This is a genomic window from Pseudomonas sp. Pseusp49, assembly GCF_059491875.1.
This window is the reverse complement of record NZ_CP168514.1, coordinates 2,875,058-2,932,728: the sequence shown is the minus strand read 5'-3', so window position 1 is coordinate 2,932,728 and position 57,671 is coordinate 2,875,058. Positions and strand designations below refer to the sequence as shown.

The window sequence follows — 57,671 nt, the reverse complement described above, 5'->3', positions numbered from 1 at the left end:
TGCTCAGCCCGGTCGTCCTGACCCTGCTGGCCCTGATCGCCATTCCGCTGGGCATCATGGGCTACATCAGCCTGTTGCCGCGCAACGTCTATGGCGGCGTCGACTGGCAGGCCAACTGGCAATTGCAAAGTTATGTGCAGCTGTTTTTCCAGGAAGGTTTCGACGGCGAGCTGGAGCTGAACTGGGTCTACGCCCAGGCGTTGTTGCGCTCGGTGTTCCAGGCCGGTGGCACCACGGTCCTGTGTTTCCTGTTCGGCTTCCCGGTGGCGTTGTGGATGTCGAGCCTGACGCCGCGCCGACGCAACCTGATGGTGTTGCTGATCACCATTCCGTTCTGGACCAACCTGCTGATCCGCAACTATGCCTGGCTGATCATCCTGCGCGAACACGGCTGGGTCGCCCAGAGCCTCAACGCGCTGTTCCCCCAGGCCGGTGGCATCACCCTGCTCTACAACGACTTCGCGGTCAGCGTCGGCCTGGTCTACAGCTTCCTGCCGTTCATGATCCTGCCGATCTACTCGACCCTGGAGAAACTCGACTGGCGCCTGGTGGAAGCCGCCTACGACCTGGGCGCCAATCGCTGGCATGCGTTGCGGCGGATCATCTTGCCGCTGTCGATGCCGGGGGTGATTGCCGGTGCCTTGCTGGTTTTCGTGCCGAGCCTGGGTGCCTTCATTACCCCGGCGATCCTCGGTGGCGGCAAGACGCTGATGATCGGCAACCTGATCCAGCAGCAGTTCGGCACCGCGCGCAACTGGCCGCTGGGCAGCTCGCTGTCGTTCCTGCTGCTGGGGATCATGTTGCTGTCCCTGGTGCTCTACGCCCTCTATAGCCGCAACGCCGCCAAGACCCAACGCCCAGGAGCCCAAGCATGATTGCCCTGCACCTGAAGAAACTGCCGCTGACCCGTGAAGTCAGCCTGTTGATGCTGGCCTATCTGTACCTGCCGATCTTCGTGCTGATCGCCTACAGCTTCAACGCCAACCGTTCGGCGACGGTGTGGACCGAGTTTTCGTTCGCCTGGTACGGACGCATCCTGGCCAACCCGTCGATCCAGACCGCGGCGTTGAACTCGATCATCGTCGCCAGCATCGCCACGGTCTGCGCCACGGCGATTGCCCTGCTCGCGGCACTGGCGACGTACCGGCCGTTCTACGGACAGAAAATGGTCGAAGGCGGGATCAACCTGCCGCTGATCCTGCCGGAGATCGTCACGGCCGTGGCCACCCTGCTGCTGTTCATGGCGCTGGGAATCAAGCTCGGCCTGCTGACGGTGATCGTCGCCCACATCGGCTTTTGCATCCCCTTTGCCTACCTGCCGATCCGTGCGCGGCTCAATGACCTGGACAAGAGCCTGCTGGAAGCGGCGAACGACCTGTACGCCAACCCCTGGCAGGTGTTTCGCCGGGTGACCTTGCCGCTGCTGTGGCCGGCGGTGCTGTCCGGTTCGGTGCTGGCGTTCGTGGTCAGCCTCGACGATTTCATCATGACTTTCTTTGTCGCAGGTCCCGGTTCAACGACCTTGCCGGTGTACATCTTCTCGGCGATCAAGGCCGGCGTGACGCCGGAGATCAATGCGATTTCGACCCTGATGCTGGTGATTTCCATCGTGCTGGTGGTGCTGGCCTTCTGGCTGGGACAGCGCGGCAAACAACAATGAGCCTGGAGACTTCTTTATGAGCAAGAAAGTGAAAAGCCCCCGTTTTGCTGCTGCCAGTTTCGCCGTTGCCGGTCTGGCCTTGAGTTGCTTCACCGCGTTCGCTGCGTCCAGCGCCCAGGCCGCCGAGCCCAAGGAGCTGTTCTTCTACAACTGGACCGATTACTACCCGGTCGACCTGCTGGCCAAGTTCGAAAAGGAGACCGGCATCAAGGTCACCATGGACGGCTACGACAGCAACGAAACCCTGCTGGCCAAATTGCAGGCCGGCGGCGCGGCGTACGACGTGATCGTGCCGTCGCAATCGATCATGCGCACCCTGATCAACCAGGACCTGCTGCTGGAAATCGACGCCTCGGCCCTGCCCAACTTCCAGTACGTCAAACCCGCGTTCCGCGACCCGAGCTTCGACCCGGGCCGCAAGTTCTCGGCACCGTACCTGTGGGGCACCACCGGGTTCTCCTATGACAGCGCCCGGGTGCCCGGCGGCAAGCTCGACGACTCGTGGAAAGAGTTCTTCGAGCCGCGCAAGGAACTGCAAGGCCAGCTCGCCGCCCTCGACACCTCCAGCAGCGTGATCAACGCCGCCAGCCACTACCTGAATGTCGACGAGTGCAGCGAAAACCCGCAGGACGCCAAGCGCATCCTCGAACTGCTGCAAAAACAGAAACCCTTCCTGAAGATGTACAGCTCGGACAACACCGTCGACCGCATGGCCTCAGGCGAAGTGATCATGATGCAGAACTGGAACGGCTCCACTGCCCGCGCCACCCTGCAGAAGAGCACCATCAAGTACGTCTATCCGAAGGAAGGCCTGGCGATGTTCCAGGACAACTTCGCCGTACCCAAGAGCGCGCCCCACCCCGGCAACGCGAAGATTTTCATCGACTGGATGATGAAACCGGAAAACGCCGCCGCCGTGTCCAACGCCATCGCCTACGCCAACGGCATCCAGAGCGACAAACTGATCGACGCCAAATGGCGGGTGATGGATGCCATCAACATGCCCGACGAGTTCGCCTCGCGCCTGCGTCCTGAAAAGGAATGCAGCAACAAGGCGCGGGAGCTGCAGGACCGCATTTGGGCCAAGCTCAAGGGCTGATCCGAAACCGAGTCGCCGCCTTCGCGAGCAAGCCCGCTCCCACATTTGAAATGCATTCCCCTGTGGGAGCGGGCTTGCTCGCGAAGAGGCCGGCCCTGACAACATACAACTTGAGGTTTGCAATGAATCAACCCCGCTGGCTACGCAACGTGCGCCCCTACGGCACCCCCGCCGAAGACCTGCTGATCGAAAACGGCCGGTTCACCCAACGCCGTCCGGCTTCGAACGAAGCCCTGGCCGCCACCGACATCGACGGCCAGAACCAGTTGCTCACCCCCGCCCTGGTGGAAAGCCACGTCCACCTGGACAAAACCCTCTGGGGCCAGCCCTGGCGACCCAACAGCGCCGGTCCGACCCTCAAGGACTACATCGCCAACGAACGGCGCATCCTGCGTGAAGTCACCACACCGATTGCGCAGCGGGCTGGGGCCCTGCTGGAAAACTGCATCGCCCGCGGCTCGCTGACCATGCGTTGCCACGTCGATATCGACCCGGAGTTCGGCCTGCGGCATGTCGAGGCCATGCAGCAACTGCGCGAACAATACCGCGACCTGATCGACCTGCAACTGGTGGTGTTCCCGCAAACCGGCCTGATCAGCCGCCCCGGCACCGCCGAACTGATGCGCGAAGCCATGGCCCTGGGCGTGGAGAACGTCGGTGGCCTGGACCCGTGCGGCATCGACAACGACCCGATTGCCCAACTGGATTTCGTCTTCAAGCTAGCCAGCGAATTCGACCGTGGCGTCGACATTCACCTGCACGACAAGGGCGAACTGGGCCTGTGGCAGATCGCGCTCATTGCAGACTACACCGAGCGCTTCGGCCGCCAAGGCCGGGTGATGATCAGCCATGCCTACTGCCTCGGCATGCTGCCATGGAGCCAGGTCAAACCGGTGGCCGAGCGCCTGGCGACACTGGGAATTTCGCTGATGAGTTCGGCCCCGGCCGATTGCGCGGTACCGCCGTTCCTGGCCCTGCGCGAAGCCGGCGTGAATCTGTGCCTGGGCTCGGACGGCATTCGTGATGCCTGGTCGCCCATGGGCAATGGCGACATGCTGGAGCGCGCGATGCTGCTGGCGTTCCGCTTCGATTTGAACAAGGACGAAGAACTGGCGGCGGCGTTCGACGCGGCGACCGTCAACGGCGCCCAGGCGCTGGGTTGCGCAGCCAATCGCCTGCAGATCGGCCAGCCGGCGGATTTCCTGCTGATGCCCGTGCAAACGCTGGGTGAAGCGGTGGTTTCGCGACCGCCGCGTCAAGTCTATCGTGCCGGTCGTTTGATCGCTGCGGGCGGTCGTTTGCTGGAAAGCCGTCTGTGAAGCGCATCGGCTTGCGGGCCAGTTGCGTGGTCGGCTTCGACGGCACGCAGCATGTGCTGTGGCGCGACGGCGAAGTGGTGTTCTTAGGCTCGCGCATCGAGTTTGTCGGGCGCGGTTATCCGGGCCCGGTGGATCAGTGGATCGATTACGGCAACGCGTTGATCGGCCCCGGCTTCATCGATCTGGATGCCCTTGGCGATCTCGATTCCACGGTACTGACCCTGGACAACGGCGACGAGCGCAACATGGGCCGGATGTGGTCGGCGCAATATCTGGCGCGCGGATCGCGGGAAAGTTACAGCCCCGAAGAAGAAGTCTTCAAATACCGCTACGCCTTCACGCAACTGATCCGCAACGGCATCACCACGGCCATGCCGATCACCTCGATGTATTACCGCGAGTGGGCCGAGACCTACGACGAGTTTGCGGCGGTCGCCGGCGTGGCGGCCGAGTTGGGACTGCGCACTTACCTGGGGCCCTGCTACATGAGCGGCATGAGTTACTGGCGCGCCGATGGCACCCTGGCGCACCACTGGGACGAAGCCCGGGGCATGGCCGGCCTCGATGCCGCCGAACGGTTTTTCCGGGATTTCGACGGCGCGAACAACGGCCTGATTCGCGGTGCACTGTTGCCCGATCGCATCCAGACCTGCACCCCGGCGCTGCTGCAACGCACCGCCGCGCTGAGCCGGGAACTGAACGCACCGATGCGTTTGCACTGTTGTCAGGGCCTCGGTGAAGTGGCGATGGTCGAGCAATTGCGCGGTACTTCGCCGCTGGGCTGGTTGCAGCAGCTTGAGCTGCTGACCCCACGCAGCCTGCTGCCCCACGGTATCTACACCCAGGGTGATGACGACCTGCAACGTGTGGTGGATGGCGGCGCGAGCCTGGTGCATTGCCCGGTGGTGTTTGCCCGGGACGGCGAGGCCTTGAACTCGTTTGGCCGCTATCGCGCCAGGGGCGTCAACTTCGCCCTCGGCACCGACACCTGGCCAGCGGACCTGCTGGACAACATGCGCCAGGGCCTGAACATCGCCCGACTGATGGAGGGCGGCAACTCGCTGACCAGCACACTGGATATGTACAACGCTGCGACCCTTGGCGGCGCCAAAGCACTGCGGCGTGATGATCTCGGACGACTGGCGCCAGGCTGCAAGGCCGACATCAGCGTGTTCAATCTGCGCGGAATGCACCTGGGGCCTTTGTTCGACCCGCTGAAAAATCTTGTGCTGGCCGGTCGCGGCGACGACTGCATCGCCAGCTACATCGATGGCCGCTGCGTGATGCAGGACGGCCAGGTCGAGGGCGTCGACTACCCTGCCCTGCAACGCCAGGCCCAACGCCAATTCGAAAAACTCATGCGCAGTCACAGCGACCGGGCCTTCGGCCAACCGGACTGGAAGAGCCTGTTCCAGCCGGCCATCCCGTTCGCCGACGACTACAGCGCACAGACACCGCTGAGCGCCATCGAGCCTCTCCTTTAGGGAATTCTGCCTATGCAAAGCTTTGACTTCAGCACACTGAGTCCACGGGACAAATACAAGATTCTGATCGGCAGCGTCGTGCCACGACCGATTGCCCTGGTCACCACCGTCGACGGCGAAGGCCGGATCAACGCGGCGCCGTTCAGCTTTTTCAATGCGCTGTCGGCCGATCCGCCGATCCTCGCCCTTGGCGTGGAAAACTACGGCGACCAAAGCCCCAAGGACACCACCCGCAATATCCAGCTCAATCAGGAATTCACCGTGAACATCGTCAGCGACGCGCTGGTGGAGGCCATGAACGTCTGTGCCGTGCCCTTCGCCCCCGGCTTCGACGAACTGACCGCCGCCGGCCTCACCGCCATCCCCGGCACCACGGTCAAATGCCCGCGCATCGGCGAAGCCCCGGTGGCGCTGGAGTGCCGGCGGATGATGGCGCTGTCCATCGGCCAATCCCGGGAGATCATCTTTGGGGAGGTGCTGATGGCGCATGTGCGTGACGAACTGATCGACCCGAAAACCCTGTACATCGATCAGTTGGGGCTGGATGCGATCGGACGCATGGGCGGGCATGGCTATGCGCGCACGCGGGATTACTTCGATTTGCCGACACGTTCGTTGCAGGCGTGGACGGATGCCCCGGGCGGTGGCGAGCGGTTTTGGCCACTGGCCAAATAATCTCTGTAGATGCACCCCCTTCCATGTAGGAGCTGCCGAAGGCTGCGATCTTTTGATCTTCAGCAGTCTTGAAGCCGCCAAGAATCAAGATCAAAAGATCGCAGCCTTCGGCAGCTCCTACAGAGGTTGCGGCAGGCCAAGAACCCGCCTGATTGCCCGCGTCGGCATCTGAAATTCGAGGTCGTACATTTTTCAGGTGCCAGCATTGCCGCCGTACCCCATCCCCCTTCAAATCCTCCCTCTTGCTTCTCAGCTCACCCGTCATCAGGATCTCAAAGACATGGATGCCCTTCGCCATCAGACACGGAGCCGGCGACTCACCCGCTTGCTCAGCGCAATAGTCGCCACTACCACGCTCGCAGTCCTGGGCGGCGCCCAGGCGGCGCCCAGGCAACTCCCCCGACAGACTTCCCCTTGAAGACCAGGTCGATCCTGGCAGGTGACACGACCTGGTCGTACTACGAGGGCGCAAAAAACGGTCCGGTACTGTTGCTGGTACATGGCTTTTCTTCAAACAAGGAGGTCTGGCGCACGCTGGGCGAGGACCTCGGCGCACGCTTTCATGTGATCATTCCCGACCTTCCCGGCTGGGGCGAGTCAACGCGCCTTGCAGGTGAAAATTACGACATTGATGCACAAGCCGCACGGCTCAATGATTTTCTGCTTGCGCTCGACCTGCGCGAAATCAATCTGGTCGGCCACTCCATGGGCGGTGCCATTGCCGGAGTGTTCGCCGCCCAGAGGCCGGAGCGCATTGCGCGCCTGGTGCTGATCAGCCCGCTTGGATTGAGCTTTGTCGAAAACGATTTCATCCGGGCGCTGAATGCGGGTGACAACCCGTTTATCTACGATGACCGTGCCGGCGTCGAACGCACTGCCCGACTTGTCTATCTCGATCCTCCCGAAATGTCTGATCAGGAAGTGGAAGATGCGATTGCAGGCAATCGGCGCCAACGCAACTTTATCGAGTCCTCCCTGGCGCAGATCCGTCCACCGTCCCAATGGCTCGCGCTGGACCCTCGGCTGGCGCAGCTCACCATGCCGGTACTTGGCATCGGCTGCCGCGAAGATAAGGTGATCGATATTTCCGCCCTGGAGACCCTGCAAAACGGTTTGCCCGATGATCGGGGCGGACAGGCTGTCACCCTTGAAGGTTGCAACCACTTGCCCATGATCGAACGCCCTGTGGCAACAGGGCAGCTACTCACCGACCTTGCTGCCGACACTCAACGTCCTGAAGCCCTGTGACTCAATGAAAGTCCCGGCTACGCACAGTGATGCCATCGAGCAACGCACTCAGGTCACTCAAGCGTCCGGCTATCAGATGCCGGACCTCGCCCTCCTTCTCCCAGCGCCCATCGACCTTGAGCAGCTGCGAGCCGACCAGCACCTGGCGTTGGCGCTCGGCCAGGTCGCGCCACACCACCACGTTGACGTTGCCGAACTCGTCCTCGAGGGTGACAAAGGTCACGCCGCTGGCGGTGGCCGGGCGTTGCCGGCCGGTGACCAGCCCGGCAACGCTGACCGGCCGACCGTGCTCGACGTCCAGCAACTCTTTCGAACTGCGGCAGCGTCGCGCCTTCAACTCACCCCGCAACAGAGCCAGCGGGTGCGGCCCGAGGGTGGTGCCGACACTGGCGTAATCGGCTTGCAGGTCCTCGCCCACGGTAGGTTTGGGCAGCGCCACCGCATCCTCCTCCTGGCTCGGCAGGCCGGCAAACAACCCCAGCTGCTTTTGCACCCCGGCCACTTCCCAGCGCGCCCGGTGGCGGTCGCCGGCCAGGCCACGCAACGCGCCGGCATCGGCCAGTTGCTCCTGGGCGCGGGTATCGAGCCGCGCCCGCCCACCGAGGTCGGCGATGTCGGCGAACGCGCCTTGCGAGCGGGCCGCTTCGATGCGTCGGGCATCGTCCTCGCGAAAGCCCTTGATCATGCGTAGCCCCAAGCGAATCGCCGGTTGCGCACCGCTGATCGGTTCCAGGCTGCAATCCCAGTCACTGGCGCGCACGTCCACCGGGCGAACCTGCAAATGATGACGCCGAACGTCCTGCAGAATCTGGTCCGGGCTGTAGAACCCCATCGGCCAGCTGTTGATCAGCGCACAGGCGAAGGCCGCCGGCTCGTGGCATTTCAACCAGCAACTGGCGTACGTCAGCAAGGCAAAGCTGGCGGCGTGGGACTCGGGGAAACCGTAGCTGCCAAAGCCCTTGATCTGCTCGAAGATCTGCGCGGCGAACTCGGCGGTGTAGCCGTTTTTCTTCATGCCGGCGGCCAGCCGCTCCTTGTGCGGTTCGAGCCCGCCGTGGCGTTTCCAGGCGGCCATGGAGCGGCGTAGCTGATCGGCCTCGCCGGGGCTGTAGTCGGCGGCGACGATGGCAATCTGCATCACCTGCTCCTGAAACAGCGGCACGCCAAGGGTGCGCTTGAGCACCACTTCCAGTTCCGGCGACGGATACGCCTCCGGCTCTTCCTTGTTCCGTCGCCGCAGGTACGGGTGCACCATGCCGCCCTGGATCGGCCCCGGCCGAACGATGGCGACCTCGATCACCAGGTCGTAAAACGTCTTGGGCCTGAGCCTCGGCAACATCGACATCTGCGCCCGGGACTCGATCTGGAACACGCCGATGGTGTCGGCCCGACCGATCATTTCGTAGGTGGCCGCATCCTCGGCCGGGATGGTCGCCAGGCTCAGGTCCTGGCCCCGGTGCCGGCGCAGCAGATCGAAACATCGACGAATCGCGCTGAGCATGCCCAGCGCCAGGATATCGACCTTGAGCAGGCCCACTGCGTCGAGGTCATCCTTGTCCCACTGGATGATGGTGCGCTCGGCCATGGCGGCGTTTTCCACCGGCACCAGACTGTCCAGCGGCTGCTCGGAAATCACGAAACCGCCGGGGTGCTGGGACAAATGCCGGGGGAAGCCGATCAACTGCCCCGTCAGGCTCAGCACCCGGTGCAGCACCGGGCTCTGCGGGTCAAAACCACCTTCAAGCAGGCGTTCGACGGGGGGCGTTTCATCGCTCCAGTGACCGCAGCAATCGGCCAGGGCGTTGATCTGGTCCGGCGGCAAGCCCAATGCCTTGGCCACATCCCGTACCGCACCGGCGGCGTGGTAAGTGCTGACCACCGCCGTCAGCGCGGCGCGGGCCCGGCCATAACGCTGGAAGACGTACTGCAAGACTTCTTCGCGGCGTTCATGTTCGAAATCGACGTCGATGTCCGGCGGTTCGTTACGTTCCCTGGACAGAAAGCGCTCGAACAGCAAGGTGGTGCGATCCGGATCGATTTCGGTGATCCCCAGGGCGAAGCACACTGCCGAGTTGGCGGCAGAACCACGACCCTGACAAAGAATCTGTTGCTGGCGGGCAAAGCGGACGATGTCGTGGACCGTCAGGAAATAACTTTCATAGCCCAGTTCCGCGATCAGTTGCAGCTCTTTATCGATCTGCACCAACACTTCGTTTTTCGGCCCTTTTGGCCAGCGCCACTCGATGCCTTCCTCAGTCAAATGACGCAGCCACGAGGTGGCCGAATGCCCTTGCGGCACCAGTTCGCGGGGGTATTGATAACGCAGCTGGCCGAGGTCGAAGGTGCAGCGCCGGGCAATGACCAGCGTTTGCGCCAGCAAGTCTGGCGGGTAAAGCGCCTGCAGCACATCGAGACTGCGCAGATGGCGCTCGCCGTTGGGGTGCAGGCGCAACCCGGCATCGGCCACCGGCAGGTGGTGACGGATCGCGGTCATGGTGTCCTGCAAGGCCCGGCGCCCGCGTGCGTGCATGTGCACATCGCCACTGGCCACGGCTGGAATTCGCAGTTCCCGAGCCAGTGTGAGCAAATCGTTCAGGCGTTGCCCATCGTCCTGACCGCGATGCAACTGCACCGCCAGCCACAGGCGTTCGCCGAAGACCTGCTGGAGCCAGTGGCCCTGTGCAAAGGCATCGACAGCGTCCGGCACCCACAACGCCAACAACCCCGGCAACGGTTCGCCGAAGTCTTCGCGCAGCACCTGATACTGACCTTTCTGCGTGCGGCGCCGGGCGCGGGTGATCAATCGGCACAGCGCCTGATAGCCCTCGAGGCTCTCCACCAGCAGCACCAGTTTCGGACCGTTCTCGATGCGTATTTCACTGCCGATGATCAGCGGCAACTCCACGGACTTCGCCGCTTGCCAGGCACGAACGATGCCCGCCAGGGTGCATTCGTCGGTGATCGCCAGGGCTTGGTAACCCTGTTTTTTCGCGCGCTGGAACAGCTCGAGGGCACTGGAGGCACCACGCTGGAAGCTGAAGTTCGACAGGCAGTGCAATTCGGCATAGTCGCGGCTCATGCGAACCAGCCCTGCAACCACAACGGGCCGTCCTCGCCGACCGCCCGGTAGGCCCAGCCCTGTTGGCCGGCACGGGTTTCGATCAGGTAATAGTCGCGGCGTACGTCGTCACCGTCCCACCAGCCGGACTCGATACGCTCCGGCCCCATGAGGATGCGCGCCGAACCCTGGTGCACGGCCAGCGGCTCGGTCAGCAGCCAGCCCGGCCGCTTCACGGCGCCCAGCGCTGCGCACGGCTGGCTGTCGGCACTGGCCTGCCACGCGTACTCGGGGCGATGATCGGCCTGGAAGCGCAAGCCATGCACCGCATCATCCCCCAGCCGTGCCCGCAGGCGTTCGCGCAGTTGCTCCCAGGGCAAGGACTGCTGCGGGCGATCGTCGAACAGCTCTTGATGCTGGGGCACGAAGGTCGGCAAATCCTCGGCACACAAGCGAAAGCCGCGCACCGGCGCCTCGACCTGGACGTGCTCCAGCCGCCCCCGGGCCAGTTCGAAGAGCATCGCCGGATCACGCTCGGCGCTGAGCAGGCCGACCTTGATCAGCGTATCCGGCAACCCGGCGTGCTCCAGATGCAGGTCGAAACGCTGTACGCCGCTGTCGCGACCGCAGAGGAACGCCGACAGGTCACCCGTCAACCGGCGCAACGGAAACAGCAGGGCTTGATGGGACTGCACATCGAAATTGAGCTCGATACGCACATCGAAGCGGTCCGGCGGCAGGTAAAACGCCAGCGCCAGCCGTCGCACACCCAACAGGGCATCCAGATGCTTGAGCACCTGGGCCTCGAAACGCCGGGCCAGGCTCTGCCGGGGCAACGCCTGCACCTGGCTCAAGGTGCGCAGGCCCATGCGCGACAAGGCCGTGGCAACCTGTGCTTCGAGGCCGATCCGGTCGACGGGCATCTGCCCCAGGTGATGCTGCAAGGCTTGATCATCCGGTACCACCAGGCCGTCATAGGCATTGGCCAGCACCCGCGCCGCCACCGGGTTGGGCGCGGCCACGATGCGGTGCCGAAACCCCAGTTCGCCGAGCTCACGGCGCAAAAGCGCTTCGAATTGCGGCCAGGCGCCGAACAGGCCAAGGCTGGATTCGATCTCGAACACCAGGGCCCGGGGGTAATGCACGCTGACCTGGGAACTGAAGCGATAGGCCCAGGCGGCGAGAAACTGCTGCCAGCGCTCGATTTCACCGGCGTCGTATTCAGCCGTGGCAAACCCCTTGCTCAAGGCCTGTGCCGCGCTCATGGACTGGCCGGGACGCAAACCCAGCGCCCGCGCCGCAGCGTTGACGGCCTGCAGCACCCGGCGCTGGGCCGGCCCGGTCAGCAACGCCAGGGGTTCATCTGGATCGGCGCGCTGACGCAATGCCGCGTCCAGCGCCAGTTGCGGGAAAACAATGCAGACCCAGCGCATGGCAACCTCAATGCCCCACGGCGAAGGCAATCGGCGCCGAACGGGCCAGGCCGCCGCGGCACTTGAGCACGCGCAGCTGTGCCGGCCGGGCATCGATGGCGATGCGCAGGGCCGCGGGCGAAGGGTTGATCGCTTCACTGAGGGGACGATAGGCGAAGGCCAGGGTCTGGCCGGTTTCCGCCGCCACCTGCAAACGACGCAAGGCGCGGTCATCGGCCTTGTGCGGCCAGCACAGCACCGCGCCGCAACTGCCCGAACGCAGGCATTGTTCCGCGGCCCACAGCGCATCGCGCTCACTGGCCCGGATAATCGACAGCTGACGCAGATCGACCCCGGCGCCCTGCCACGCCTGGGGATACGGCACATAAGGCGGCGCCACCAGCACGATGCGTTCGCCCGCCGCCGACAGCCGTGCCAGCGTCGGCCACACCAGCTGCAACTCGCCCACGCCCTGCCCGGCCAGCAGGATCTCCGTCAGCGCCGCCTCCGGCCAGCCGCCGCTGGGCAATGCCGCGTCCAGCGCGGCGTGCCCGGTGGGCTGCGGGCTGGCGGCCGGCGGCGCAGGCCGGCCCCTCCAGACCTGGCCGCCATTGAACAGCGTATCCAGCGCAACGACGGCACCCATCAGCCTTGCCTCACCAGGCCACAGAACACGCCTTCGATGGCCAGGTCCTGATCGGCGTGCACAATGATCGGCTGGTAGGCCGGGTTGCGCGGCAGCAGGCGAACCACATCGCCGACCCGCTCGAAGCGCTTGATGGTGACTTCACCGTCGAGCCGCGCCACGACGATCTGGCCGTTGAGCGCCTCGGGGTTGCGATGCACGCCCACCAGATCGCCGTCGAGAATGCCGTCCTCGATCATCGAATCACCGCGCACCCGCAACATGTAGTCCGGCACCCGCGAGAAAATCGACGGATCGAGCAGCAAGCGGCTATGGATTTGCGCATCGACCCCGATCGGCGCACCGGCTGCCACCCGACCAAGCACCGGGATGTCCAGCAACTCGGGACGCGGTGGCTGCCCGAGCAGGCGAATGCCCCGGGCCTGATGCGGGTTGACCTCGATAAACCCGGCTTCGGTCAGCGCCAGCACATGCTTGCGCGCCACACTGCGGGAGGCGAAACCGAACGCCTCGCTGATCTCGGCGAGGCTCGGAGGCTGACCGTGCTCGGCGATGCGATCGCGGATGAAGGTCAGGATGGCGGTACGGCGGGGAGTCAGAGTCGTCATGGAGTACATTTGTACTCTTTCAGCATTTACCTGGCAAGGACTTGTAGGAACTGTCGAGTGAAACGAGGCTGCGATCTCTTGAGGCCAGAGCAAAAAGATCGCAGCCTGCGGCAGCTCCTACAGGAGGCCGGTTCAGTCAGGGAGTCCGGCAAGATAGGGCCATGGGTAAATCCCCCGCTCATGCCCATCGCTGAAGACCAGTTGCAGGCCATAGCCCTGCGGGTTCAGTTCGATCACCCGCACCCGGGCATCCACCAACGGCGCCATCCCCCGCAGCCGAAATGCCCGACACTGCGAACACGGGCACTGCCGGCGCAACTCGGCGTGGTCCAGCCGTTGTTCGCGACCATCGGGCCAGTTCAGTCGTAATTGCTGTTTGCTGCGGGAATTGCCAATCGCCAGCGGATTCATTGCAGTTGACTCAAGGCAATGCGCACGGCCTTGCGCACTTCAGGGTCGCCGTCGTGTTGTGCGGCCTGCAATGGCGCAATGGCCCGTGGGTCGTTGAGTTCGCCGAGGGCCAGCGCGGCTTCCTTGCGCAGGTTGCTGATGCGGTGGCCGAGGGTGTCGATCAGCGCATCGAGCGCAGGTACAAAACGCAAGCGGCCGAGGCTGCGGGTGGCGCGCAGACGTACCTGCCAGTAATCGTCGCCCAAGGCGTCGACCAGGGCCGGGCCGGCGTCGGGGTGGCCGACTTTGCCCAGGGTGGTGGCGGCTTCTTCCCGGACTTGCCAGGCATCGTCCCGCAAGGCCTGGCGCAGGGCCGGCAGCACCAGGGTGTCAGACGCCAGGCCCAGCGCACCGGTGGCGGCTCGCCGCACGTCGGTGTCCGGGTCGGCGCTGGCCAGTCGCGCCAGTGCCGGCAAGGCATCAAGCTGCTTGAGCCAGCCGAGTACGCCCACCGCCTCGCGGCGCACGCTGGCGCTTTCGTCGTCCAATGCAGCGGCAGCCGCTGCGGCGGCATCGGGGCAACGCAACTCGCGCAACGCCCTGAACGCGGCAATGCGTACGCCGCTGTCGGCGTGCCCGGTCCACGGCAGAATGACCCGCCCCGCCGCTTCGGTCTTGAGCAGACTGAGACTTTGCGCAGCAGCCGCCTGTACCGCCGGGGATGGATCCGTCAGGGCCTGGCACAAGGCTTCGACCACGGGCGCGTCCTCCCAGGCTTCCAGCAACCGGGCGGCTTCGGCGCGGACCTCGGCCATCGGGTCTTCGGCCAGTCGATCGATCAACCATTGCAGGCCGTCCGGCTCCTCGAGATCGGCCAGTTCGATCAGCGCGATCCGGCGTACGCCGGGGTCGTCATCGGTCAGGCGTGGTTGCAGGGCCAGAATGTCGTCGTTATCGGTTACATCGAATAGAGAGGTCATAGGGCAAATCGCGGCAGTTTGTTTTCAGGGGGAAGTCCGAGCGGGTTCAGGCGCGGCAGTTGCCGGCCGTCTTCGTGCCGCAGGAGTTCGAGGCAATGGCGCTTCAGATGAGAGAATTCAGGGCGGGTCATCAGCTCCGTGCTGCGCGGTCGGGGGAAATCCAGGCGCAGGTCTTCGATGATTCGCCCGGGGCGCGAGCTCATGACCAGCAAGCGGTCGGCGAGGAACAGCGCTTCGTCGATGTCATGGGTGACAAACACCACGGTGGTGCGGATGCGCGTCCAGATGTCCAGCAGCAGTTCCTGCATGTTCAACCGGGTCAGGGCATCGAGGGCGCCGAACGGCTCGTCCATCAGCAACAGGCGCGGACGGTTGACCAGTACCCGGGCGATTTCGACCCGCTGCTGCATGCCGCCGGACAGTTGGTCGGGCCAGCGCCCGGCAAAGCCTTCGAGGCCCACCAGGGCGAGGATTTCATCCGCCGCCTTGAGCCGTTCGACCTTGCCGACGCCACGCATTTTCAGGCCGAACGCCACGTTGTCACGCACCGTGCGCCACGGAAACAGCGTGTGCTGCTGGAACACCATGCCCCGTTGTGGCGATGGTCCCGACACCGGCGCGCCATCCACGCTCAAGCTGCCGGTGCGCGGTTGCAGGTGACCGGCCAGCGCGCCGAGCAAGGTGGATTTACCGCAACCGGACGGCCCGAGGATGCACACGAACTGCCCTGGCTCGATCTGGCAGTCGAGGCCCTGCACCGCTTCGAAAGCCCCGTGGCCCTCGCCCAGGCTGATCGACAACCCGCGGATATCGATACGCCCTTCCAGGTGTTGAAAAACGCTCATCAGGCTTTTCCTCGTGGTCGATGCCAAGGCGTGAACAACCCGCCCAGGCGCTTGATCAACAGGCTGCTGCCCATGCCGAGCACGCCGATCAGCAACATGCCGACGACGATGTCGGCGTAGTTCTGGATGGTGTAGGACTCCCAGGTGTAATAGCCGATGCCGAATTGGCCGGAGATCATTTCCGCCGTCACCAGGCAAAACCACGAGGTGCCCATGCCGATGGCCAGGCCGGTGATGATGCTCGGCGCCGCGCCCGGCAGAACGACCTCCAGCAGGATGGCCCGGCGCCCTGCCCCGAGGCTTTTCGCCGAGGCGATCAGGCGTGGGTCGACGCCTTCGACGCCGTGCACGGTGTTGAGCAGGATCGGGAACAGGGCGCCGGTGAAGGTGATGAACACCATCGACAGTTCCGACGAGGGAAACATCAGGATCGCCAGGGGAATCCATGCCACGGCCGGGATCGGTCGCAGGACTTCCAGGGGCGGCAGCAACAGATCTTCGGCCCATTTCGAGCGGCCGATGGCCAGGCCCAGGGCCACACCGATGATCAGCGCCGCGAGGTAGCCGGCGAATACCCGGCCGAGGCTGCTGCCCAGGTGCTGGGCGAGTTTGCCCGAGTCGCCGAGGCCAAGGGCGGCTTCAATGACCGCCAAGGGTGTCGGGACGTTGGCGAAGGTCACCAGGCCAAGGTTCCAGTGGTGGCTGGCGGCAAGTTGCCAGAACAGCAGGCAGAGCAGCAGTGAAGCGGCTCTGGGAATCCAGCGTAAGAATGATCCGGACATACACATTTCCCGAGGGCAATCACAACCCCTGTAGGAGCTGCCGAAGGCTGCGATCTTTTGACGGCTTCACGATTGCCGAAGAGCCCGATCAAAAGATCGCAGCCTTCGGCAGCTCCTACAGGGACCGTGGTGTTTGGGGGTTAGCGGGTGGCTACGGCCTGGGTCGTGGCATCGGTGAAGTCGAATACCTTGCCGCCCTGCGCCGTGGCGAATTGTTGGGCCTGGCCTTTGAGCAGGAAGGCGCTCAGACGCCCCTTGGCGTTGGTGGCAAACCACGCCTGATCCGCCAGCAACTTGATCCCGCTGTCGCTGGCCTGGGTGTACACCGCGCGGATGTTCTTGCCTTCCTGTTTCAACGCTGTCAGCGCGGTAAATGCCGATTCCGCCGAGGCGTACTGACGGACTTTCGGCTCGCCACGCACCCAGATTTCCGCCACATGGCTGAAGTCGGTGATGGCTTTGCCGCTTGCCGCATCGACGGCCTTGAGCGGCGTCTGCTGGTAATTTCCAAGCTGCGCGCTGTAGTCGAGGTTCGAGGCTTTGAAGGCGGCGCGAATGTACTGGTCGTCGATGAAGGTGTTGAGATCGAGACCGCGATCGGCCTTCTTCAACAGCTTGAGGGTATCGATGGCGGTGCCCACGGCCTGGCGGTATTCCGGCTTCCAGCTCAGGTCGCGGGTCTGCACGCCGAGGGGGCCATGGAACAGGTAGTTGACCTCGGCATCGACCCCGGTGACCTTGGCGATCAATTCGCTGTATTTCTCCGGTTCAGTCGCCAGCAGCTGGTTGGCCTCGATGCTCGCCCGCAGGTAGGCGACGACGATTTCCGGATACTTTTTCGCATAGGCCTGATCCACCAGCGCACCGTGGAAGGTCGGCGCATCGGCTTGGGAACCGTCATAGATCTTGCGGGCGAAACCACGGCTGGGGAACAGCTCGGCGAAGGGTACGAAGTCGGCATGAGCATCGATCTTGCCGGCCTGCAACGCGGAACCGGCGACTTCCGGCGGCTGGGCGATGATGTTCACGTCCTTGAGCGGGTCCCAGCCCTGGGCCGCGACGGCGCGCAGCAGCATGCCATGGGCGGTGGAAGCGAACGGCACGGAAATCGTCTTGCCCTTGAGTTCGGCCAGCGACTGCACGCCCGACGCACTCGGCACCACGATGCCGTTGCCACTGCCCTGGGTGCTGCCCGACAACACGCTGATGAACAGACTGTGCTTGCCCGCCGTTTCGAAGGCCACGCCGTTGAACGCGCCGGGGAAATCAGCCATGGCGCCGAAGTCGAGTTTGCCGGCGACCATCTCATTGGTCAGCGGTGCGCCGCTGGTGAAGTTTTTCCACTGCACCTCGTATTGGGCGTCTTTGTAGGGACCGTCGTGGGGCAGGTATTTGTCCAGCAGGCCGAGCTCGCGAATCAACAGTCCGCCGGCGGCGCAGTTGATGGTGGTGTCCTGGGTGCCGATGGCAATGCGGATGGTTTCGGCCGAGGCCGACAGGGTGAAAGAAGCCAGTACCAGACCGGCCAAAGCTGCACGCAACATCATGAGTGTTTCCCCTCGAATCATTTATAGGATGTTCGTCTCCGCCACGATCAGGGCGTGGTGGGAAACGAGGGGTGTTCTGGATCAGGCGTCCGGTGGTGGCCGGATGGCGTTTTGGGTTGTCAGGGCTGGCCTCATCGCTGGCAAGCCAGCTCCCACAGGTTTCTCTGGTGTCTGCAAATCAAGGTTCACCACAAATCCCTGTGGGAGCTGGCTTGCCAGCGATGGCGTCCTGTCAGTCAGCGCAATAAATAAGGGATCTCCACTTTCACCGCCCCGGTCGGGCAGTCCTTTTCACAGGGCATGCAGTACCAGCATTCGTCGAACGCCATGTAGGCCTTTTGCGTGGCCGGGTTGATCGCCAGCAGGTCCATCGGGCAAACGTCGACGCACACGGTGCAGCCTTTGTGGGCGATGCATTTGTCTTCATCGACCGTGACCGGTGCGTTGGAGCGGAAGAAGATTTCCTGGGGTTGGTAAGCCATGTTCGGTCTCTCTTTTGTGGTCGGCATCAAGCCGCATCGGCACCGACCCGCAGCCGGTCGTAGGCCTGCATCTCGTCGGCATCCAGCGGGATGATGTAAGGCTCGACGGCTTTCCTGAAACTGCTCATCAAACCGTTTTCGTCCTTCTTCAGGTGGCAATGGCAAAACCAGTCGCGGTCGTTGCGCTGAGGATGATCGACGCGGTGGTGGTAAAGCCCCCAGCGGCTTTCAGCGCGGAACAATGAAGCGCGGGCGGCCATTTCGGCGCAGTCGCGGATCATGCTGACCTCCATGGCGCGCATCAGTTCGTGGGCGTTGTGGGCCTTGATCTGGTCGAGGTCGCGCTGGATATCGCTGAAGCGTTGCAGGCCGATCTGCATCTTCTTCGTCACTTTCGGCGGTTGCAGGTAGTCGTTGACGAAGCGCCGCAGCTTGTACTCGACCTGGGCCGGTGGCAGGCCGTGTTCGCGGTCCAGCGGTGCATAGACCCGCTGTTTTTCGCTTTCGATCTGCGCGGCATCCAGCGCGGAAAACTCGCGACCGGCGACAAAGTCCGCCGCGTTGTTGCCGGCAAACCAGCCATAGGTGAACGCACCGAGCATGTAGTTGTGCGGCACAGCCGCCATGTCCCCCGCCGAGTACAAGCCCTTGACCGAGGTCTCGGCCTTCTCGTTGACCCACACACCCGACGCCGAATGCCCGCTGCAAAAGCCGATTTCCGAGATGTGCATCTCGACCATCTGCGTGCGGTAGTCGGTGCCGCGATTGGCATGGAACTGGCCACGGCTCGGACGCTCGTTGCTGTGCAGGATCTCTTCGATGTTCTGGATGGTTTCCTCGGCCAGGTGATCGAGCTTGAGGAACACCGGGCCGTTGCCGCTTTCCAGCTCCTGATGGAACTCCCACATCATCTGCCCGCTCCAGTAGTCGCACTCGATGAAGCGCTCGCCCTTGTTGTTGGCGGTGTAGCCGCCCAGGGGGCCGGTGACGTAGGCGCAGGCCGGGCCGTTGTAATCCTTGATCAGCGGATTGATCTGGAAGCATTCCAGGTTCGCCAACTCGGCCCCGGCGTGGTAGGCCATCGAGTAGCCGTCGCCGGCATTGGTCGGGTTTTCGTAGGTGCCCATCAGGTAACCCGAGGACGGCAGGCCCAGGCGTCCGGCGGCACCGCAGGCGAGGATCACCGCCTTGGCCTTGATTACATGGAAGTCCGCCGTGCGGCAATCGAAACCCATCACGCCGTTGACCGCGCCCTCTTCATCCGTCAGCAAACGCGTGCACACCAGGCGATTGGTGATACTCACCCGCGCGCGCTTCAACTGCCGGTACAGGACTTTCTTGATGTCGTGTCCTTCCGGCATCGGCAACACGTAAGCGCCCATGTGGTGGACCTTTTTCACCGCGTAGTCGCCGGTTTCGTCCTTCTCGAACTTCACGCCCCAGCGGTCCAGTTGCTCGATGGTTTCGAAGCTGTGGGTGGCATAGGCGTACACCGCCGCCTGGTTGACGATGCCGTCGTTGGCGATGGTGATTTCCTTGGTGTACTGCTCCGGGGTCGAGTGGCCGGGAATGATCGCGTTGTTCAGGCCGTCCATGCCCATGCTGATCGCACCGCTGCGCTTGACGTTGGCTTTGTCGATCAACAACACCCGCAGGTCGCGGTTGCGTTCCTTGGCCTTGATCGCCGCCATCGGCCCGGCGGTGCCGCCGCCGATCACGACGATGTCGTACTCCTGCTCCAACGTGCTGCGCGTCATGCCTGATCCCCTTTTTGCCGGTCGATCCGCAGGCGGTACTGGAAGGCATCGCCACGGTAGTAAAGGTGTTCGAAGTCCACTGGCCGACCTTCGGCGTCGTGGGTCAGACGCTCGATGCGCATGATCGGCGAACCGGGCTCGACGTTCAGCGCCTGGGTCAGGTCGCTGTCGGCCAGTACCGCATCGATGGCCAGGTCAGCGTGACCGAGCGCCAGGCCGCAGTCGTTTTCCAGGATCAGGAAAATGTCGCGGGTGACCAGGTCGGCTTTTTCCAGGCGCTCACCAACATCCTTGGGCAGGTAGGTGATTTCCAGGGAAATCGGCTCGCGATTGATCAGGCGCACCCGTTTGATCTGCGCCACGACCTCGCCTTCTTCGACCTGCAAACGCTCGGCGACCAACTTGTCGGCAGCAATGAACTTGAAGCTGCGCAGGCGGTTGATCACCTCATAGCCGCGACCGGTCATGGACTCGGCCAGGCCTTGCAGGGTGCTGACGTTCTGGAAGGTTTTCGGCTTGGCGACGAACGTGCCCTTGCCGTGGATCTTGAAGATCAGCCCTTCCTTTTGCAGGTCACCCAAGGCCTGGCGCACGGTGATGCGGCTGACCTTGAACAAGGCGCCAAGCTCGCTTTCGGAAGGCATCTGGCTGTCTTGCGGGTATTCGCCGTCGAGGATGCGGGCACGCAGCACGTCTCGCAGCTGGGTGTGCAGCGGGACGCTGCTCAGGGATAGAACGTTATCGGTCATGGCAGATCACTTGTTATAACGAGTTATGACGTGATCTTAGAGAGGTTATGACACGCTTGAGAAATACCGAATGCGCATAAGGTTAGATTCACCGGTAAAAGCAAAAGATCGCAGCCTGCGGCAGCTCCTACAGGGATTGGGTGTACCTGTAGGAGCTGCCGCAGGCTGCGATCTTTTGACCTTGCTCAGCCGCGCCGAAGAATCTGGTCCATCACCCAATCAGTCTTCAGCGCCTCTGCGGCCACCGCAGGATGCTGCGCCTCACCACGAATATGCGCATTCATGCCCAACACGTGGTGCCACTGAATGTGCGCGTGATGCTCGATGGTCAGGCTGAGGTGCTCGTCGGCGTGCAGCTCGACCGGGTGCTCGTCGAACACTGAAAAGCTGATCCGGCCTTGACTGCCAATCACTTCGACCCGGTCTTCTCGGCGATCGGCGGCGAAGTTCCAGCAACCCATCCCCAGAGCCCCGCCGGCAAACCGCCAAGTGGCGCTGACGGCATCTTCGGCCGCGTACAAACCGGCCTGCCGTGCGGTGAACCCGGCGACTTCGACGATATCGCCAAACAGGTACTGAAACAGGTCCAGGCCATGGCTGGCCAGATCGGCGAAGTAGCCACCACCGGCAATCGCCGGGTCGGTGCGCCAGTTATCGGTGCCGTTCCGATCCGCTGCCGACGGAGCTTTGGTGAGCGTCCAGGTCACGTGCCGGACCTCGCCGATCCGCCCCTCCTCCAGCCATTGCCGCACTTGCCGGAAGCGTGGCAGTGAACGCCGGTAATAGGACACGAACAGATGCAACCCGGCATCGGCGAACACCTGTTGCATCTCGCGACTTTGCCCGGCGTTGAGCGCCATGGGTTTCTCGACGCAGCAATGCTTGCCGGCGGCGGCCACCTGCAAGGCATAGGCGTGATGGCTGTCGGGCGGTGTGGCGATGTATACGGCGTCGACCTCCGGATCGTTGATCAGTGCATGCGCATCGGTATAAACCCGCGCGATGCCGTGGCGCGCGGCGTAGTCGGTGACGGCTTCCAGGCGCCGCCCCATCACCGCCACCAGCGCCGATCCGGGCGCTTTGTAGAAGGCCGGTGCGCTTTTGCGTTCAGCGACACTGCCACAACCGATCATGCCCCAGCGCACCAGGTTCATAGGCTCTCCTTGCCGTTCAGTCGATACGCAATGCGCGCAGGTCCAGTCGACCGTCCTTGAGCGGCGGGCACCAGTAGTAGCCACCGGTGACCGGACGGCTGATGCGGTACAGACCGTCGGTGATGCCGTCTTCCAGGCCACTCATGCGGCGCAGTTGGGCTTCGAAGGCGTCGAGGGAGAAACCGAAGGCCAGGAACATCAGGCCGGCGCGGTCACCTTCGATCCACGGCATCGAGCGGCGCACCACGAAGGCCTCGGGCGCAAAACTTTCCTGGGCGGTGCGTTTGACGTGGGCGGAAACCGGCGCATCGTCGATCTCTTCGTTATCGCTCAGGCGGCGGCCCATGATGTTGTCTTTCTCATCCGCCGACAGCCCGTGGAAACCTTTCAGGTCATGCTGCCACTGCTGGATCGCGGCGAAGCTGCCACCCACCGTGCCGTCCGCGCCTTCAGCCACCAGTGCAGCGGCCACTGCGGCTTCATCGTGGGGGTTTTCGGTGCCGTCTTCGTAGCCGGTCAGGTCATGGCCGGTCATATGGCGGAAGGTTTCGTTCATCTGCACCAGGCGCAACGCCGGGGCCAATGCCGCTGTGATGGCGTTGCTGCGGTTGAGCAATTCGCCACGGTCCTCACCGTGCAGCCAGCACCAGAGCGCGTGTTGGGTCGACGGATTGTCGACGCCGACGCCCGTCAGCGCCGGGAACGGCCGCAGACCGTCGATCTGCCCGTCCAGCGCCTTGACCAGGGACTCACCGAAGCCGGCCACCACCGACTTGCCGTCCACCAGCCCTTGCAGGTTATCCAGCGCGGCCGGCAGTGCAGCGGCGGATTCGAGCGCGAAGAACATATGGCGGGCTTGAGGAGGAACGGGGGTGGCGAGAATGCCCGGCTGGTAATGACTCATATGAACTCCTTGAAAAAGAGCATGGAGTTTAACCGGTGTGTGAGGTTTTGTGTGCCGTCGGAGGTCAGGAACCTGTGGCAAAGGGGGCTTCTGTGGTGAGTAGGACTCTGGGTGAGCGGGCTTCTGTGGCGAGGGGGCTTGCCCCCGTTGGAGCGCGCAGCGGTCCCCTACATTTCCAGTCATACCGAGGCGGCAGGTATTGGGGCTGCTTCGCAACCCAACGGGGGCAAGCCCCCTCGCCACAAAAGCCCGCTCACCACAGAATCCCCACTTGCCACAAAAGCCCCTGCCAATGTCCTCTCATCACACGGAGATCAAACCACGCTGGGACTTTCGCTGCGGAACGCACTCGGGCTCATGCCGGTCCAGCGCTTGAACGCCCGGCGAAAGCTGCGTACGTCGCTGTAGCCGACTTCCTCGGTGATGCGTTCGATGGACATGTCCGGGTTGGCCAGCAGGCTCATGGTGCGGGCCTGGCGCACTTGTTCCAGTAGTGTTTCGAACGTCAGCGCGTGTTCGGTGAGGCGCCGGCGCAAGGTGCGGCTGCTCATGTTCAGGTCGCTGGCGATTTTCTCGATGTGGCTGCCCTCGGTCAGGTCCCGGGCAATCGCCCGCTCCACCGCCTGGATCAGGTCCATTTTCTGGTGCACCTGCGCGGCTTCCAGTTCGAGCAGTTTCACGGCCTGACGCAGGGCCAGGGAATGGTGATTGGGCAATTGGACGTCCAGCCAATGCCCATCGATCACCATGCGGTTTTGCAGGCAACCGAAACGCACATCCGGCCCCAACAGGCGCGAATATTCGCCGAGATAGTCCGGCGCCGCATGGATGAATTCCACGGCCATCGGCTTGAAATCCGCGCCGACCAGGGCCCGGCCGTACACCAGCAGGCTGGCGAAAAACTCCTCGACCGCGAACAACTGCACGTCGGCGAACGGCAAGCGGCATTCGACGTCGACAAACACCCGGTCACCCGCCTCCTCCACACTGGACACGACAATGCCGCCCGAGGTGTGTTGATGGCGAATGCCCAGTTCAAAGGCATCGCGCAGGGTCTTGCACAGCGACAACACATGCCCCAACAGCCCCAGCGTGCCGAGCACATTCTGCGCGCCGACCCACAGGCCCAGCCCCTGATTGGGCAAGGCCTTGAGCGCCCGCTGAATCATGGCCACGGCCTGGCGATAGGAAATGCGCTGCGCCGGATCCTGAAGGTCTTCAAAGTCAAACCCCAACCCCCGGCACAGGCTCTGGGGGTCGATGCCTTTGTGCTCGGCGACTTCGGCCAGGGTTTGCAGGAGAAATGGCGACACCAGCGCCAATTCGAAGGTGGGATCGATCACTTTCATTTGCATGGGGCCATACATTCCGGGACGAGCATCATTCTTATTTTTGTAACCGGTTATGTCGAAGGAAGTTAGCACAGCGTTTAAAGGCTGTCCGCAGAAGTCCCCCTAAATGGCCGCCAATACCCTGCCTTGCAGGGCGCGGACAGCTTATTTCTATGGGGCGGCCCTCGAATGGACGCCGGACAGCCCGCCAACAATAATAATGAGTACACCCATGATCGCGACTCGCACGACACTTCCCCTGATGGTCATCAGCCTGGCCGGCGTCTGCGCCCTGCAACCGGCCCTGGCCACCGAGGCTGGCGTGGACAACATCGGCCCCGGCACCGACGGCTTTTTCATGCTGCCGCTGTCGCCCGACAGCCTTCCGGACAACATGGTTGCGTTCAACCTCTACTACAACCACTACAAATCCACGAATCTGAACATCAGCTCCCTCGGCGGCAAGGTGCCGAACGTCGAAATCGAATCCACGGCCGTCATTCCGCGCCTGGATTACCTCAGCCCGGTGCGGGTGTTTGGCGGCCGGCTGGCCGGCTACATCGCGCAGCCTTGGCTCAAGCAGGAAGTCTCGGTGTTCGGCCTGCCGCAGGACACCCGCGAAGGCATGGGCGACACCACCATCGCGCCGATCATTCTCTGGGACATGGGCCCGAACCTGACCCTCGGCGCCGCCATTGAAGTCACGGTGCCGACCGGCGAATACAGCGTCGATCGCCTGGCCAACACCAGCAACAACTTCTACACCTACAAACCACTGTTCTCCTTCACCTGGCTGCCGACGGACAGAACCGAGGTGTCGATGAAGACCACCTACAGTTTCAACGAGAAAAACAAAGACACCGATTACAAGTCGGGGCAGATTTTCCACATCGACTATTCCGCCAGTTTCAAGATCACCGACGACCTGATGTTCGGGCTGAACGGCTACTACCTCAAGCAAACCACCGATGACAAACAGTTCGGCCACACCGTGCAGTTCAACGGCCAGGACGTGAACGACGGGGTGCGCGGCCAGGTGTTTGCGATTGGTCCCGCGCTGCACTGGACCTTTCTCAAATACGCCAGCGCGGAGATTCGCTGGGCCAAGGAGTTCGACGTGGAAAACCGGCCTGAAGGGGAAATGCTTTGGGCCAAGGTCAGTATCCCCTATGCATTTTGACTGAACTGACGCCTTCGCGAGCAAGCCCGCTCCCACATTTGGAATGCATTCCCCTGTGGGAGCGGGCTTGCTCGCGAAAGCGGTGGCACCTCCACAAAAGATCCTTCAGGAATACACCGGCCAGCTATCCACAATCTTCCCACCCCGAACCGCCAGCAGATCCCCAAACTGCAACAACACCGCCTCCGTCTGGGCAGGCCGCAAGAACACCTGGTCCTCAACCCCAAGCCCCACCGCCGCCGAACCATTGACCATCTCCTGGTTCGAACTGCGGCCATACACACCATTGCTCTGCAACCCCGCCGGCGATTCGAACTCCGCCATCCAGTTGCCGCCGTAGATAAAAAACGTCTCGCGCTGATTGGCGTCCCACCAGGAAAACAGCCTGGACTTGTCATCCAGCGCCGGGATATTCGCCGCCCCGGTGCTTTTTAGCACCGGCGTGGCGATGTAAGCCGCCGGCACATGCTCCACCAGCGACGGCAAATCATAGTGAGTGGGCTTGAGCATCGCCGTCCCCACCGACACTTCACTGCTGAGTTGCTCTTGCTCATGCATGCGATAGCTCGGGCTGCCGGCCGTATTGAGGGTCAATCCTTCTCGCCATAAACCGGGGTATTGCTGACGGGTGAAATCGACGCAGCGCTGGTAGATCACCATCACCTTGGCGAACAGCTCTTCGGGCGAACCCAGAATCCCCGGCACGCCCATGCCCACGAACGGGTCGTAGCCCATGAACCCGGCGAATTCCAGGTGCTGCGGGTGCTGGCTGATCAGCGTCAGCATCTGCCCCAGTACGCCCAGGTCGCTGATACCGCCGCGATGCAGCCCGACATCCAGCTCGATATTCACCCGCACTCGCGTGCCCAGCCCCTGAGCCAGGGCGAGGTATTGCTGCAAACGCTCCGGCGTATCGAGCAGCCATTGAAGTTGCTTCGAAGGGTCGAAAGGCCCCTTGTGCGACTGATAGAACAACTGCGCCGAACGTACCGGCAGCGGCTTGCCCAACAGAATGTCAGCCTCGGGAAACTGCACGGCGTCATGATTGAGAAAGGGTTGGTGAAACGACATCAGGCGTTGCGTGCCGGCGCGCTGGGCGATGTAGGCCAGAAGCCCCGGTGCCGGCAGCGATTTTTCCACCACCCGCAGGTGTTTGCCGCCACGCTTGACCGATTGCATCACCACATCGATGTTGTGATCCAGCCGATCAAGGTCGATCAGCATCACCGGCCGCATCGGCCCGTGGTCCTTTAGCTCGCGGTTGAGCAGGCGGAAATAGTCGCTGTAGGGCGCACCTCGGTCACCCGGCCGCAGCCACGCCCCGACACCCGCCAACAAGGCGCCGACGCCTGCGGCACCCAGCATGAAATTACGGCGATTGACGGCCATCAGCTCACCCCCAGGATCGATGACAAATGCGCATTGAGGAATTTGCCGCTGGGGTCGAGTGCCTGCCGCACTTGGATGAACTCCTGCCAGCGCGGGTACAGCGGCTGCAGGTTTTTCGCGTTCAGCGTGTGCAACTTGCCCCAATGCGGCCGGCCGTTGTACTTCCAGAAAATCGGCTCGATGGCGGCGAAGAAGTTGTGATGATCCATCTGGTAGTGCTGGTGGACCGAAATCGAACAGCTGTCGCGGCCTTCGAACATGCTCAAGGGAATGTCATCGGCCTTGACGTAACGGTATTCGATCGGAAACCAGGTGCGCAGGTCTTTGTCCTGGATCAGCTTGAGGATCTCGCGCAAACAGGCCGGGCCGTATTCGGCCGGCACGGAATACTCCATCTCGTTGAAGCGCACCGTGCGCACGTTGGCGTAGATGTCGAACGAGTCGCCCACCCGGTCATCGAAGCTGGCCAGGTGGCGCAGATTATTGAGCATCGTGCGGCGCAGGTCCGGGAAGTCGCTGGCGTATTTGTCGATCTTCTCGATCAAGGTGACAAACTCGTTGCCGCCCTCTTCATCCGCCGGAACCGGCGGTGTGGCCGGGTCGGTGGTTTCGTTCAGGGCGATCGACAAGGCGTAGTCGGAATGGGTCACCACGAGCATTTCCCAGTGCTGGTTTTCCCGGGTGTTCTTGTCCAGGTCTTCGAGCAGTTCTTCGGTTTTGGCGATCCACTGCCGCTCTCGCAAGCGGTACGCCGGGCGGTTTTGCAGGCGCACCCGGGTTGCCACGCCCAACGCTCCCAGGGACACCCGGGCGGCGCTGAACACCTCAGGATGACGATTGGCATCGCAATCCAGCACCTCGCCGCCGGCGGTCACCAATTGCAAGCCGCAGACATGCGCCGAATAGGATTGAAAGTGCTTGCCGGTGCCGTGGGTCGAGGTCGAGATCGCGCCGGCGAGGGTCTGGTAATCGATGTCGGCCATGTTTTGCAGGGCCTGGCCGATGTCCTTGAGCGGCGTGCCCATGCGCGACATCGGCGTGCCCGCGGCGAACTCGGCTTGCAGGGTTTTCGGATCGTGATCGAGCAACCCCGAGAAATAGCTCAGCGACAGCAAGGTGCCGTCGGTGGGCACCAGCGCGCTGAAGGAATGCGCCGAACCCACCGGACGGATCTTGCCGGGGGCCTGACGCACCACTTGGGTCAACTCATCCAGGTTCTTGGGCGCCAGCCGCGCCGCCGGCAGGCAATTCTGGCCGCCCGACCAGTTGCGCCAGGGAATCAACCGTGGCGCGCGCAGCAGCTCGGCCAGCGCCGGGGCTGAACCGAGCGCGGTAAAGGCGCCGATGACGCTCGCCCGTTGCAACAACTGACGCCGTGTCAGGTCCATCGTCATGAATCGCACCCTGCCGTTCTTGTTATTGGATTTGCTGGCCGGACATGAAGGCAATCAGCGCCAGGAACTGTTCCTGCGAACACTGCATGCACATGCCCATTGGCGGCATGCCGTTGTAGCCGTTGATCGCGTGATCGAGCAGCGTGTCGGCGCCCTGCAGCACCCGTGGCGCCCAGGCCTTGATGTCGCCGGTCAGCGGTGCCCCGGCCGCCGGATTGGCGTGGCAAAGCTTGCAGCTGTTGTCGTAGACCTGCGCCAGCTCGGCGTCGGCGGGCCTCGCGGCGCCGGCTTCGCTGCGGGTCGGCGGGTTTTTCGGCTCTTCGCACCCTGCAAGCAACGCAAAGGCACACCCCGCCAAGGCCAAACAAAGGCTAGGCTTTTCAGTTAATCGGCTTGCCCGCATGGCTGTCCTCTCATGGGCTGCCCGGTTGGCCGGGTGCAGCTTTTTTGTTGTGATCAAGGAGAGCTCAACACTAAGGCACTCCACGTGGGCGGGTTGAGGGCATTGGGGGCCAACAAGGGGCGCTTCTGAGGCCATGACGGAGGGCGCCGATAAACCCGCGGACGGCAAAAACGCTGAGATGAGTCATGACAAGGGTTGCTGAGGTCTGCTAAAACGATTCATCAGTGCATCACCCAATCCAGAGGGGTAGCGACATGACCACAGCCGATATTCTCCAGAACCTGTTCCCGAGCCCAGCCGACATCCCGGAAAAGTACCGCCTCGACGGCCAGACCGAACAGCGTGAATACCTGGTCGATGGCGTACTGAGAACCTGGAACGGGCCACTGGCCCAAGTCCGCAGCCCGGTGTACCTGACGGGTGCCGATGGCGACGAACAAGTGATACTCGGCAGCACGCCGCTGCTCGATGCCGACACCGCATTGACCGCCCTCGACGCTGCCGTGCGCGCCTACGACCGTGGCCAGGGATTGTGGCCGACCATGCGCGTCGCCGAGCGCATCCAGCACGTCGAAACCTTCCTCGGGCGCATGCGCGAGCAGCGCGACGCCGTGGTCAAGTTGCTGATGTGGGAAATCGGCAAGAACCTCAAGGACTCGGAAAAGGAGTTCGACCGCACCTGCGACTACATCGTCGACACCATCAACGCGCTGAAAGAGCTCGATCGCCGCTCCAGCCGTTTCGAGCTGGAACAGGACACCCTCGGCCAGATCCGCCGCGTGCCACTGGGCGTCGCCCTGTGCATGGGGCCTTACAACTATCCGTTGAACGAAACCTTCACCACGCTGATCCCGGCGCTGATCATGGGCAACACCGTGGTGTTCAAACCGGCGAAACTCGGCGTGCTGCTGATTCGCCCGCTGCTGGAAGCCTTCCGCGACAGCTTCCCCGCCGGGGTGATCAACGTCATCTATGGCAGCGGCCGCGAGACGGTCAGTGCGCTGATGGCCAGCGGCAAGATCGACATCTTTGCCTTCATCGGCACCAACAAGGCCGCCAGCGACCTGAAAAAACTCCATCCCAAACCCCACCGCTTGCGCGCGGCGCTGGGTCTGGATGCGAAGAACCCGGGCATCGTCCTGCCGGAAGTGGATCTGGACAATGCGGTGAGTGAAGCGGTGACCGGTTCGCTGTCGTTCAATGGCCAGCGCTGTACGGCCCTGAAGATCCTGTTTGTCCACGAGGACGTGGTCGAGTCCTTCATCGACAAATTCAATGCCAGGCTCGCCAACCTCAAACCCGGCATGCCCTGGGAAAGTGGCGTCGCCCTGACGCCCCTGCCGGAATCGGGCAAGGTCGACTATCTGCATGCACTGGTGGCGGATGCCGAGAGCAAAGGCGCCAGGGTGGTCAACCCCAACGGTGGCGAGGCCCGGGCGTCGTTCTTCTACCCGGCGGTGCTGTACCCGGTTACGCCGCAGATGCGGGTTTACCAGGAAGAACAGTTCGGCCCGGTCATCCCCATCGTGCCGTACCGTCATCTGGATACCGTGATCGATTACGTGCTGGAGTCGGACTTCGGCCAGCAGTTGAGCATCTTCGGCACCAATCCGGTGGCAGTCGGTCGCCTGGTGGACACCTTTGCCAACCAGGTCGGGCGCATCAATCTCAATGCGCAATGCCAGCGTGGCCCCGACACTTATCCCTTCAATGGTCGCAAGAACTCGGCCGAAGGTACCCTGTCGGTGCATGACGCACTGCGGGTGTTTTCGATCCGCACGCTGGTGGCCACCAAGTTCCAGGAGACCAACAAGGACCTGATCAGCGAGATCATCAGTGGCCGCAGTTCGAGCTTCCTGACCACCGACTACATCTTCTGAGGAGAGCCAGCCTGAGTACATCCAGAGCCGATCGACTGCCACCGCTGCTGCGCCGATTGCTGCGTCCGTTGCTGGATCCGTACCGGCGCTACCGCCATGCCCGGGTGATCCATGCGGTGCGGGTGTCGCTCGGCTTGCTGGCGACGATCCTGCTGACCACCGGGATCAAACTGCCCCACGGTGAATGGGCGTCGGTGACCATGCTGGTGGTGATCGGCGGCTTGCAGCACCACGGCAACATCGGCAAGAAAGCCGCCGAGCGTGCCATCGGCACCTTGATCGGCGCCGGTGTCGGCCTGGCGCTGGTGGCACAACAGGCCTGGCTCGGAATGCCCTGGCTGACCTATTTCGCAATGTCGGTGGTCTGCGGGTTCTTCTCGTATCACGCCATCGGCAAGGGCGGCTATACCGCGCTGCTGTCGGCGATTACCGTGTTCATCGTCGCCGGGCATGGCGACAACCCGGTCACCGATGGCTTGTGGCGTGGGGTGGATATCCTGATCGGCATTGCCCTGGCCCTGGCGTTTTCCTTCGCCCTGCCGCTGTACGCGGTGTATTCCTGGCGCTACAACCTGGCCGATGCCCTGCGTGATTGCGCGAAAGTCTACGGGCGCATCATTGACGGCCAGGCCATCACCGCCGACGAACACCTCAAGCTCATGACGCGCCTGAATGCGGCGATGGTGCAACTGCGCTCACTGATGCCGTCGGTGTCCAAGGAAGTGAAGATTTCCATGACCGAGCTCGATGCCATCCAGCGCAACCTGCGCATGTGCGTCAGCACCCTGGAAATCCTTGGCAATACCCGACCGGATGCCAATGACCCCGAGGCCATGACGCTCCTGCAAACGGCATTGAAAGCCGAACATCGACAGATCCGCGTGCAATTGATCGGCATGGCCCGGGCGTTGAAATCAGGCGCCGCCCAGCGCCTGGATCGGCCCATGGAGGTGCCGCTGGTCAGCCTCGATGCACCGGTCTACAACAGGCTGGATGGCTATCGCCTGCTGACCCGACAACTGGCTGCCAACATCGGCGAGATGCGCCAGCGCCTGGCCAGGAACGCGCCGCGCTGGAACATCTGACATCTGGGTCGCAGGTTACGGCGTCACCGTGCGCCGAAACTTCAGCGACCAGCCTTGTTGCATACCGGCGGCGGCCAGCAGGATTGCCGCGACGCCGATCCACTGCAGCGGCTCCAGACGATGGCCGAAGGCAAACCAGTCGACGAAAATCGCCGCAATCGGATAGATGAAGGACAGCGCCCCCGTCAGCGCAGTCGGCAGTTTTTGAATGGCGCCGTACAGCAACACATACATCACACCGGTGTGCACCATGCCCAGTGTCACCAGGCTGGCCCATGCGCTCGGCGCCTGCGGCAGCACCGAAAGATTCGCGAATGGCGCGAGCAACAACACGCCGGTGCTGACCTGGATCAGCGCAATCAGGTGCGGCGGCGTACCCGTCAAACGCTTGATGATCAGCGCGGCAATCGCATAGAGAAACGCCGCGCCCAACGCCAGGGCAATGCCCGTCAGGTAATCGCTGCCGCTCTCACCCTGGCTGCCATGGGCACTGACGATGGCCAGCATCCCGAGAAACGACACGCCCAGCCATAGCATTTTCTGCGCGGTGATCTTTTCGTTGAGAAACAGCGCCGCCAGCCCGACCAGCATGAACGGCTGAACGTTATAGACGGCGGTGCCGATGGCAATCGACGCCCGGGAATAGGAGGCGAACAACAACACCCAGTTGCCGACGATCGCCACCCCGCTGAGCACGGCGAGCAAAAACGTGGTGCGGGTCAGAATACCGGGGCGCAGAAAGCCGAAGGCGGCGCAAATCAGCAGCAAGGTACCGGCACCGAACAGGCAGCGCCAGAACACCACATCCAGCACCGGTTGCCCGGACACCAGCACGAACCAACCGATGGTGCCGGAGATCAGCATGGCGGCCGTCATTTCAAACGAACCGCGGCGTAGGGATTTGTCCATCATCAGACTCCTGTGTTTGTGGCCAAAGTATGCCAATGCACCACAGCGCCACTCCATAGCAAAAAGCAGGCTAAACTCTGATTCAGCCTTTTTTATGAAGGCAGTTTCGAAAAAATGCCTAACGGAGGGTTTCGCCATGACCGATGACATCGACCAAGTGCTGATCACGGCCCTGATGGAAGACTCGCGACGCTCGCTCAAGGCCCTCGCGCAAATCAGCGGCCTGTCCTCCCCCAGTGTTGCCGAACGCCTGCGCCGCCTGGAAGAACGTGGCGTGCTCAAGGGCTACACCGTTGAAATCGACCCGAAAAGCTTCGGTTATCAACTCCAGGCCATCGTGCGTATTCGCCCGTTGCCGGGCCAGTTGCAAGAAGTGGAGCGGCAAATCATGGCCATTCCCGAATTCACCGAGTGCGACAAGGTGACCGGCGACGACTGTTTCATCGCACGCCTGCACGTGCGCTCGATGGAACAACTGGACACCCTGCTCGACCGCCTCAACACCCACGCCGAAACCAACACGGCCATCGTCAAGAAAACCCCGGTCAAGCGCCGGTTACCGCCCATGGCGTGAGTGATATTTGTTTCAGGCTGAAGTAGATTGATGGTTTCCGGCGAAGGATTGACGGCATGAAAACCCAGGCAATGCTACTGATCGCAATGATGCTTGCGGGTTGTGGCACGATTCAGACGGTTGTGCGCAGTGACGAAGTGGCCTCGAAAAGTCTCACGAAACAAAAGAGCTACTGCGGTGCGGTACCGCGAATCTACAGCGGCGTGACCTACGATTTCTGCTTCCTCAACGCGCCCCTCGAAAACGGTCGGGATGCGCAGGTACATGGCCCCGCCCCCGCCATCGTGCTGCTCGACGCGGTCGTGTCCGGGGCGATGGATACCTTGTTGCTGCCCTACACCATCTACCGCCAGCAAGCCGACGGCAGCATTGTCATTACCGAGTAACCCTGTATTCCAGGCAATAAAAAACCCGCCTGAGCGGGTTTTTTACTTCAAGACAGACGATCAATCATCACGGCCCATGATGCCGAACAGCTGCAACAGGCTGACGAACAGGTTGTAGATCGATACATACAGGCTGATGGTGGCCATGATGTAGTTGCGCTCGCCGCCGTGAATGATGGCGCTGGTCTGGAACAGAATGCAGACCGAAGAGAACAGCACGAAACCTGCGCTGATCGCCAGTTGCAGACCGCTGATCTGGAAGAAGAAGCTCGCCAGCGTCGCACCCAGCAGCACAAAGAAGCCTGCCGTGATGAAACCGCCGAGGAAGCTCATGTCCTTGCGGGTAATCAGCACATAGGCCGACAGGCCGCCGAACACCAGCGCGGTCATCGCGAAGGCCGAACTGACCACTTCAGCGCCGCCCTGCATACCCAGGTAACGGTTGAGGATCGGGCCGAGCAGGAAACCCATGAAACCGGTCAGGGCAAATGCCGACACCAGGCCCCAGGCGGAATCACGGAGTTTGTTGGTGAGGAAGAAAAGACCGTAGAAGCCGATCAGCACCACGAAAACGTTCGGGTAGCCAACACGCATCTGCTGGGCAACGTAGGCCATTACACCGCTGAATGCGAGGGTCAGGGCGAGCAAGCCGTATGTGTTGCGCAGGACGCGGCTAACCTCTAGCTGCTCAGCCTGCACGCTGTTATTAACTGCGTAATCCTGTTCGCGCATGGCGACACTCCTGTTGGTTTGAAACGTTCAGTCGCAAAGATCATAACAGACGCTCTGTAACTAGCTATGCAGAGAGTTTGACAGTGTGTTTCATTCAGGTATTATGGCGCCCGCAACGCAAACGGAGGTGTGGCCGAGTGGTTTAAGGCAACGGTCTTGAAAACCGTCGACTGTAACAGGTCCATGAGTTCGAATCCCATCGCCTCCGCCATTTTTATACGACAAAGCCCTGATTATTCAGGGCTTTGTCGTTTCTGGAGCCTGTGAATCGGTGCAGCCTCTGGAGGTCGTTACAAAACTATTTGGTAACCGTTACAAAACTTTCCTGATTTTCCCTCTCCCGGCGTCCTGCCAACGGTTAAAAATCCTTCATGAAACGCAGTGCTGCGCTGACCTCATAACCGAGGATTCTCGATGCCAAACTCAGACCTGCTCCCTTCCCTGCTATTCAAGATCAACGAAAACCAGCTCGCCCTAGAAGCCGCCATAATGGAGCTGTCGAATTGGGTCGAGCTGCGCGGATCGGCTGACGTCGCCGACAACGTGCGCGCTGCCCTAGAAGCAATCGATAGGAATGAAAGAGTTCATCAAAATGACGCTAGCGGTGATGATGGCGCCGGAATGACTGCAATCGGCAAAAGCAGTCATTGGCTCACCATCGGTTAGCTCGCGGATTATTCTCCTGGATAAGCATCAAGGCCAGAAGCTTCCAGACTGCTATATGAGCCGTGGCGAGGCTGAAAATGAATGCCTTCGGGGCTCAACCGTTAGCGCTTCAGTAGGAACATTGAGTTCCTTGCTCTTGGTGATTCAGCTTTGTTCAACTTGAAAACGATTTTTGGATATCATCTAGCGCGTGCCCAGGGTGGATTCTTTGCGATGCCCTTGAGCAACCCGGGGCATGGACAAAGGCAATTTCTCGATCACATTCAAGCTGCTCGGAATGGCAGGTTTTACAACTGATGGTCCCTTGGACAATCGTCCAGTTTGCGTGCCATTCCGTCAGTCTCTCCATCGGTGTCATGGGTAGCGCCCCTCAATTCATTAGGCGGATGTGCAGAACCTTCACGGTTCTACCCAGGCAACACAGACAATGCCTCTATCTTCCACTCTACTCGCATTTATCTATCAACAGCTATTCGCGAAGGGCTGCAAAGGGTCGAAATCGACCCTTCCCCATGTGCGCTGCGACTTCCAAATCACGTTCAGATCAGGCAAGCCTAAGGATGGGAAATATGAGTCATCTCGATAAACCACTTTTGGCCAAATGCGCGCAGTCAATTGAAGAATAAAAAGTCGTCCATCGATTCCTCACAAAAATGGAAACTGTTCTTATATCGCCACGCTCAGTTGTTTGATTTTGCTTAACACGTTTGCCTGCCGTGGGGGGAGACTCAACCAATCGCGATGCATTTCCACACGATGATCACCAGTGGAACGCTGATCTGAACTAGCCTCACCGGATGTGGCATCCAATTGTTGAGAGAGATGATTATGAAACCCATACGCATTCAGATACTTCTGCTCGCTCTGCTGGCTTGTGTGCTGCCGTTAGCCGCTGGCGCGAAGTCGGAAGTTACCGCTATTGATATCCTTCTAGAACCGGACGGCACGATGCTCAAGCATGTAGACGCCAGCAATGCCCGCCTGCTCGCTGTGTTCCCGAAAGGTTTCGCCCTGGATGCCGAACACCGTCCACATATCACGCTCATCCAACGTTTCGTTCGTACTGAAGATCTCGACAAGGTCTATGCCGCTGCGGAGAAGGTTCTCGTCAGCGCCAATGTGAACGCCATGAAGCTGGAAGCGTTCAAATATTACTACGCTCCCGCGGGAGCGGTCGGAGTAGCAGGTATTTGCGCGAAGCCAACGAATGAAATCATCCAGCTGCAAGCGGACATTATTGCCGCAGTGAAGCCCTTCACGGTAGAAACCGGAACTATCGACGCTTTCACTGCTGCACACGATGATCCCGCTAATGACGCGGCGCTCATCCAATATGTATCAGCATTCGTGCCGAATATGTCTGGCGATCATTTCAATCCTCATGTGAGTACGGGCATTGCACCTCGTGACTATCTCGACAAAATGAATGCCGAGCCATTCCAGTCATTTGTTTTCTCGCCCGCTGGCGCTGCGGTCTATCAATTGGGCCCTTTCGGCACCGCTGCGAAAAAACTTAAAGCGTGGGATCTGAAACCTTGAACCGCTAAAGGGTAGTCGTAGTTACCTTCGAGAAGTCCACTATGGGGCGATTTCCAGCTGTCACGAAGGCAGAAACGGCCAATTTTTAACCATTGCTGACAAAACGGCCATTTTTAACATCCTCCGTTTGCAGAATCGCCCCTGGGTTTTCCTATTTACCCTGTACTGCCGTACCCCCTTAAGGCAAAGCGTTAGGTTTCCAATTCCGCTGGATAGCATCCGGATGAATGCCCCCACATGTGGGGAATCTCATTGTTGGGGGGGAACTTTCGTCTGAAGGATGTAGCGTTGAACACAGTGCTACAGACTCAGGGCTTGCAGCCAAGCGTCTTTCATTCAAATGGCTTGATTCTTGCCCTATTTGCTCATACGAGCTCATGATCCTCGCAGCTCCCATTAGAAAACATTAAAACAAAAACAGCAGTATGGGAGGTGCGCCATGTGGAATCACCCTCTGATGCTTGTACTTGTCTACCTTATTTTCACCCTCAGCATCGCTTGGTTCTTTTCCATTTCTCTCCTAGATTTGCTTTGATCCAATGGAAAAAGTGAATAGAACCTGATTCTGCACTCAGCTCCGAAGGATCGTTTATGGCTAGTTTTAACAATTTTCAACGCCCGAAATGGGTCGCTAGCCTCCTATAGCCAAGAATTGCAATCGGCTGTGGCTTCAACCGGTCGACACAACAGATTGGCTTAATCGTTCAGCGGGCGTTTCGTTGTTTAGCGTTTTTTGAGGGGGCGATCAGGCTGAAGTAGGTTTACTACAGCCATCAACAGATCATCACTAAACCAGGGCTTAGCCAGGTACGTAGTTGAGTAGGGCACTATTGAGGCATCCAGCTCGTAACCGGAGGTGAGAATCGTAGCGGTAGCGGGCCATTTCGCCTTCACCAGTTTTATGAATTCCGCACCTTGGAGTTGACCTGGCAAAACATGATCCGCGATCACCAGCGGGCAACCGTCCGGCATGCTCCGTAGGTAGGTCAAAGCGTCATCGGCAGTGGCAAAATCCAAGGAAAGGAGATCGATCTCGCTCAAGATATCTACTATCAATTTGCGAACTTCTGGGTCGTCTTCAACAACGACCGCCCATCCCATTACCAGCGAGAGCTTCCCCCATTCTCTGGACACGCATGGCTCCTTAATCGGGTTCGAATTCCGAAATAGGTAGAGATAACGTGTCGAGTGTAGGTGCTTTCTACGTGGAGTTACGGATCCAATCGGCGGCGAAAAATGCCAAAAGTTGGCACGTTGTGAATGGTTGAGGGAACGTCGGCTATGGGTCGAACCCGGTCGTTCGGGACAGGCAGTGCCGGCCAGAAGCGAGCCTGCTCTTGGGGCATACCGAGAGCGAGATATCTGAACGTGTTTATCGTCGCGTCGGCACCTTTGCGAAATCGTCAAAATAACGGAAAAACGCGTTACAAAACGCTGATGCCCTCCCTTGTAGAATGCGGCCTGCAGCGGAGCCAAAAAATGCTCGTATTAGAACGAAATCTAGCTACAGGCCACGAGTTCCGGGCGTTTGTATCTCGGACTTAAAACCGTCGACTGTAACAGGTCCATGAGTTCGAATCCCATCGCCTCCGCCATTTTTATACGACAAAGCCCTGATTATTCAGGGCTTTGTCGTTTCTGGCTTTTGGCAAAGTTTTTCCAGCCCACACTTCAGCCACTCCATTGCAGCAGCAAACTGGCAGATGCCCAAGCGTATCGATACAAGCGTAGCACCCCTGACTCCACCCAAAAAAAAGACGGCCCGAAGGCCGCCAAAGTACTGCATGGAGTTAGTTTGCGGGTGGCTGCGCAGGATGCTTGCCGGCGTGCACCGGCGGTAGCAGCCATGCCGCGAGTGCCGGTAGCAACAGGATGGCGCCCCAAACGTTGACCAGGAACATGAACGCCAACAGCACGCCCATGTCGGCCTGGAACTTGAGGGTGGAAAACACCCATGTGGACACGGACACCGTCATTGTCATGGCGGTGAACAACGAGGCAGTGCCACGCTGCTTCAGCGCTTCGACAAACGCCTGACGCAGGTCCGAATGACGTGAATGCATTTCGTGCTTGATCCGCTCGAACAAGTAAATGCCGTAATCCACGCCGACCCCGACGCCCAGTGCCACCACCGGTAGCGTGTTGACCTTGAGACCAATACCCAGCCATGCCATCAACCCGTTGCACAGCACAGTGACCAGCGCCAGTGGAAGGATGATGCACAGGGTGATACGCAGCGAGCGAAAGCTCAGCAGGCAGAGTAAGGTCACCGAGCCGAAAAGCGCGAGATTCACCCACTTGTCCGCCGCCTCGACCGCCTCATTGGTCGCCGCCATTACCCCGACATTGCCACTGGCCAGTTGAAAACGAAGGTCATCGCCGTCGTGGGTTACCTTGAACGCCTTGATCCGTTCGATGATGTTGCTGATAGTCGAGGCCTGGTGATCTTCGGTGTACAGCGAGATCGGCATGGCACTGCAGGTGGAGTTCATCAGTTCATTGCCAAGGCGCGTGGCGAAACCCACGCCTTGGGCAATTTGCGCCTGCTCCTCGGGAATGGTGCGCCATTTGATGAAGGTTTCCGCGTAGCCCTGGGTGATCTGCCCGACATAGCCCGCCAGCCCTCGCACCGTACCGACGCCCGGGGTCTGCTTCATCTCGAATTCGAAATCTTCGACTTTGCCCAGAATGTTGCGGTCAACACAGGGCGACTCGTTGCCCTTTGCCTCAACCACCACCTGCAACAGATCAACGCCGATGGCGAAGTTACGGGTGACCATCGCCACGTCCTGGTTATAACGCGAATCGGCACGCAGCTCCGGGACACCCTGCCCCGTGTCTCCCACCTTCAACTTTCCCGCCTGCCACATGCCGACACCAAGCAGAACCACCGCAATCAGGATGACCGGCACACTGCCCTTGCGGGTTGCCAATCCCCCCAGGTGCTCCCACAGCCAGTCCCCAGAGGTTTCCTTGCCCCGCAAGCGCTCGGCATCCTTGGCCGAAATACGCATGTAAGACAGCAGGATCGGCAGCAGCAGTTTGTTGGTGAGGATCATCAGGCTGACCCCCAACGTCGCGGTGATGGCCAGTTCCCGCACCATCTCGATCTGCACGAAGGCGATTACCAGGAACCCCAGTGCATTGGCCAGCAGCGCCATGGCACCTGGTATGAAGAGTTTCTGGAAGCAATTGCGCGAAGCGGTAATGCTGTCGTGACCATGCAACACTTCCAGTTTCCAGGCGTTGGTCATCTGCACCGCATGGGAGACACCAATGGAGAAAATCAGGAACGGCACCAAAATCGACATGGGGTCGAGTGCCAGTCCCAACAGCGGCAGCAGACCCAGTAGCCATACCACCGGGACCATGGCGCAAACCAACGCCCAGGACGTCAGCATCAGCGAGCCGCAATACCAATAAAGCAACAGTGCGGTGATCACGAAGGCCACGGCGAAGAACAGCAGCACCCCGGCGGCACCGTCTGCGATATCCCCGGTCGACTTGGCGAAGCCAATGATGTGCACGCTGACGCCATCTTTTTCGTGCTTGGCGCGAATCGCCTCCAGGGACTGGCTGACCGCTTGCAGATCCAGACGCAAACCGGTCTCCGGGTCCACTTCCTGCAAGTTCGCCACCACCATGGCGGCGCTCAAGTCATTGGAGACGATACGGCCGACCCAATCGGACTTCAGCACATTTTCGCGCACCGCCTTCAGTTGCTCTGGAGTACCGGAGAAGTCGGCCGCAACAATGTTGCCGCCTCTGAAGCCGTCCTCTACCACCTCGTTGTAGCGCACATTGGAGGTGAACAACGAAGTGACCGAACTACGCTCGACGCCCTTGATGTAGAAAACTTCCTCGGTGACCTGATGCAAGCTCTCCATGAATCCAGGGTCGAAGATCTCGCCCTTTTCGTTCTTCAACGCCAGCAATACTTTGTTGGCGCCGCCGAAAACCGACTGATACTTGAGAAAGGACTGCATGTACTCATGCTGCAGCGGGATCATCTTGGAAAAGCCCGCCTCCACACGCAGTCGTGTGGCGGTGAAGGTAAACAGCAGCGTCAATAGAATGAAAAAAATCAGAAGCGGGCGACGCAAGTGAAAAATCCACCAGGACACCCGACCGACCAGACTACGGGAGAAGTGGTGGCGGTCGAGCACCTGAACGTCGCCCACAAGCTCGAGCCCCTGATTGTCGTGGTACTTACTCATAGAAACCTCAATTGGCTGTCGCTTGCGTCAAGCTCAGAGACTGAACACCGGCATCGCCCACGGCCAGGGCACCGCCGGTCACGGCAACTATCTGCGAGAGCCCGCCACGGGCGGCGTGACTCAGCTCAAAGCTTTTGCCATCGTCGTTACTCAGTGCCAGCAACCCGGCATTGCCGACCAGGGCGATACGCCCGTCAGGCAAAACCTGCCCCCCTTGCAGTGCAACCTTGGCGTCCAGGGGAATCAGCTGCCAGGTATCTCCCCGGTCGTTTGAGCGATACAGGTTGCCGCGCATGCCGAAAGCCAACAGCGCACCACTTGGCGTCTGCAGTCCGCCAAAAAAAGAACCCTCGTAAGGGGATTGCAACGCTTCCCAGTTCAGCCCCAGGTCACGCGAGCGCAGCAGGGTGCCGGATTCGCCGAAAAGGAACAGGTCACCACCGACCTTCAGCACTTTGGCGATGTGCCGATCAAAGTCCTCCCCCATCACCGTTTTCTTGCTCCAGCTCAAGCCAGCGTCGACGGATTCCAGATAGTGACCGAATGCGCCATAGGCGACGAAATGCTGGCCGCCCAGGTAGGTGACACCGAGCAGCGAATCATGACCGATACCGTCCACCCCTACGGCTGTCCATTGCTGACCGCCATCGGTGGTGCGCAACAGTGTCGCGCCATGTCCAACGGCGATACCCAGTCGGTCGTTGGCGAAAGCAAGCCCGGTCAGCGTTCGATCGGCTGACGTATGAATGCCCTGCCAATGTTGCCCGTCATCCGCGGAACGAAGGATCCAGCCGCGCTCGCCGGCGCTGAACAGTTGACTGCCCACACGCTGGATATCGAGCAGGATGATTCGCTGTGAATTGATCCCGGTCTGGATCGAGCCAGGCGTCTCGGCATGTACAACAGATGCCGCGATGAGTGCCGCCCACAACACCCTGTGAACGGACTTGCCCAAAATAGCCATTGGCCGCTCCTCTCTTGTATTTGTAATAGACGACCCGCAATCGGGTCGCCTTGAGACTGCCTGAGGGCTTAGTGACCAGCGCGACGCAGGGCATCGGGCTGGAAGTCGGCCTGACGTCCCTTGACGCCGAACTTCCAGGGTTGCTTGACCTCATTGTCCAGGCCCGAGACCATGTAGTTGCCGTTGCTCAGGTCATGGAAGATGTTGGCGCGGTACCACGGCACACCGACGTCATAGAACTGGATCATCGGGTGCACGCCAATGCGCCATAGCTGGCCGCGAGTGTCGTAGGCGTCTTCGAGCAACACGGTCCAGCTGTCCTCGTCGAGATACATCACGCGCTTGCCGTAGATATGCTTCTGCCCGGCCTTGAGCGTGCCCTCGACGACCCAGGTACGGTGGAGTTCGTAGCGCATCAGGTCGGCATTGACGGTGCCTTTTTGCAGGATGTTTTCGTATTTCAGCGACTTATCGGACAACTTGTAGTCGTTGTACGGAACATAGATTTCCTGCTTGCCGACCAGTTTCCAGTCATAGCGGTCGGGCGCGCCGTTATAGCCGTCGTACTGATCGGTCACCCGCATGCTCTCGGTGCCATCGCTGACGTTGTCATATGCCAGATCCGGCGCGCGGCGCACACGACGGGCACCGGCGTTGTAGATCCAGGCCGAGCGCGCTTCCTTGACCTGATCCACCGGTTCGCGCACCAGGTAGACCGTGCCCTGCAACGTGGCCGGTTCGAGGAAGTAGCCCAGGAAGGAAAACAGGTGGTTGTCCATACTGCGATCCATGTTCTGGTCGAACACGCGGTTCTCGCGGAAACCAACCTTGTAGAACTCGCCACTGCTACGTACCGGGAACCAGTGATAGGTCCGCTCGAAGCCACCGCCCAAGTAGCGAACCAAGTGGTTCCAGATTGCTTCCTGACCATTCTTCGGGATCGGGAACGGTATGTTCGAGCCATTGAGGTTGCTCAGACCGAAACCCTGCAACTCGACCTGAGTGGACTGAGTCTTGGCTTTGGCGGTGACTTCAGTCGGCAGTGCGGCGGTGCGCCGGGTCTGGTAGATCGGCATCTTGAAGTTGTCATACTTCTTCAACAAAGCCAGGGTGCCGGGCGACAGCTTGTCTTTGTATTGATCGGCATTGGCCGCGGTGATCACCATCTGCGGCTTGTCTTGCGGGAACGGATCAACGTAGCCCTTCTCCGGACTCCAGCCTGCCGGAGGAGCCGTCAGGCCGCCCTGCCAGGCTGGAATGCTGCCATCGGCATTGCCGGCCTTCTCGGCGCCAACCGGAGTAAGGTCGTTACCCAGGCGAGCAGCCTCTGCATCGGTCAATTTGGCGAAAGCGTCGTTCCCGCCAAGCAACAGTGCGATGGCAATAGCCAGGGCACGCGGGGTGTGGCAAGTCTTTATTGTTTTCATGCCTTGTTCCTCATCAGAACTTGTAGCTGTAATTCATCGAGTAGTAGTCCCGGTCACGCAGCGGGTCGTACTTGGCGTCGTTGTTGTACGTCACATAGTTGAACTCCAGGCTGTGGGCCTTCAGGTAGTCGAAACGAACGCCGGCACCGACGGTAAACCGGCCTTCGTTGAACTGGCCGTCCATCGAAACCCCTTCCACGTCCTGCCCCAGAAACAAACTCGGGTAAGTGCTGACGCCTACGCCCAACAGGTCCGGGTACTCCAGTTGCCCTCGCAATCTGTAGCCCCAGGCGAAGTCGGTGATGTAACCGTCGTTCTTGCAGCCGTCGGGTTGCGGGTTGGTCGCAGTGCCGCAGAGGTTCCCGCCATAGCTGGGCGCCGAACCCGGGCCGAAGATGAAACCGCGACCGTAACGAATGTCGTTGTCACCCTGAGGGATGTCGTTCCACTGGAAGGCAACTTCACCGGCCACCTGCAGGCTCGAGGCGCCCAGAACGTTGGGGAACAGGTTGATGCCGTTGATCTGCAGCTGGGTTTTATCGAAGCGGTCATACCCGGTGATATAGGCATTCGGGCCAGCGGCTCGCGCGCCCGCACCTTGCGGCCCCACCCCTTGGGCAGCGGCGGCAAGCAGGTCGTTGCCGTTACGTTGTACCGGCGTGTTTGGCGAGTAGCTCAGTTCCGCACCGACCGACCAACTGGCCAACGTGGTGGCGGCGCTCAGGCCATACAGGTGGATGTCTTCGGGATACTCCCAGAAGGCAGTCGTCGAGGTCGCACCGAACGGCAAATTCTGATGGACCTGCACCGGGTTGAGGAAGGGTGCTCGCGCCCCGGCGGGGATCCGGCCCCAATCGCCGCTGTGGGCGGAAATGATCGGCGTACGCGAGTGGATGGTCATGGCGTAGGCACCGAGCTCCGTGTCGATCGATTCGACCAGATAGTGCAGCGCCACACCCCATTGCCCCGAATCCCGGGCTTCATCGCCAGTGCTCAGTGGGACGTTCATGCCATTGCGAAAGCCGACCGGGTTGCTGACGTTAGGCAGCGACGTGGCCATGGTGCAACCACCCGGATGAGTCGAAATGATGGTTTCGGTGGTCGACCAGTAGTTGCCACAGCCCTCAACGGCAGTAGGCTCCCACTTGAACTGGTAGAACGCATCCAGCGACAGCCCGTCACTCAAACCGAAGCTGCTGGAAATCATCCACACCGGCAGCAACGCTTCCTTGATCTCGGTGCCCGGACGGCGCAGTGAAGGAACGTCGATCGGGTTGATCTGGTTGAGCCCCTGAACAAAGATGCTCTCGCCCCAGTTCAGCACCTGGCGACCCAGGCGCACCTGCAGCGGATGATCGTCCAGGTGGTAGGTGTCGTAGACGTAGGCGTCGAGCAGGTAAACGCCTTTGTTCCTTTGCAGGTCGTCAAAGCCGTTATCGGACAATGGCTTTTTCTGGTAACCGTTGGCCTGGTTGCCGAAATGCACGTCTTCGTCTTCCAGCGCCTGGTCGTACCAGCCCTTCACGCGCAGCATGCCGCCCAGGTCGCCGTTGTGCAGGTTCAGTTCGGTGAGGAACTTGCCGATGGTAGAAAACCGGTCGCCGCGATCGTAGTTGAGGTTGCCGCCATCGGTATTGGAACCGCCCAGGCCGTCGGTCTTGCCGATCACCTGTCCGTCGAGTCGACTGTACAACTCGTTATTGCGCCCTTCGGCACGCCAGCTGCTGCCAACGGAAAGTGTGGTGTCGAGGCTCCCCGACCAACCGCTCTCGGTATCAAAATTGAATGCCTGGGCATTGCCGGCGCCCACTCCGAGAATTCCAAGCACGACTGCCTGACCAAGCTGATGCCGGACAAAGCCTGTTTGTGGCGAACTTATTCTTATCATTGTTCACATTCCTAAATAATCCCGACGCTACGGTTCAACCCACCACTCTTTGGCTCCTGGATTCCCTGTGAAAAACCTCCCTCCCCAACCACCCGGCCGCCAGAGACTGGCCGGACAAGTAAACATTGACTGCGCAGCGCTTAACCCTCCCGAGATGGGAGGGGGTTGGGAGGGAGGCAGGAAAGGGAGTCACACAGCACTGGCGAATGGGAAATGCAGGCGCACGCCGCTGCCGGCTGTTGCGCACAACAGCCGGGGCGAATCAAGCAGGAAGGGAGAAACAGCCGGGTCGCAAAGGCTGTCCACAAGAGCTCATCGATGACTTGGCAGTGGCCGGCTCAAGTCATCCATGGTCGATTGCGCCCGGAGATGGGTCGCTCAACCAACACGCCGCGAACTGCCCTGCCAGAACGGTTCACGCAGTTCGCTCTTGAGCACCTTGCCAGCGCCCGAGAGCGGTAACGCAGCACGGAACTCCACGCTTTTCGGCGCTTTGTAGCCAGCAATCTGACGCTTGCAATGGGCGATCAATTCTTCGCCATTCGGTTCAGTGCCAGGCTTGAGTACCACCACGGCATGCACCGCCTCGCCCCATTGCTCGCTAGGGATCCCGATCACCGCGCACATGGCGATATCCGGGTGGCTGCACAAGGCATTCTCGACCTCCGCCGAGAACACGTTTTCGCCACCGGTGACGATCATGTCCTTGAGGCGGTCGACAATGAAGATGTAGCCATTTTCGTCCATCCTGGCCCCGTCCCCCGTACGCAACCAGCCATCACCCGGCAGAGCCGCCAGGGTTTGCTCGGGTTTGTTCAGGTACCCGCTCATTGCATTCGGGCCCCGAACGACGATTTCACCGATGCAGCCACGAGGCACCTCACGGCCATCGTCGTCGACGATCTTGACTTCCACCGCCCGGGTGGCACGACCACAGGAGCGCAGCATGCCGGCAGCGGCGGCCGCCGCGGTGTGCTGAGCCGGGCCGAGCAGCGAAACAATGGGCGACATCTCCGTCTGGCCATAAGCCTGGAACAACTGCAGTTGCGGCAGCATGGCCTGCAGGCTCCACAGCGTCTGCTCCTGAATGGGCGAAGCGCCGTACACCAGGTGCTGCAACGAGGACAGGTCGTAATTGCCCACCTCGGGATGATTGATCAACAACTGAATCATGGTCGGCACCAGCATGGCCACCTGAATGCCATGACGCTGAATCGCCGCCATCGCTTCGATCGGCTGGAACGCCGGCAGAATGACGTGAGTCGCGCCTTCGAGCACACCGACATAACCGGTGGACATGTCCGCCAGATGGAACATCGGTGCTGCGCGCAGCATGACCGAATCAGGCGGTACCAGGCCCTCGACATCCAGCGCAATCTGGCTGCTCCAGAAGGCCGTATGACTGATCATCACGCCCTTGGGAAACCCCGTGGTGCCGCCGGTATAGAACACGCCAAGGAGTGAATCGCCGCCACGGCGGGCATCCTCCATGGGCAAGGCCCGGGCAATCAGCGTTTCGTAATCCAGCATCCCATCCGGCGTGGTGCCGTCACCGACGTAGATGACATGACGCAACGAAGGAACCTGCCTGGATAAGCGCAGACCGATGTCCTTGAAGGTCTCGTCAACCAACAGTACCGAGGTTTGCGAATCGGTCAGGGCATACGCGTTCTCCTCCGCACTCCAGCGTGTGTTGCAAAGATTGAGAACGGCATCGGCCCAGGGTACGGCGAAGCAATATTCGAGGTAACGATCAGAGTTCAAACCCAGCATGGCGACGCAATCGCCGCTCTGTACGCCAAGCTCACGCAACGCCCCGGCCAGTCTCGCAACACGCTCGACAAACTGGCGCAGAGTGCGACTGCGATCGCCGTAGATCGTCATTAATCGCTCGGGCGCGCACTGTAGATTACGGTGCAAGGGCTGAGTGAAGTACATGGTCTCTCCTGAAGTTGCAGCTATTGTTATTGTCCGTGCCTTGACGGCAGGAGACGGCAATGCCGGGCGCTCACCGCTTGGGGGCAGGAGCATTGCAGGTCTGGAGCCATCAGCGCTCACATGAACCCTGCATGCACGGTTTCACCACCGTTACCCGGCACCCTACCCCAAGGTGAAAACTGGCAACCCTCCCATCTAGGGAGGGGTGGTGGCGCGGTTCAACGGTTCAATACCTGGACTTTTGCGAGGATGCCAAGGCTATGCTGCGCTAGCCAAGCAACCCGACTTGCCGCGCCTTGCTCACTGCATCCTCGCGAGAAAAGGCACCCAACTTGCCGAAGATATTCTTCAGGTGCCACTTGATGGTTCCAGGCGAAAGATCGAGGGCCTTGGCGATGCTCTTGGTTGACAGCCCACGGGCCAGATGTTCGACCACTTCAAGTTCACGGGGCGAGAGGATATCGCTGCCAGGCGCAGGCGCTCGGCCACCCTCACCTGTCCCGCTCGAGAGGCTCTGCGAATCGGCGCCGTGCATCAGACAGTGTTGAATGTAGTCACGCTCCAGCGCTGTCAGTGCATCGACACTGAGCGATTGCAGCAGGCGCAGCCCCGCCGTTCCTTCATCAAGAAACACCCGGAACATCCCGTATTCGCAGGCATTGCGCAGTGCCGTGGACAGGTGGCGCTGGGCCTCTTGTGGTTCATGGAGCGCTGTCCTGGCAATGGCGACACGGATTCGCAGCACGGTAGCTGGTTGTAACTGCCCCCACTCCTGACAGACCAGTGCCCAGCTTTCCCCTACCTCGATCGCGCATCGATAGTCGCCTTCGGCCAGGGCCAAGGCCGTGTGTGCCATTGCGCAGGCCAGGGGGATCTCCGCCCAGGCACAACCGCGCTTGTTCAGGTAAGGCATGGCCAGCGCGCGCAGTCTGCGAAACAGCTCGCGCGCGCGGGCCAGATCATGCTGATGGCAGGCAATACGTATCTGCTCGGCAAAACGCCACGCCTGCAGGCGATCAAGGCCAATGCTTTCGGCGATCTCGCCCAATCGATCGAGGGTGGCGTGGGCCGCCTCCAGCCTGCCCGCAGCACACTGCAAATGCGCCTGGGCAAGGTAGGTATACAAAATGCAGTCAGAGGTCCCCAGGACCTCGGCGACCCCGAAGCAGCCTTCAACGTAGTCCTCGGCGGCTTCCAGGCTGTTCAAGTGATAGCAGGTCAAGGCCAGGGTGGATTTGATGAAGATGGCGACATCCTGCGCCAGCGACTCGTTGCGTGTCACTTGCACCAGGACACCTTCGAGATCGCGCCGGGCCTGGTTCATATCGCCCTGGACAAAAAAACTGAGGCCACACAGCGCATCGAAAAACGGCCGGGCCCGAGGGCCTTGCGCGCGCCGGAGCAGACCTCGCGTGCTGTAGACCAGATCCCGTACAAACACTGTTCGACCCGCCTTGAGCAATGCCACGCCGCCAAGGGTATAGAGCATCAGCAGGTGAAAGTGGCGCTGGCTGGGCGGCTGCGCCATCAAAGGCTCGAGCAGCGCCAGCACAGCGGTCGTATCGTCCCTCCTGAGCAGGTACATGGCCCTCAGCAGTTGCAATTCAGTGTCTATTTTCGGCCGGCTGACTTCCGGGTGAGCTTCGATCGAGGCGAGTGTGAGCTCGAATCTCTCCATGCGATTGCAGGTGAGTTCTGCCCAGGCAACCGCCAGGAGCAGGTCAATCTGCTTGGACCAGGCTTCACGCGGCAACTCGTCGGCCAACTGCAGCAGTTGTGCAAAATGCGCGTCACCGATCAGCGACCTCGCCGCCCGTGCCAGCAACTGCACGCTGCCCTCAAGATCCCGGGCTGCCTGAGCATGACGAATCGCCTCGACGTACAAACCATGGTCGGCAAACCATTGGCTGGCGGCATGATTGACCCGAATCACCTCCACAACCGGCAGCTCATTGCGGCGCCGTTGCAGATACCCGGAAAACATCTGGTGGAAACGGAACCACTGCAGGCGACCCTCGAGGTCGATCGGCAACAGGAACAGATTCTGCTCGAGCAATATGTCAAGCACCGCCGCGTTCTCCGGGCTGCCCGTCAATGCGACGCACAGCTCGCGATTGAATCGTCGGCAGGTCGAAACCTGGACCATGGCAGCGATTTGCCCGGCAGAAAGCACACGACTGATGCAGTCATCCAGATAGGCATCGAGACCTGATTCATCGATCGCCATGACCATGCCGCCACAGGCTCGCAGGCTCTGTTCAAAATTACCGCTGTGGCGAAGTGACAGGACACCGATCTGCAGGCCCGCGGCCCAACCGTCCGTCAGCTCATACAGACGTTGTTGCTGCTCGCCGGACAGGTTTTCGAGACCATTGAGCTCAAGCAAACTGAACTGCTCCTGGGCCGTCAGGCGCAAGTCGGCAAAATCAATCTGGGTCAACTGCCCCTTGATGCCGATCGCCAACAGATTGAGCGCCGGACGCTGGCGCGTGGTGATCACCAGATGGAAATTGTCCGGCGCCAGATCGATCAGGCGCTGGATCATCGCCAATGCCGGCTGCGCAGAGAGGAAATGCAGGTCTTCGAGGAATAGATAAATGGATCGAGGATGCTCGTAGAGCGCGTTGACCAGCAGCGACAGCAACACCTCCAGCGAACGCTGGTCAGTGCGCTCGCTCAGGCCAATGATGTCGTCGCCGACAGCCAGGCCCGCGGCCCCCAGACTGGCGACCAGATACGCCGCCCAGAGCGTCTCGTCGTCGGCCCCCAGGTTGAACCAGGCGACGTCCAGCCCCGCACCGATCAAGCGCTGGCGCCATTGCGCCGCCAGCGTGCTCTTGCCACTGCCCGCAGGCCCCAGGATCAAGGTCAACTTGCGCTCGCGCCCTGCCTCGATCAGTTCCAGCAGACGCTCGCGCGGCAGCGACCGGGGATCGATTCGGGGCGGCGACCATTTGGTGCGGATGAGTATCGTGTTGGAGGATTTCATAAGGCTAGCGAACCAATGAACTGCTCATGTCACGCTTGATGAATTCTAGCGCGCTGCCGTTCCTGCGCGAGGAAGGACGAGATGATCGGTGCAACGGTTTGCGCCCGGGCCACCAGGAACAGATGGCCATCGCCGATCACATGCAACTGCGAATTGGGAATGCGCCTGGCCAGCAGGCGCATGTTGGGCAGCGGAATGATCGGGTCGTCATCACCGGCCAGAATCAGGGTCGGCTGATGGATCCGATGCAGCCAGTGAATGCTGGTCCAGCCCAGGCCCGCCAACAGTTGCAGGTAGTAACCGCGCCTGCCGCCGGAACGCACCTTGCTGGCGAACGCTTGTGCCAGTGCCGGGTCATGGCGAAAAGCACCGCCATAGATGTCCGGCGCGATCCGCGCGCCATAGGACGGCTGGATGTAACGGCGCGGAGTGGCCATCCTCCACAGCACTTTGGGTTTGGCCGGCAGCATGACCATGCCCGCACACGTGGCGGCCAGGATCAGTTTCTTGCAACGCTGCGGAAAATCGTGGGCGAACTGTTGTGCCAGCGCTCCCCCCCAGGACACGCCGATCACGTTGACCTGGCCAACGTCCAGATAATCGAGCATGCGCGAAACCTGTTTCGCCAGGTCAGAAAACCGGTAAGGCAAGCTCGGCAGGGAGGAGCCGCCGACGCCGGGCACGTCGAAGGCGATCACTTGCATGTCCGGATCAAGCGCCCGGACGAATGGAAACAAAAGCTCCAGGTTGGCGCCAATGCCATTGAAAACTAGCAACGGCGGCAGATCGGCCTTGCCTGGACGAATGGCAACGCGCAGATGCCCGCCATCCAGTTCGATGGTGCGATAGACAAAGGGCTGTGACATGTTACGGAGGTTCCTTCTGCGGCGCCGGGCCAAGGGATCTGGAACGTGGACAGGACGGGACGCAAGCGCCCGTCCGGCTACAGCGAGTCAGCGCACGTGCACGTAGGTGCCAGGAGCCGCTTCAGCCGCGACGTAAGCCTTGTTGCCAAGCTTGACGGGGGCCTTCCTGCTCTGACCGGAGCGTGCCTGCAACCAGGCCAGCCAGTGAATCCACCAGGAGCCGGTCTCTTTAGTGGAACCTTCCAGCCAATCCTGGGCATCAACCGGCAGGCTGCTGCCGGTCATGAAGCGGGCCTTGGGGTTACCCGGCGGGTTGAGGATGCTCTGGATATGCCCGCTGTTGGACACCACGAACTCACCCTTCCCGCCGAACAGGTGCATCGAGCGGTAGCAGGCATCCCATGGGGTGATGTGGTCGGTCAGGCCCGCCATGCAATAGAAATCGCTGGTGACCTGCTTGAGATCAATTGGAGTGCCGCAGACCTCCAGGGCGCCGGCACGGGCCAACGGGTTGGTCTGGTACATCTCGATGAATTCGCCGTGCAGCGCGGCCGGCAGGTTGGTGGTGTCGTTGTTCCAGTAGAGGACATCGAATGCAGGCGGCTCGTTACCGAGCAGGTAGTTGTTGATCCAGTAGCTCCAGATCAGGTCATTGGGGCGCATCCAGGCGAAGACTTTTGCCAGCTCACGACCTTCCAGCACACCCGCTTGATAGGAACGGCGCTTGGCCGCCTCCAGGGTTTTCTCATCAGCGAACAGCGAGACCTGGGTGTCGGGGCGAATATCGAGCATGCTGACCACCAGGGTGAAGGCATTCACCTTGCTCTCGCCCAGTGCCGCGTAGTGGCCCAAAAGCGATGACATGGTACTGCCTCCGGAGCACGCGCCAAAGGTGTTCAGATCAGTGCTGCCGGTAATCGCCAGTACTGCGTCGACCGCCTCTTTCAGGGCTTCGACATAGGTGGACAAGCCCCACTCGCGCTGCGCCTTGCCCGGATTGCGCCAACTGACGGCAAAGGTCTGGATGCCACTGTCGAGAAGGAAAGCAATCAGGCTCTTCTGCGGCGCCAGATCAAACAGATAGAACTTGTTGATCTGGGGCGGCACCACCAGCAACGGGCGTTCCAGCACCTGCTCGCTTCGAGGTTTGTACTGAATCAGCTCCAGCACCTCGTTTCGAAACACCACCGCGCCAGGCGTCGTGCCCAGATTGCCACCCACCTCGAAGGCCGTCTTGTCCACCTGACTGGGCATGCCACCGTTTTCAATCAGATCGCGGGTCAAGTGCGCGAATCCATCCAGAATGCTCTTGCCACCGGTTTCGAAGAAACGCTTGAGAGCCGCAGGGTTGGCCAGGGTGTTGGTCGGCGCCATCGCCTCGGCCAGCAGGTTGATGACGAACTGGCCACGGCTGGCATCCTGATCGCTGAGGTTGCTGCTACTGATCCAGTCGTTCATTTCCCGGCACCAGGCCAGGTAGGCTCGCATGTAGCGACGATACAGCGGGTTGCCCTGCCAGGCTGGCTCATCGAAACGCTTGTCCCCCGCCGCCGGCTTCAGATCCGAACGGTCGAGCAGGATGTTTTTCAGTTCCATGCCGAACGCCGCCATGTGTCGGGCGCTGTGCACGGGTTGCTTCAACACTTGTTGCAGGACCATGCGAGCGCTGCTGAGTATGTCGCGCCCGCGAGGGCCGAATGCTGGATTCAGGCTAAGCGTGTGCTTGGCGGCTTGCAGGGAGAGCTCTTTATCATTTTTGTCCATTGTGACACCCCATGCTTGACACTAGGCCCCTTGGTGGCTCGGGGCCTTGATCGCTTCGTGGAAGTAACTCGAATCACAGACAGGCTCACAGGTGACGCGCGTCTTCCTTGAGCATGGCGGCGGCCTTTTCACCGATCATGATGGTCGGCGCGTTGGTATTGCCCCCGGGAATGGTCGGCATGATCGAGGCGTCGGCAATCCGCAGGCCTTCGACACCGCGCACTCGCAGACGCGCATCGACCACGGCCAGGGGGTCACTGTCAGGGCCCATCTTGCAGCTGCCTACCGGGTGATATTGGGTATCCGCGCGACGGCGAATGTCCTGCTCGATCTGCCGGTCGTCATTCCAGTCGACGGGATAGATCAGTTGCGGCCCGAAACGGGCGAAATGGGTGGACTCGAGGATCCGGGCCTGGGTCTTCGCCGCCTGTATCAGCAACTCGATGTCTTCCCGTCGATCGAAAAAGCGTGGATCGATGACCGGCGCGTCGAGCGGATCGCGGCTGCGCAGGGTCACGGTGCCCGTGCTTTTCGGGCGCAGTACCTCGATATGGCAGCTGTAGCCATAACCCCAATGCAAGTGACGACCATGGTCGTCGACCACGGCGGTGACGAAGACCATCTGCAGGTCGGGCTTGTCCAGCGCCGGATCGGAACGCAGGAAAGCGCCGGCCTCGGCGAAATTGGTGGTCAGCATGCCGCTGCGCTTGCTCGCCCACTCCACGGCAGCAGCCGCCAGCTTGACGCTGGAACCCACGGTGAGGCCCAGGCAACCCTCCGGATGACTGACCTTGTACGGCACCGTGTAGTCGATATGATCCTGCAGGTTCTGGCCGACGCCTGGCAGGTCCACCAGCACCGGGATACCCAGCCGCGTCAACTCCACGGCCGGCCCGATACCCGACAGCATCAAGGCCTGTGGAGTACCAAAGGCGCCAGCGGCGAGAATCACTTCACGGCGGGCACGCACTTCCTGCACATCCTTGCTGTTGTGGTAACGCACACCCACGCAGCGCTTGCCCTCGAAGATCAGGCTGTGGAACGGAGCATTGAGGAAAAGCTGAAGATTTTTCCGATCAAGGATCGGCCACAGGTAGCCCTTGGCCGCGCTGCAGCGTTCTCCGTCCTTCTGGGTCACCTGGTAGCGGAAGCAACCGTCCTGCTGGCGACCGTTGTAGTCGTCAGTACGGGCGATGCCCTGCTCCTCGGCGGCGCTCATGAAGACTTCGCACAGCGGGCTCGGCGACTTCAGTTCAGCGACATTCAGCGGGCCGCCAGCGCCATGGAACTCGGTCTCGCCAAAGCGCTCGTTGTGTTCCGACTTCTTGAAATACGGAAGAACCTCCTCATAACTCCAGCCGGGGTTGCCGAGGTTCTCCCAATGGTCGTAGTCCCAGCGATGGCCGCGGACGTAGACCATGCCGTTGATCGAGCTGGACCCGCCCAACGCCTTGCCACGCGGCTGGTAGCCCTTGCGCCCGTTGAGCCCCGGCTGGGGCACGGTTTCGTAGGACCAGTTATGGAAACCTTCGCGCATCATCACCACTACGCCCGGTGGTGCCTGAATCAACACTTTCTTGTCACTGCCACCGGCCTCGAGCAGGCAAACACTGACCTGAGGATCTTCACTGAGGCGCGCCGCCACCGGACAGCCACCCGAGCCGCCACCCACCACCACGTAATCGAACACACTCTGACTCATATCAATCTTCCTCAAGACTTCACATCCGCATCCGGCTTGCCCAGGTAAAACGCCAGCGCCAGGCTCTGCAGCCGGCCGCCAAAGGGTGGATGGAAGAGATGGGTGGGAAACCAGGTACGCCTCTTGAACACAGTGCGTGCGTGACTGAGCTCGCGAAACCCTTCTTCTGCGTGATAGTTGCCCATACCGGAATTTCCCGTGCCACCGAAAGGAGCACCGTGGTTGAAAGCGTGCCAGCCCCAATCGTTGATGGTCACGCCACCGGAATGGGTCCGTTTGAGCAATCGATCGATGCTCGTCGTGTCGGTTGAAAAAATGTACAGCGCCAGGGGACGTTGCCCGCTGTTGATGTGAGCCACCACACCGGTGAGGCTGTCATAACCCAATACCGGCAGCAGCGGGCCAAAAATCTCTTCCTGCATCACCCGCATTTCCGGCGTCACACCCGTCAGGATGTGCAACGGCATCCTGCGCCCCGGGGCAACCTCGCCACAGACAATGATCCGGGCGCCCTTGGCCCGCGCATCTTCGAGCAGACCCTGGAGGCGCTGAAACTGACGATCATCGATGATCGAACTGTAGTCATCGTTAGCCGCCGGCTGCGCGCCGTACAGCACCTGGAACTGGCGGCGCACTTCGCCGACGAAGCGCTCGATATCGTCCTGGGGAACCAGGGCGTAGTCCGGTGCGATGCAGATCTGCCCGCCATTGGTGCCCTTGCCGTGAACGATACGTCGTGCGGCATCGCTCAGGTTGTAGTCCGCCAGCACCACCGCAGGCGACTTGCCACCCAACTCCAGTGTCACCGGTGTCAGGTTGGCTGCGGCGGCACGCATGACCAGACGCCCGACTCCAGGGGACCCGGTAAAGATGATGTGGTCGAATGGCAGCGAAGAGAAAAAGCCCGGGTCTTCAAGCTCACCACCGACCAGAGCCACTTGCGAGTCGTCGAACACCTCTGCCAGCAGACGCTTGAGGACCTCGTTGGTGTGCGGGTTGAACTCGGACATCTTGAGCATCACCCGATTGCCTGCGGCGAGCGCACTGACCAGACCCGCAACGGCGATGTAAACCGGGAAATTCCATGCCGATATGACCCCCACCACGCCTTTTGCCTGATACTCCACCCACAACTGATTGCCCTTGAACAGCAGCTCTGTGGGGCGTCGGCTTGGCTTCATCCAGCTCCTCAGGTGCTTGAGGGTGTGATTGATGTGCAAGATGCAACCCATCAGGTCAAGGAACTTGGTGTCGACGGCGGAGCGATGGCCAAAATCGGCGCTCATCGCCACGACAATGGCGTCCTGGTAACGCCGAAGCTGGGTGCGCAGTGCGATCAGATTGGCCTGGCGCTCAGCCAGCGAGGAATGAGGTTGAGCACGGAAAGCCTCACGCTGGGTATTGAACACGCGGGCCACTCGCTGAACCGCCATTTCCTGGATCATGCCTTGATTCCTCTGAACTGAAGACCACCAACACCCACTGTCGCGTTCAACCTCAGGTATCGCTGCGTGAGCAGAGGGTATGGCCGTCACTGTGGACTTCAAATAGCCGAAGACATCAAAGCTATTGCACTTGACCTCAGTTGCCGGCCGCCTTGCCTGGCACGACACTCGGGTGAAATCTTCGTCACGCAAACAAAGATGCCACCCGGAGGTGGCATCGATGGGTTACTGCTGCTTCTGCTGCCGCGCGTTCTCTTCGATCTGCGCATCCACCCGCTTGCGTACCTGGTCGATACTGAAGCTGGCGGGTTTCTGGCTGGGCGGGTACTCGACGAAAGTTTGCAGGAACTTCGCGGCTTTCATCGTGGCCACACCAAGCAGGTAGGCGTTCTTGATTATCCAGTCGTAGTACTGATTGGAAACAACGTCCGCCCTTTCATAGGGGTCCATGCGCAAGTTGAAGATCTTCGGCGCCCGCAGACAGACGAAAGGTTCGCTCCAGACCTCGAAACCTCCTGGCTTGCGCTGCTCGCAGAACACCGCCTTCCAGTCACCGAAACGCGACGCGACCAGCACGCCGTCGTCGTTGAAGTAGTAGAACTCCTTGCGCGCACCGCTCTTGGCCTTGCCGGTCAGATAGTCGAGCTGGTTGTAGCCGTCCAGGTGCACCTTGAAGTTCTTGCCCGAAAAATTCGCCCCCTTGAGCAGGCGCTCCTTGACGTCGGTATCACCCGCTACCGCCAGCAAGGTCGGGAACCAGTCGAGACCGGAGAACATTTCAGTGGACACTTCACCCGCCTTGATCTTGCCCGGCCAACGAACCATCGCCGGCACTCGGAACCCGCCTTCCCAGTTGGAGTTTTTTTCGTTGCGGAACGGTGTGGTTGCCGCGTCCGGCCAGGAAAACTGATTCGGACCATTGTCGGTGGTGTAGACGACGATGGTGTTGTCGGCGATTTTCAGGTCGTCGAGGGTTTTCAGCAGTTTGCCGACGTCACCGTCGTGCTCGAGCATGCCGTCCGCGTACTCGTTGCCGGGCATGCCACTCTGGCCTTTCATCGAGTCGCGCACGTGGGTAAACAGGTGCATGCGGGTGGTGTTCATCCACACGAAAAACGGCTTGTCTGCCTTGACTTGTCTCTCCATGAACGCTTGAGCAGCGGCGGTGGTTTCGTCGTCGATGGTTTCCATGCGCTTGGCGGTCAGTGCGCCGGTGTCTTCAATCTTGCCATCGGCATAGGAATGGATGACCCCACGCGGTGTCGCTGCCTTGACAAAGTCCGGATCATCTTTAGGCCAATTGGCACGCTCGGGTTCTTCTTCGGCGTTGAGGTGGTACAGGTTGCCGAAGAACTCGTCAAAACCGTGATTGCTCGGCAGGAATTCATCGCGATCGCCCAGGTGGTTCTTGCCGAACTGACCGGTCGAATAGCCCCGAGCCTTGAGTGCCTGAGCAATGGTAATGTCGCGCGCCTGCAGGCCGACTGGCGCACCGGGCATTCCGACTTTGGTCAGGCCCGTACGCAACGGTGTCTGGCCGGTGATGAACGAAGAACGTCCTGCGGTGCAACTGTTCTCTGCGTAGTAGTCAGTGAACATCATGCCTTCGTTGGCAATGCGATCGATGTTCGGTGTCTTGTAGCCGACCACGCCGTGGCTATAGGCACTGATGTTGGTCTGGCCGATATCGTCGCCGAAGATCACCAGAATATTGGGTTTATCCGCCGCCCCGGCTGTCGCCGAAAGGCCTATCAACGAGACGCCCACCAGGGCCATCCGCGACAACCACGCGCGCTTGTCTTTCATGATTTGTCCTTGTTGTTTTGACTGGATGCTTCGGATTGTCCGGACAGCGGTGGCGCTTAGATTCCGGTCAGACCGCCGCTACAGATCAACGTCTGGCCACTGACATAGTCGGACTCGGGGATGCAGAACATGTACACCGAACCGGCAGCTTCTTGCGGGGTACCGGCACGCCCCAACGGAATGCTGCGCTCGAGCATGGTCATCAGGTCAGGGTTGATGCCGACCTTGATCTCGCGACCTTCGATCTCGGCGGTGGCGTTACCGTCGGCGGTGGCTTCGGTCAGACGAGTCTTGATAAAGCCGTAGGCCACGCAGTTGACGGTGGTGTTCAGGCGCCCCCACTCCTTGGCCAGCGTCATGGTCATGCCGGTGATACCGGCCTTGGCGGTGGAGTAGTT

Annotated in this window: 46 protein-coding genes, 1 tRNA gene and 1 pseudogene (2 of these 48 running past the window's edge); 15 read left to right on the top strand and 33 right to left on the bottom strand. The window is 61.0% G+C overall.

Translation table 11 applies throughout. The features are described 5' to 3' along the window. The 7 genes from ACEN83_RS13285 to ACEN83_RS13255 all read left to right on the top strand — a co-directional run. On the top strand, nucleotides 1-875 hold the 3' portion of the coding sequence (locus ACEN83_RS13285; protein WP_007973317.1) for an ABC transporter permease. Its footprint begins 43 nt before the window's first position; only the last 875 of its 918 coding nucleotides appear in the window; the start codon falls outside the window, past its left edge; its stop codon occupies nucleotides 873-875. Then, a complete protein-coding gene (locus ACEN83_RS13280) occupies nucleotides 872-1,660 on the top strand; it encodes an ABC transporter permease (RefSeq protein ID WP_007995935.1) in 789 nt (262 codons plus the stop codon). Before ACEN83_RS13285 ends, ACEN83_RS13280 begins: the two co-directional genes overlap by 4 nt. Nucleotides 1,661-1,676: 16 nt before the next feature. Next, a complete protein-coding gene (locus ACEN83_RS13275; RefSeq protein WP_102674048.1) occupies nucleotides 1,677-2,759 on the top strand; it encodes an extracellular solute-binding protein in 1,083 nt (360 codons plus the stop codon). A gap of 122 nt (nucleotides 2,760-2,881) precedes the next feature. Beyond that, nucleotides 2,882-4,078 (top strand): amidohydrolase family protein, encoded by a 1,197-nt coding sequence (locus tag ACEN83_RS13270; RefSeq protein ID WP_495580563.1) that lies wholly within the window; start codon nucleotides 2,882-2,884, stop codon nucleotides 4,076-4,078. Beyond that, a complete protein-coding gene (locus tag ACEN83_RS13265; RefSeq protein ID WP_495580562.1) occupies nucleotides 4,075-5,562 on the top strand; it encodes an amidohydrolase family protein in 1,488 nt (495 codons plus the stop codon). The genes ACEN83_RS13270 and ACEN83_RS13265 overlap by 4 nt, the downstream gene beginning before the upstream one ends. Nucleotides 5,563-5,574: 12 nt before the next feature. Next, the gene (locus ACEN83_RS13260) at nucleotides 5,575-6,237 is read left to right on the top strand and encodes a flavin reductase family protein (protein ID WP_007973324.1); all 663 of its coding nucleotides are present in this window, start codon (nucleotides 5,575-5,577) and stop codon (nucleotides 6,235-6,237) included. A 489-nt stretch (nucleotides 6,238-6,726) separates the two neighbouring features. Continuing rightward, complete coding sequence (locus ACEN83_RS13255; protein ID WP_495580561.1) at nucleotides 6,727-7,485, top strand: alpha/beta fold hydrolase; 759 nt, start codon at nucleotides 6,727-6,729, stop codon at nucleotides 7,483-7,485. A 1-nt stretch (nucleotide 7,486) separates the two neighbouring features. Here the strand turns inward: ACEN83_RS13255 and ACEN83_RS13250 are convergent, their stop codons facing one another. The 15 genes from ACEN83_RS13250 to ACEN83_RS13180 form a co-directional block, all read right to left on the bottom strand. Further along, complete coding sequence (locus ACEN83_RS13250) at nucleotides 7,487-10,585, bottom strand: error-prone DNA polymerase (protein WP_495580560.1); 3,099 nt, start codon at nucleotides 10,583-10,585, stop codon at nucleotides 7,487-7,489. After that, nucleotides 10,561-11,976, bottom strand: coding sequence for a Y-family DNA polymerase (locus tag ACEN83_RS13245; RefSeq protein ID WP_495580559.1), 1,416 nt, complete (start codon nucleotides 11,974-11,976; stop codon nucleotides 10,561-10,563). Before ACEN83_RS13245 ends, ACEN83_RS13250 begins: the two co-directional genes overlap by 25 nt. A 7-nt stretch (nucleotides 11,977-11,983) precedes the next feature. Then, nucleotides 11,984-12,601, bottom strand: a complete 618-nt coding sequence (imuA, locus tag ACEN83_RS13240; RefSeq protein WP_007973327.1) for a translesion DNA synthesis-associated protein ImuA — start codon at nucleotides 12,599-12,601, stop codon at nucleotides 11,984-11,986. Further along, on the bottom strand, nucleotides 12,601-13,218 hold the full coding sequence (lexA, locus tag ACEN83_RS13235) for a transcriptional repressor LexA (protein WP_007973328.1): 618 nt from the start codon (nucleotides 13,216-13,218) through the stop codon (nucleotides 12,601-12,603). The genes imuA and lexA overlap by 1 nt, the downstream gene beginning before the upstream one ends. 123 nt (nucleotides 13,219-13,341) lie before the next feature. Beyond that, the gene (locus ACEN83_RS13230) at nucleotides 13,342-13,620 is read right to left on the bottom strand and encodes a DUF971 domain-containing protein (protein ID WP_495580558.1); all 279 of its coding nucleotides are present in this window, start codon (nucleotides 13,618-13,620) and stop codon (nucleotides 13,342-13,344) included. Continuing rightward, a complete protein-coding gene (locus ACEN83_RS13225; RefSeq protein ID WP_495580557.1) occupies nucleotides 13,617-14,579 on the bottom strand; it encodes a HEAT repeat domain-containing protein in 963 nt (320 codons plus the stop codon). The genes ACEN83_RS13230 and ACEN83_RS13225 overlap by 4 nt, the downstream gene beginning before the upstream one ends. Then, entirely contained in the window at nucleotides 14,576-15,424 is an 849-nt protein-coding gene (locus tag ACEN83_RS13220) for an ABC transporter ATP-binding protein (RefSeq protein ID WP_015094858.1), read from the bottom strand. Before ACEN83_RS13220 ends, ACEN83_RS13225 begins: the two co-directional genes overlap by 4 nt. Beyond that, nucleotides 15,424-16,206 carry an ABC transporter permease gene (locus ACEN83_RS13215; protein ID WP_104448392.1) on the bottom strand — a complete coding sequence of 261 codons (783 nt, stop codon included), beginning with the start codon at nucleotides 16,204-16,206 and terminating at the stop codon, nucleotides 15,424-15,426. Before ACEN83_RS13215 ends, ACEN83_RS13220 begins: the two co-directional genes overlap by 1 nt. Before the next feature lie 140 nt (nucleotides 16,207-16,346). Beyond that, entirely contained in the window at nucleotides 16,347-17,753 is a 1,407-nt protein-coding gene (locus ACEN83_RS13210) for an ABC transporter substrate-binding protein (RefSeq protein ID WP_495580556.1), read from the bottom strand. Nucleotides 17,754-17,989: 236 nt separating this feature from the next. Continuing rightward, a complete protein-coding gene (locus ACEN83_RS13205) occupies nucleotides 17,990-18,235 on the bottom strand; it encodes a 4Fe-4S dicluster domain-containing protein (protein WP_003180418.1) in 246 nt (81 codons plus the stop codon). A gap of 26 nt (nucleotides 18,236-18,261) precedes the next feature. Then, complete coding sequence (locus tag ACEN83_RS13200) at nucleotides 18,262-19,992, bottom strand: fumarate reductase/succinate dehydrogenase flavoprotein subunit (RefSeq protein ID WP_007973338.1); 1,731 nt, start codon at nucleotides 19,990-19,992, stop codon at nucleotides 18,262-18,264. Continuing rightward, the gene (locus ACEN83_RS13195; RefSeq protein WP_495580555.1) at nucleotides 19,989-20,741 is read right to left on the bottom strand and encodes a GntR family transcriptional regulator; all 753 of its coding nucleotides are present in this window, start codon (nucleotides 20,739-20,741) and stop codon (nucleotides 19,989-19,991) included. Before ACEN83_RS13195 ends, ACEN83_RS13200 begins: the two co-directional genes overlap by 4 nt. Nucleotides 20,742-20,926: 185 nt before the next feature. After that, the gene (locus tag ACEN83_RS13190) at nucleotides 20,927-21,895 is read right to left on the bottom strand and encodes a Gfo/Idh/MocA family protein (protein WP_495580554.1); all 969 of its coding nucleotides are present in this window, start codon (nucleotides 21,893-21,895) and stop codon (nucleotides 20,927-20,929) included. Nucleotides 21,896-21,911: 16 nt separating this feature from the next. Next, on the bottom strand, nucleotides 21,912-22,799 hold the full coding sequence (locus ACEN83_RS13185) for a Dyp-type peroxidase (RefSeq protein ID WP_495580553.1): 888 nt from the start codon (nucleotides 22,797-22,799) through the stop codon (nucleotides 21,912-21,914). A gap of 314 nt (nucleotides 22,800-23,113) precedes the next feature. After that, nucleotides 23,114-24,154: an AraC family transcriptional regulator gene (locus ACEN83_RS13180; protein ID WP_116580651.1), complete on the bottom strand. Its 1,041-nt coding sequence runs from the start codon at nucleotides 24,152-24,154 to the stop codon at nucleotides 23,114-23,116. A 238-nt stretch (nucleotides 24,155-24,392) separates the two neighbouring features. Here ACEN83_RS13180 and ACEN83_RS13175 point away from each other — a divergent pair, with 238 nt between their 5' ends. Next, nucleotides 24,393-25,310 (top strand): SphA family protein, encoded by a 918-nt coding sequence (locus ACEN83_RS13175; RefSeq protein ID WP_256589930.1) that lies wholly within the window; start codon nucleotides 24,393-24,395, stop codon nucleotides 25,308-25,310. A gap of 105 nt (nucleotides 25,311-25,415) precedes the next feature. Here ACEN83_RS13175 and ACEN83_RS13170 read toward each other — a convergent pair whose 3' ends face one another. The 3 genes from ACEN83_RS13170 to ACEN83_RS13160 form a co-directional block, all read right to left on the bottom strand. Beyond that, nucleotides 25,416-26,624 (bottom strand): DSD1 family PLP-dependent enzyme, encoded by a 1,209-nt coding sequence (locus ACEN83_RS13170; protein ID WP_495580872.1) that lies wholly within the window; start codon nucleotides 26,622-26,624, stop codon nucleotides 25,416-25,418. Between the two features lie 74 nt (nucleotides 26,625-26,698). Then, entirely contained in the window at nucleotides 26,699-28,093 is a 1,395-nt protein-coding gene (locus ACEN83_RS13165) for a D-arabinono-1,4-lactone oxidase (protein ID WP_495580552.1), read from the bottom strand. 22 nt (nucleotides 28,094-28,115) lie between these two features. After that, nucleotides 28,116-28,496 carry a c-type cytochrome gene (locus ACEN83_RS13160; RefSeq protein ID WP_116580655.1) on the bottom strand — a complete coding sequence of 127 codons (381 nt, stop codon included), beginning with the start codon at nucleotides 28,494-28,496 and terminating at the stop codon, nucleotides 28,116-28,118. A 254-nt stretch (nucleotides 28,497-28,750) separates the two neighbouring features. Here ACEN83_RS13160 and ACEN83_RS13155 point away from each other — a divergent pair, with 254 nt between their 5' ends. Together ACEN83_RS13155 and ACEN83_RS13150 are read left to right on the top strand one after the other, a co-directional pair. Further along, complete coding sequence (locus tag ACEN83_RS13155) at nucleotides 28,751-30,376, top strand: NADP-dependent glyceraldehyde-3-phosphate dehydrogenase (protein ID WP_495580551.1); 1,626 nt, start codon at nucleotides 28,751-28,753, stop codon at nucleotides 30,374-30,376. A 44-nt stretch (nucleotides 30,377-30,420) separates the two neighbouring features. Further along, nucleotides 30,421-31,461: an FUSC family protein gene (locus tag ACEN83_RS13150; protein ID WP_495580871.1), complete on the top strand. Its 1,041-nt coding sequence runs from the start codon at nucleotides 30,421-30,423 to the stop codon at nucleotides 31,459-31,461. A 15-nt stretch (nucleotides 31,462-31,476) separates the two neighbouring features. Here the strand turns inward: ACEN83_RS13150 and ACEN83_RS13145 are convergent, their stop codons facing one another. Further along, nucleotides 31,477-32,370: a DMT family transporter gene (locus ACEN83_RS13145; RefSeq protein ID WP_495580550.1), complete on the bottom strand. Its 894-nt coding sequence runs from the start codon at nucleotides 32,368-32,370 to the stop codon at nucleotides 31,477-31,479. 136 nt (nucleotides 32,371-32,506) lie between these two features. Here ACEN83_RS13145 and ACEN83_RS13140 point away from each other — a divergent pair, with 136 nt between their 5' ends. Both ACEN83_RS13140 and ACEN83_RS13135 read left to right on the top strand, forming a co-directional pair. Further along, the gene (locus tag ACEN83_RS13140) at nucleotides 32,507-32,944 is read left to right on the top strand and encodes an Lrp/AsnC family transcriptional regulator (protein ID WP_007973356.1); all 438 of its coding nucleotides are present in this window, start codon (nucleotides 32,507-32,509) and stop codon (nucleotides 32,942-32,944) included. A gap of 56 nt (nucleotides 32,945-33,000) precedes the next feature. After that, a complete protein-coding gene (locus ACEN83_RS13135; protein ID WP_495580549.1) occupies nucleotides 33,001-33,330 on the top strand; it encodes a YceK/YidQ family lipoprotein in 330 nt (109 codons plus the stop codon). A gap of 60 nt (nucleotides 33,331-33,390) precedes the next feature. On the opposite strand, the gene ACEN83_RS13130 is transcribed toward ACEN83_RS13135, so the two are convergent. Further along, nucleotides 33,391-34,062 carry a Bax inhibitor-1/YccA family protein gene (locus ACEN83_RS13130; RefSeq protein WP_492586801.1) on the bottom strand — a complete coding sequence of 224 codons (672 nt, stop codon included), beginning with the start codon at nucleotides 34,060-34,062 and terminating at the stop codon, nucleotides 33,391-33,393. Nucleotides 34,063-34,185: 123 nt separating this feature from the next. On the opposite strand from ACEN83_RS13130, the gene ACEN83_RS13125 reads away from it, so the two are divergent. The 3 genes and pseudogenes from ACEN83_RS13125 (at nucleotide 34,186) to ACEN83_RS13115 (ending at nucleotide 36,267) form a co-directional block, all read left to right on the top strand. After that, a tRNA-Ser gene (locus tag ACEN83_RS13125) sits at nucleotides 34,186-34,273 on the top strand. A 203-nt stretch (nucleotides 34,274-34,476) separates the two neighbouring features. Further along, nucleotides 34,477-34,687, top strand: a pseudogene (locus ACEN83_RS13120) (hypothetical protein). Nucleotides 34,688-35,556: 869 nt separating this feature from the next. Next, nucleotides 35,557-36,267: a hypothetical protein gene (locus ACEN83_RS13115; protein WP_495580548.1), complete on the top strand. Its 711-nt coding sequence runs from the start codon at nucleotides 35,557-35,559 to the stop codon at nucleotides 36,265-36,267. Nucleotides 36,268-36,990: 723 nt separating this feature from the next. On the opposite strand, the gene ACEN83_RS13110 is transcribed toward ACEN83_RS13115, so the two are convergent. From ACEN83_RS13110 to ACEN83_RS13050, 13 genes are all read right to left on the bottom strand, one after another. Further along, a complete protein-coding gene (locus ACEN83_RS13110; RefSeq protein ID WP_495580547.1) occupies nucleotides 36,991-37,401 on the bottom strand; it encodes a response regulator in 411 nt (136 codons plus the stop codon). Between the two features lie 656 nt (nucleotides 37,402-38,057). Then, nucleotides 38,058-40,484 carry an efflux RND transporter permease subunit gene (locus ACEN83_RS13105; protein ID WP_495580546.1) on the bottom strand — a complete coding sequence of 809 codons (2,427 nt, stop codon included), beginning with the start codon at nucleotides 40,482-40,484 and terminating at the stop codon, nucleotides 38,058-38,060. 7 nt (nucleotides 40,485-40,491) lie between these two features. Next, entirely contained in the window at nucleotides 40,492-41,448 is a 957-nt protein-coding gene (locus ACEN83_RS13100; RefSeq protein WP_495580545.1) for a WD40/YVTN/BNR-like repeat-containing protein, read from the bottom strand. A 68-nt stretch (nucleotides 41,449-41,516) separates the two neighbouring features. Then, entirely contained in the window at nucleotides 41,517-42,875 is a 1,359-nt protein-coding gene (locus ACEN83_RS13095; protein ID WP_218500152.1) for a DUF1329 domain-containing protein, read from the bottom strand. Nucleotides 42,876-42,888: 13 nt separating this feature from the next. Continuing rightward, nucleotides 42,889-44,703, bottom strand: coding sequence for a DUF1302 domain-containing protein (locus ACEN83_RS13090; protein ID WP_495580544.1), 1,815 nt, complete (start codon nucleotides 44,701-44,703; stop codon nucleotides 42,889-42,891). A 438-nt stretch (nucleotides 44,704-45,141) separates the two neighbouring features. After that, nucleotides 45,142-46,701 (bottom strand): acyl-CoA synthetase, encoded by a 1,560-nt coding sequence (locus ACEN83_RS13085; protein ID WP_495580543.1) that lies wholly within the window; start codon nucleotides 46,699-46,701, stop codon nucleotides 45,142-45,144. Nucleotides 46,702-46,969: 268 nt separating this feature from the next. Beyond that, nucleotides 46,970-49,690: a LuxR C-terminal-related transcriptional regulator gene (locus ACEN83_RS13080; protein ID WP_495580542.1), complete on the bottom strand. Its 2,721-nt coding sequence runs from the start codon at nucleotides 49,688-49,690 to the stop codon at nucleotides 46,970-46,972. A gap of 29 nt (nucleotides 49,691-49,719) precedes the next feature. Then, the gene (phaZ, locus tag ACEN83_RS13075; protein ID WP_495580541.1) at nucleotides 49,720-50,556 is read right to left on the bottom strand and encodes a poly(3-hydroxyalkanoate) depolymerase; all 837 of its coding nucleotides are present in this window, start codon (nucleotides 50,554-50,556) and stop codon (nucleotides 49,720-49,722) included. Between the two features lie 87 nt (nucleotides 50,557-50,643). Continuing rightward, nucleotides 50,644-52,320, bottom strand: a complete 1,677-nt coding sequence (gene phaC, locus ACEN83_RS13070) for a class II poly(R)-hydroxyalkanoic acid synthase (protein WP_495580540.1) — start codon at nucleotides 52,318-52,320, stop codon at nucleotides 50,644-50,646. A gap of 85 nt (nucleotides 52,321-52,405) precedes the next feature. Next, on the bottom strand, nucleotides 52,406-54,022 hold the full coding sequence (locus ACEN83_RS13065; protein WP_495580539.1) for a GMC family oxidoreductase: 1,617 nt from the start codon (nucleotides 54,020-54,022) through the stop codon (nucleotides 52,406-52,408). 11 nt (nucleotides 54,023-54,033) lie between these two features. After that, nucleotides 54,034-55,467 carry a coniferyl aldehyde dehydrogenase gene (locus ACEN83_RS13060; RefSeq protein WP_495580538.1) on the bottom strand — a complete coding sequence of 478 codons (1,434 nt, stop codon included), beginning with the start codon at nucleotides 55,465-55,467 and terminating at the stop codon, nucleotides 54,034-54,036. A 225-nt stretch (nucleotides 55,468-55,692) separates the two neighbouring features. After that, nucleotides 55,693-57,273 (bottom strand): arylsulfatase, encoded by a 1,581-nt coding sequence (locus tag ACEN83_RS13055; RefSeq protein WP_218481882.1) that lies wholly within the window; start codon nucleotides 57,271-57,273, stop codon nucleotides 55,693-55,695. Between the two features lie 56 nt (nucleotides 57,274-57,329). After that, on the bottom strand, nucleotides 57,330-57,671 hold the 3' portion of the coding sequence (locus ACEN83_RS13050) for an SDR family NAD(P)-dependent oxidoreductase (RefSeq protein ID WP_008059174.1). 492 nt of this gene lie beyond the right edge of the window; 342 of the gene's 834 nt are visible here — the last part of the coding sequence; its start codon lies beyond the right edge, outside the window — the gene reads right to left on this strand; its stop codon occupies nucleotides 57,330-57,332.

Bases quoted from the DNA above. Each gene is read 5' to 3' on its own strand.
- ACEN83_RS13205 (WP_003180418.1), bottom strand. From the start codon at position 18,235: ATGGCTTACCAACCCCAGGAAATCTTCTTCCGCTCCAACGCACCGGTC.
- ACEN83_RS13210 (WP_495580556.1), bottom strand. From the start codon at position 17,753: ATGATGTTGCGTGCAGCTTTGGCCGGTCTGGTACTGGCTTCTTTCACC.
- ACEN83_RS13140 (WP_007973356.1), top strand. From the start codon at position 32,507: ATGACCGATGACATCGACCAAGTGCTGATCACGGCCCTGATGGAAGAC.
- ACEN83_RS13155 (WP_495580551.1), top strand. From the start codon at position 28,751: ATGACCACAGCCGATATTCTCCAGAACCTGTTCCCGAGCCCAGCCGAC.
- ACEN83_RS13080 (WP_495580542.1), bottom strand. From the start codon at position 49,690: ATGAAATCCTCCAACACGATACTCATCCGCACCAAATGGTCGCCGCCC.
- ACEN83_RS13220 (WP_015094858.1), bottom strand. From the start codon at position 15,424: ATGAGCGTTTTTCAACACCTGGAAGGGCGTATCGATATCCGCGGGTTG.
- ACEN83_RS13200 (WP_007973338.1), bottom strand. From the start codon at position 19,992: ATGACGCGCAGCACGTTGGAGCAGGAGTACGACATCGTCGTGATCGGC.
- ACEN83_RS13095 (WP_218500152.1), bottom strand. From the start codon at position 42,875: ATGAAAACAATAAAGACTTGCCACACCCCGCGTGCCCTGGCTATTGCC.
- ACEN83_RS13060 (WP_495580538.1), bottom strand. From the start codon at position 55,467: ATGATCCAGGAAATGGCGGTTCAGCGAGTGGCCCGCGTGTTCAATACC.
- ACEN83_RS13275 (WP_102674048.1), top strand. From the start codon at position 1,677: ATGAGCAAGAAAGTGAAAAGCCCCCGTTTTGCTGCTGCCAGTTTCGCC.
- ACEN83_RS13135 (WP_495580549.1), top strand. From the start codon at position 33,001: ATGAAAACCCAGGCAATGCTACTGATCGCAATGATGCTTGCGGGTTGT.
- ACEN83_RS13280 (WP_007995935.1), top strand. From the start codon at position 872: ATGATTGCCCTGCACCTGAAGAAACTGCCGCTGACCCGTGAAGTCAGC.
- ACEN83_RS13225 (WP_495580557.1), bottom strand. From the start codon at position 14,579: ATGACCTCTCTATTCGATGTAACCGATAACGACGACATTCTGGCCCTG.
- ACEN83_RS13085 (WP_495580543.1), bottom strand. From the start codon at position 46,701: ATGTACTTCACTCAGCCCTTGCACCGTAATCTACAGTGCGCGCCCGAG.
- ACEN83_RS13175 (WP_256589930.1), top strand. From the start codon at position 24,393: ATGGTCATCAGCCTGGCCGGCGTCTGCGCCCTGCAACCGGCCCTGGCC.
- ACEN83_RS13145 (WP_495580550.1), bottom strand. From the start codon at position 32,370: ATGGACAAATCCCTACGCCGCGGTTCGTTTGAAATGACGGCCGCCATG.
- ACEN83_RS13260 (WP_007973324.1), top strand. From the start codon at position 5,575: ATGCAAAGCTTTGACTTCAGCACACTGAGTCCACGGGACAAATACAAG.
- ACEN83_RS13115 (WP_495580548.1), top strand. From the start codon at position 35,557: ATGAAACCCATACGCATTCAGATACTTCTGCTCGCTCTGCTGGCTTGT.
- ACEN83_RS13195 (WP_495580555.1), bottom strand. From the start codon at position 20,741: ATGACCGATAACGTTCTATCCCTGAGCAGCGTCCCGCTGCACACCCAG.
- ACEN83_RS13190 (WP_495580554.1), bottom strand. From the start codon at position 21,895: ATGAACCTGGTGCGCTGGGGCATGATCGGTTGTGGCAGTGTCGCTGAA.
- phaZ (WP_495580541.1), bottom strand. From the start codon at position 50,556: ATGTCACAGCCCTTTGTCTATCGCACCATCGAACTGGATGGCGGGCAT.
- ACEN83_RS13165 (WP_495580552.1), bottom strand. From the start codon at position 28,093: ATGACGATGGACCTGACACGGCGTCAGTTGTTGCAACGGGCGAGCGTC.
- ACEN83_RS13065 (WP_495580539.1), bottom strand. From the start codon at position 54,022: ATGAGTCAGAGTGTGTTCGATTACGTGGTGGTGGGTGGCGGCTCGGGT.
- ACEN83_RS13180 (WP_116580651.1), bottom strand. From the start codon at position 24,154: ATGCAAATGAAAGTGATCGATCCCACCTTCGAATTGGCGCTGGTGTCG.
- ACEN83_RS13100 (WP_495580545.1), bottom strand. From the start codon at position 41,448: ATGGCTATTTTGGGCAAGTCCGTTCACAGGGTGTTGTGGGCGGCACTC.
- ACEN83_RS13230 (WP_495580558.1), bottom strand. From the start codon at position 13,620: ATGAATCCGCTGGCGATTGGCAATTCCCGCAGCAAACAGCAATTACGA.
- ACEN83_RS13055 (WP_218481882.1), bottom strand. From the start codon at position 57,273: ATGAAAGACAAGCGCGCGTGGTTGTCGCGGATGGCCCTGGTGGGCGTC.
- phaC (WP_495580540.1), bottom strand. From the start codon at position 52,320: ATGGACAAAAATGATAAAGAGCTCTCCCTGCAAGCCGCCAAGCACACG.
- ACEN83_RS13185 (WP_495580553.1), bottom strand. From the start codon at position 22,799: ATGAGTCATTACCAGCCGGGCATTCTCGCCACCCCCGTTCCTCCTCAA.
- ACEN83_RS13215 (WP_104448392.1), bottom strand. From the start codon at position 16,206: ATGTCCGGATCATTCTTACGCTGGATTCCCAGAGCCGCTTCACTGCTG.
- ACEN83_RS13270 (WP_495580563.1), top strand. From the start codon at position 2,882: ATGAATCAACCCCGCTGGCTACGCAACGTGCGCCCCTACGGCACCCCC.
- ACEN83_RS13160 (WP_116580655.1), bottom strand. From the start codon at position 28,496: ATGCGGGCAAGCCGATTAACTGAAAAGCCTAGCCTTTGTTTGGCCTTG.
- ACEN83_RS13245 (WP_495580559.1), bottom strand. From the start codon at position 11,976: ATGCGCTGGGTCTGCATTGTTTTCCCGCAACTGGCGCTGGACGCGGCA.
- imuA (WP_007973327.1), bottom strand. From the start codon at position 12,601: ATGGGTGCCGTCGTTGCGCTGGATACGCTGTTCAATGGCGGCCAGGTC.
- ACEN83_RS13130 (WP_492586801.1), bottom strand. From the start codon at position 34,062: ATGCGCGAACAGGATTACGCAGTTAATAACAGCGTGCAGGCTGAGCAG.
- ACEN83_RS13105 (WP_495580546.1), bottom strand. From the start codon at position 40,484: ATGAGTAAGTACCACGACAATCAGGGGCTCGAGCTTGTGGGCGACGTT.
- lexA (WP_007973328.1), bottom strand. From the start codon at position 13,218: ATGTACTCCATGACGACTCTGACTCCCCGCCGTACCGCCATCCTGACC.